The sequence below is a fragment of the Rhodovulum kholense genome, from assembly GCF_003053725.1.
GTDB lineage: Bacteria > Pseudomonadota > Alphaproteobacteria > Rhodobacterales > Rhodobacteraceae > Rhodovulum > Rhodovulum kholense.
Genome location: NZ_QAYC01000003.1, coordinates 1 through 57034, shown reverse-complemented (window position 1 = coordinate 57034; position 57034 = coordinate 1). Strand labels below are relative to the sequence as shown.

53 protein-coding genes (1 of these 53 cut by a window edge) are annotated in these 57034 nt (G+C 67.2%); 38 read left to right on the top strand and 15 right to left on the bottom strand.

Annotated elements, in window-relative coordinates; genetic code table 11:
- The 5 genes from C8N38_RS05000 to C8N38_RS04980 form a co-directional block, all read left to right on the top strand.
- On the top strand, positions 1-417 hold the 3' end of the coding sequence (locus C8N38_RS05000) for a carbohydrate ABC transporter permease (RefSeq protein ID WP_108024568.1). Its footprint begins 456 nt before the window's first position; only the last 417 of its 873 coding nucleotides appear in the window; the start codon falls outside the window, past its left edge; it ends in the stop codon at positions 415-417.
- A complete protein-coding gene (locus C8N38_RS04995) occupies positions 417-1259 on the top strand; it encodes a carbohydrate ABC transporter permease (protein ID WP_108024566.1) in 843 nt (280 codons plus the stop codon). Before C8N38_RS05000 ends, C8N38_RS04995 begins: the two co-directional genes overlap by 1 nt.
- Positions 1259-1486 carry a DUF1413 domain-containing protein gene (locus C8N38_RS04990; protein ID WP_108024564.1) on the top strand — a complete coding sequence of 76 codons (228 nt, stop codon included), beginning with the start codon at positions 1259-1261 and terminating at the stop codon, positions 1484-1486. The genes C8N38_RS04995 and C8N38_RS04990 overlap by 1 nt, the downstream gene beginning before the upstream one ends.
- A gap of 4 nt (positions 1487-1490) precedes the next feature.
- The gene (locus C8N38_RS04985) at positions 1491-1763 is read left to right on the top strand and encodes a DUF2160 domain-containing protein (RefSeq protein ID WP_108024563.1); all 273 of its coding nucleotides are present in this window, start codon (positions 1491-1493) and stop codon (positions 1761-1763) included.
- Between the two features lie 96 nt (positions 1764-1859).
- Positions 1860-3587, top strand: coding sequence for an ABC transporter substrate-binding protein (locus C8N38_RS04980; protein WP_108024561.1), 1728 nt, complete (start codon positions 1860-1862; stop codon positions 3585-3587).
- Between the two features lie 259 nt (positions 3588-3846).
- Here the strand turns inward: C8N38_RS04980 and C8N38_RS04975 are convergent, their stop codons facing one another.
- The 4 genes from C8N38_RS04975 to C8N38_RS04960 form a co-directional block, all read right to left on the bottom strand.
- Positions 3847-6360 (bottom strand): cation:proton antiporter, encoded by a 2514-nt coding sequence (locus C8N38_RS04975; protein ID WP_108024559.1) that lies wholly within the window; start codon positions 6358-6360, stop codon positions 3847-3849.
- A gap of 89 nt (positions 6361-6449) precedes the next feature.
- Entirely contained in the window at positions 6450-6884 is a 435-nt protein-coding gene (gene aroQ / locus C8N38_RS04970; protein ID WP_108024557.1) for a type II 3-dehydroquinate dehydratase, read from the bottom strand.
- An 85-nt stretch (positions 6885-6969) separates the two neighbouring features.
- Positions 6970-8067 (bottom strand): redox-regulated ATPase YchF, encoded by a 1098-nt coding sequence (gene ychF, locus C8N38_RS04965; protein WP_108024555.1) that lies wholly within the window; start codon positions 8065-8067, stop codon positions 6970-6972.
- Between the two features lie 207 nt (positions 8068-8274).
- Positions 8275-8766 carry a GNAT family N-acetyltransferase gene (locus tag C8N38_RS04960; protein ID WP_108024553.1) on the bottom strand — a complete coding sequence of 164 codons (492 nt, stop codon included), beginning with the start codon at positions 8764-8766 and terminating at the stop codon, positions 8275-8277.
- A gap of 72 nt (positions 8767-8838) precedes the next feature.
- Here C8N38_RS04960 and C8N38_RS04955 point away from each other — a divergent pair, with 72 nt between their 5' ends.
- Together C8N38_RS04955 and C8N38_RS04950 are read left to right on the top strand one after the other, a co-directional pair.
- Positions 8839-9444 carry a flavin reductase family protein gene (locus C8N38_RS04955; protein WP_108024551.1) on the top strand — a complete coding sequence of 202 codons (606 nt, stop codon included), beginning with the start codon at positions 8839-8841 and terminating at the stop codon, positions 9442-9444.
- A gap of 132 nt (positions 9445-9576) precedes the next feature.
- Positions 9577-10449: an S-methyl-5'-thioadenosine phosphorylase gene (locus C8N38_RS04950; RefSeq protein WP_108024549.1), complete on the top strand. Its 873-nt coding sequence runs from the start codon at positions 9577-9579 to the stop codon at positions 10447-10449.
- 63 nt (positions 10450-10512) lie between these two features.
- Here the strand turns inward: C8N38_RS04950 and C8N38_RS04945 are convergent, their stop codons facing one another.
- Entirely contained in the window at positions 10513-11469 is a 957-nt protein-coding gene (locus C8N38_RS04945; RefSeq protein WP_108024547.1) for a calcium/sodium antiporter, read from the bottom strand.
- A gap of 130 nt (positions 11470-11599) precedes the next feature.
- Positions 11600-11770, bottom strand: a complete 171-nt coding sequence (locus C8N38_RS21500) for a hypothetical protein (RefSeq protein WP_166673685.1) — start codon at positions 11768-11770, stop codon at positions 11600-11602.
- A 328-nt stretch (positions 11771-12098) separates the two neighbouring features.
- On the opposite strand from C8N38_RS21500, the gene C8N38_RS04940 reads away from it, so the two are divergent.
- The gene (locus tag C8N38_RS04940; RefSeq protein WP_075786220.1) at positions 12099-12638 is read left to right on the top strand and encodes an adenine phosphoribosyltransferase; all 540 of its coding nucleotides are present in this window, start codon (positions 12099-12101) and stop codon (positions 12636-12638) included.
- A 118-nt stretch (positions 12639-12756) separates the two neighbouring features.
- Here C8N38_RS04940 and C8N38_RS04935 read toward each other — a convergent pair whose 3' ends face one another.
- Positions 12757-14175: an FAD-binding oxidoreductase gene (locus tag C8N38_RS04935; protein WP_245895514.1), complete on the bottom strand. Its 1419-nt coding sequence runs from the start codon at positions 14173-14175 to the stop codon at positions 12757-12759.
- Between the two features lie 86 nt (positions 14176-14261).
- Positions 14262-15077 (bottom strand): MBL fold metallo-hydrolase, encoded by an 816-nt coding sequence (locus C8N38_RS04930; protein ID WP_108024543.1) that lies wholly within the window; start codon positions 15075-15077, stop codon positions 14262-14264.
- A gap of 143 nt (positions 15078-15220) precedes the next feature.
- Here C8N38_RS04930 and C8N38_RS04925 point away from each other — a divergent pair, with 143 nt between their 5' ends.
- Positions 15221-16009, top strand: a complete 789-nt coding sequence (locus C8N38_RS04925; RefSeq protein WP_215731085.1) for a TylF/MycF/NovP-related O-methyltransferase — start codon at positions 15221-15223, stop codon at positions 16007-16009.
- An 18-nt stretch (positions 16010-16027) separates the two neighbouring features.
- On the opposite strand, the gene C8N38_RS04920 is transcribed toward C8N38_RS04925, so the two are convergent.
- The 3 genes from C8N38_RS04920 to thrC are packed head-to-tail and all read right to left on the bottom strand — an operon-like array spanning position 16028 to position 19268.
- A complete protein-coding gene (locus C8N38_RS04920) occupies positions 16028-16618 on the bottom strand; it encodes a GNAT family N-acetyltransferase (protein WP_108024539.1) in 591 nt (196 codons plus the stop codon).
- Positions 16618-17880, bottom strand: a complete 1263-nt coding sequence (locus C8N38_RS04915; protein ID WP_108024537.1) for a M16 family metallopeptidase — start codon at positions 17878-17880, stop codon at positions 16618-16620. The genes C8N38_RS04920 and C8N38_RS04915 overlap by 1 nt, the downstream gene beginning before the upstream one ends.
- Positions 17877-19268, bottom strand: coding sequence for a threonine synthase (thrC, locus tag C8N38_RS04910; protein WP_108024536.1), 1392 nt, complete (start codon positions 19266-19268; stop codon positions 17877-17879). Before thrC ends, C8N38_RS04915 begins: the two co-directional genes overlap by 4 nt.
- A gap of 467 nt (positions 19269-19735) precedes the next feature.
- On the opposite strand from thrC, the gene tldD reads away from it, so the two are divergent.
- The 6 genes from tldD (at position 19736) to C8N38_RS04880 (ending at position 27396) form a co-directional block, all read left to right on the top strand.
- Positions 19736-21157 (top strand): metalloprotease TldD, encoded by a 1422-nt coding sequence (tldD, locus tag C8N38_RS04905; protein ID WP_108024534.1) that lies wholly within the window; start codon positions 19736-19738, stop codon positions 21155-21157.
- 171 nt (positions 21158-21328) lie between these two features.
- Positions 21329-22495 (top strand): DNA-processing protein DprA, encoded by a 1167-nt coding sequence (dprA, locus tag C8N38_RS04900; RefSeq protein WP_245895545.1) that lies wholly within the window; start codon positions 21329-21331, stop codon positions 22493-22495.
- Between the two features lie 152 nt (positions 22496-22647).
- Positions 22648-25272: a type I DNA topoisomerase gene (topA, locus tag C8N38_RS04895; RefSeq protein WP_108024532.1), complete on the top strand. Its 2625-nt coding sequence runs from the start codon at positions 22648-22650 to the stop codon at positions 25270-25272.
- 138 nt (positions 25273-25410) lie between these two features.
- On the top strand, positions 25411-25968 hold the full coding sequence (locus tag C8N38_RS04890; RefSeq protein WP_108024531.1) for a L,D-transpeptidase: 558 nt from the start codon (positions 25411-25413) through the stop codon (positions 25966-25968).
- Between the two features lie 88 nt (positions 25969-26056).
- Positions 26057-26752: a CoA transferase subunit A gene (locus C8N38_RS04885; RefSeq protein ID WP_108024529.1), complete on the top strand. Its 696-nt coding sequence runs from the start codon at positions 26057-26059 to the stop codon at positions 26750-26752.
- A 14-nt stretch (positions 26753-26766) separates the two neighbouring features.
- Complete coding sequence (locus C8N38_RS04880; protein WP_108024527.1) at positions 26767-27396, top strand: 3-oxoacid CoA-transferase subunit B; 630 nt, start codon at positions 26767-26769, stop codon at positions 27394-27396.
- 144 nt (positions 27397-27540) lie between these two features.
- Here the strand turns inward: C8N38_RS04880 and C8N38_RS04875 are convergent, their stop codons facing one another.
- Positions 27541-27924 (bottom strand): hypothetical protein, encoded by a 384-nt coding sequence (locus C8N38_RS04875; RefSeq protein ID WP_108024525.1) that lies wholly within the window; start codon positions 27922-27924, stop codon positions 27541-27543.
- Between the two features lie 241 nt (positions 27925-28165).
- Here C8N38_RS04875 and C8N38_RS04870 point away from each other — a divergent pair, with 241 nt between their 5' ends.
- Genes C8N38_RS04870 through C8N38_RS04860 form a run of 3 tightly spaced genes read left to right on the top strand, consistent with a single transcriptional unit; the run spans position 28166 to position 31198 of the window.
- Positions 28166-29170 carry a lysylphosphatidylglycerol synthase transmembrane domain-containing protein gene (locus tag C8N38_RS04870; RefSeq protein WP_108024523.1) on the top strand — a complete coding sequence of 335 codons (1005 nt, stop codon included), beginning with the start codon at positions 28166-28168 and terminating at the stop codon, positions 29168-29170.
- Positions 29151-30461: an FAD-binding protein gene (locus C8N38_RS04865; RefSeq protein ID WP_108024521.1), complete on the top strand. Its 1311-nt coding sequence runs from the start codon at positions 29151-29153 to the stop codon at positions 30459-30461. The genes C8N38_RS04870 and C8N38_RS04865 overlap by 20 nt, the downstream gene beginning before the upstream one ends.
- Positions 30461-31198 (top strand): SDR family NAD(P)-dependent oxidoreductase, encoded by a 738-nt coding sequence (locus tag C8N38_RS04860; RefSeq protein ID WP_108024519.1) that lies wholly within the window; start codon positions 30461-30463, stop codon positions 31196-31198. The genes C8N38_RS04865 and C8N38_RS04860 overlap by 1 nt, the downstream gene beginning before the upstream one ends.
- Before the next feature lie 34 nt (positions 31199-31232).
- On the opposite strand, the gene C8N38_RS04855 is transcribed toward C8N38_RS04860, so the two are convergent.
- Together C8N38_RS04855 and C8N38_RS04850 are read right to left on the bottom strand one after the other, a co-directional pair.
- Positions 31233-32669 carry a UbiA family prenyltransferase gene (locus C8N38_RS04855; RefSeq protein WP_108024517.1) on the bottom strand — a complete coding sequence of 479 codons (1437 nt, stop codon included), beginning with the start codon at positions 32667-32669 and terminating at the stop codon, positions 31233-31235.
- 1 nt (position 32670) lies between these two features.
- Positions 32671-33537 carry a lytic transglycosylase domain-containing protein gene (locus tag C8N38_RS04850; protein WP_108024515.1) on the bottom strand — a complete coding sequence of 289 codons (867 nt, stop codon included), beginning with the start codon at positions 33535-33537 and terminating at the stop codon, positions 32671-32673.
- Positions 33538-33833: 296 nt separating this feature from the next.
- Here C8N38_RS04850 and C8N38_RS04845 point away from each other — a divergent pair, with 296 nt between their 5' ends.
- From C8N38_RS04845 to C8N38_RS04795, 11 genes are all read left to right on the top strand, one after another.
- Positions 33834-34070: a Flp family type IVb pilin gene (locus C8N38_RS04845; protein WP_108024513.1), complete on the top strand. Its 237-nt coding sequence runs from the start codon at positions 33834-33836 to the stop codon at positions 34068-34070.
- 261 nt (positions 34071-34331) lie between these two features.
- A complete protein-coding gene (cpaB, locus tag C8N38_RS04840) occupies positions 34332-35168 on the top strand; it encodes a Flp pilus assembly protein CpaB (protein WP_108024511.1) in 837 nt (278 codons plus the stop codon).
- Between the two features lie 268 nt (positions 35169-35436).
- On the top strand, positions 35437-36867 hold the full coding sequence (locus C8N38_RS04835) for a type II and III secretion system protein family protein (protein WP_108024509.1): 1431 nt from the start codon (positions 35437-35439) through the stop codon (positions 36865-36867).
- 4 nt (positions 36868-36871) lie between these two features.
- Entirely contained in the window at positions 36872-37522 is a 651-nt protein-coding gene (locus C8N38_RS04830) for an OmpA family protein (protein ID WP_108024507.1), read from the top strand.
- A gap of 216 nt (positions 37523-37738) precedes the next feature.
- On the top strand, positions 37739-38992 hold the full coding sequence (locus C8N38_RS04825) for a CpaE/TadZ family protein (RefSeq protein WP_108024505.1): 1254 nt from the start codon (positions 37739-37741) through the stop codon (positions 38990-38992).
- Positions 38993-39003: 11 nt separating this feature from the next.
- Positions 39004-40425, top strand: coding sequence for a TadA family conjugal transfer-associated ATPase (locus C8N38_RS04820; protein WP_108024503.1), 1422 nt, complete (start codon positions 39004-39006; stop codon positions 40423-40425).
- 3 nt (positions 40426-40428) lie between these two features.
- Positions 40429-41397 (top strand): type II secretion system F family protein, encoded by a 969-nt coding sequence (locus C8N38_RS04815; RefSeq protein ID WP_108024501.1) that lies wholly within the window; start codon positions 40429-40431, stop codon positions 41395-41397.
- Positions 41398-41407: 10 nt separating this feature from the next.
- Positions 41408-42397 carry a type II secretion system F family protein gene (locus C8N38_RS04810; RefSeq protein WP_108024499.1) on the top strand — a complete coding sequence of 330 codons (990 nt, stop codon included), beginning with the start codon at positions 41408-41410 and terminating at the stop codon, positions 42395-42397.
- Complete coding sequence (locus C8N38_RS04805; RefSeq protein ID WP_108024497.1) at positions 42360-42965, top strand: tetratricopeptide repeat protein; 606 nt, start codon at positions 42360-42362, stop codon at positions 42963-42965. The genes C8N38_RS04810 and C8N38_RS04805 overlap by 38 nt, the downstream gene beginning before the upstream one ends.
- Before the next feature lie 27 nt (positions 42966-42992).
- The gene (locus C8N38_RS04800; protein WP_108024495.1) at positions 42993-43844 is read left to right on the top strand and encodes a tetratricopeptide repeat protein; all 852 of its coding nucleotides are present in this window, start codon (positions 42993-42995) and stop codon (positions 43842-43844) included.
- A gap of 9 nt (positions 43845-43853) precedes the next feature.
- Positions 43854-44348, top strand: coding sequence for a prepilin peptidase (locus C8N38_RS04795; protein WP_108024493.1), 495 nt, complete (start codon positions 43854-43856; stop codon positions 44346-44348).
- On the opposite strand, the gene C8N38_RS04790 is transcribed toward C8N38_RS04795, so the two are convergent.
- Positions 44303-45910, bottom strand: coding sequence for a hypothetical protein (locus tag C8N38_RS04790; protein ID WP_108024491.1), 1608 nt, complete (start codon positions 45908-45910; stop codon positions 44303-44305). The genes C8N38_RS04795 and C8N38_RS04790 overlap by 46 nt on opposite strands.
- A gap of 157 nt (positions 45911-46067) precedes the next feature.
- Here C8N38_RS04790 and C8N38_RS04785 point away from each other — a divergent pair, with 157 nt between their 5' ends.
- From C8N38_RS04785 to C8N38_RS04745, 9 genes are all read left to right on the top strand, one after another.
- The gene (locus C8N38_RS04785; protein ID WP_108024489.1) at positions 46068-47378 is read left to right on the top strand and encodes an ATPase; all 1311 of its coding nucleotides are present in this window, start codon (positions 46068-46070) and stop codon (positions 47376-47378) included.
- Between the two features lie 139 nt (positions 47379-47517).
- On the top strand, positions 47518-48573 hold the full coding sequence (locus C8N38_RS04780; protein WP_108024487.1) for a dipeptidase: 1056 nt from the start codon (positions 47518-47520) through the stop codon (positions 48571-48573).
- Between the two features lie 67 nt (positions 48574-48640).
- The gene (locus C8N38_RS04775; protein ID WP_108024485.1) at positions 48641-50236 is read left to right on the top strand and encodes an ABC transporter substrate-binding protein; all 1596 of its coding nucleotides are present in this window, start codon (positions 48641-48643) and stop codon (positions 50234-50236) included.
- A gap of 76 nt (positions 50237-50312) precedes the next feature.
- Entirely contained in the window at positions 50313-51299 is a 987-nt protein-coding gene (locus C8N38_RS04770) for an ABC transporter permease (protein WP_425440021.1), read from the top strand.
- Entirely contained in the window at positions 51296-52207 is a 912-nt protein-coding gene (locus C8N38_RS04765) for an ABC transporter permease (RefSeq protein ID WP_108024483.1), read from the top strand. The genes C8N38_RS04770 and C8N38_RS04765 overlap by 4 nt, the downstream gene beginning before the upstream one ends.
- A complete protein-coding gene (locus C8N38_RS04760; protein WP_108024481.1) occupies positions 52204-53058 on the top strand; it encodes an ABC transporter ATP-binding protein in 855 nt (284 codons plus the stop codon). Before C8N38_RS04765 ends, C8N38_RS04760 begins: the two co-directional genes overlap by 4 nt.
- Positions 53055-53816 (top strand): ABC transporter ATP-binding protein, encoded by a 762-nt coding sequence (locus C8N38_RS04755; RefSeq protein ID WP_108024479.1) that lies wholly within the window; start codon positions 53055-53057, stop codon positions 53814-53816. Before C8N38_RS04760 ends, C8N38_RS04755 begins: the two co-directional genes overlap by 4 nt.
- Before the next feature lie 153 nt (positions 53817-53969).
- Positions 53970-55181 carry an ABC transporter substrate-binding protein gene (locus tag C8N38_RS04750; RefSeq protein ID WP_108024477.1) on the top strand — a complete coding sequence of 404 codons (1212 nt, stop codon included), beginning with the start codon at positions 53970-53972 and terminating at the stop codon, positions 55179-55181.
- A 63-nt stretch (positions 55182-55244) separates the two neighbouring features.
- The coding region (locus C8N38_RS04745; protein ID WP_146176226.1) for a hypothetical protein at positions 55245-57034 on the top strand (1790 nt) is incomplete at its 3' end.

Below are 57034 nucleotides of genomic sequence, written 5' to 3'. Positions count from 1 at the left end.
ACCACGGTCATCGTGATGGATGTCTGGCACTGGACCTCGCTGGTGGCGCTTCTGGCCTATGCGGGGCTGCAATCGATCCCCAACGCCTATTATCAGGCGGCGCGGATCGACCAGGCCAGCCGCTGGGCCGTCTTCCGCTATATCGAGCTGCCGAAGATGCAGGGCGTGCTGATGATCGCGGTACTGCTGAGGTTCATGGACAGTTTCATGATCTATACCGAGCCCTTCGTCGTCACCGGCGGCGGCCCCGGCAACGCCACAACGTTCCTGTCCATCGATCTGGTGAAGATGGCGCTGGGGCAGTTCGACCTCGGACCCGCGGCCGCCTTCTCGCTGATGTATTTCCTGGTGATCCTGCTCGTGTCCTACGTCTTCTACACCGTGATGGTGAACATGGAAAAACGGGAGGGCAAGTGATGGCCGACGCCCCTGCCCTGCCCGCCTCCCGCGTCCTGCCCCGGGTGAATGCCCGCGCCGTGGTGATGGTGGCCTACCTTCTGTTCCTGCTCTTGCCGATCTACTGGCTTGTGAACATGAGCCTGAAGACCAATGCCGAGATCCTCGGCAGCTTCAGCCTCTGGCCGAAGGATCTGACCTTCCGGAACTACGCGACCATCCTGACCGACCCGTCCTGGTACATGGGCTATGTCAATTCGATGATCTACGTGGTGATGAACACGGTCATCTCGATCACCGTCGCGCTGCCCGCCGCCTATGCCTTCAGCCGCTACACATTCCTCGGCGACAAGCATCTGTTCTTCTGGCTGCTGACGAACCGGATGGCCCCGCCCGCGGTCTTTGCCCTGCCCTTCTTCCAGCTCTATTCCTCGGTCGGGCTTTTCGACACCCATATCGCGGTGGCACTGGCGCATTGCCTCTTCAACGTGCCGCTGGCGGTCTGGATCCTCGAGGGCTTCATGCGCGGCGTGCCCAAGGAAATCGACGAGACCGCCTATATCGACGGCTATTCCTTCCCGCGCTTCTTCGTGAAGATCTTCATGCCGCTGATCGCGTCGGGCATCGGGGTCGCGGCCTTCTTCTGCTTCATGTTCTCCTGGGTAGAGCTCCTGCTGTCGCGGACGCTGACCAGCGTGGACGCCAAGCCCATCGCCGCTACCATGACACGCACGGTCAGCGCCTCGGGACTGGACTGGGGGGTTCTGGCTGCCGCGGGTGTGCTGACCATCGTGCCCGGCGCGCTCGTGATCTACTTCGTGCGCAATTACATCGCCAAGGGCTTTGCCCTCGGGAGGGTTTGATGACAGCAGATCAGGAAGCCATGATCCGGGACGCGCTCGACGCGCTAGCCCCCGGCGAATTCCACTTGCCCGACGCGGTCGGCGCCCGATGGGATACGCTCTGGATCGGCGAGAAGGTGGGGATCGGCAACGATTTCCTGCGGGCCGTGCGGGAGGGCCGGTTCGAGGGGATCGAGGATACCGGCCGCAAGGAACACGGCCTGCATGTCTACGTGAAGACGGGGTAAGCGCATGGACTGGATGGCCTGGACCTGGCCCACGGCGGCCTTCTTCGCCACGATCGCGGCGCTTCTGGTGCTGTTCACCGTGCTGGCGATCCGGTTTCCGGAAACCCCGCGCGTGGGTGTGCTCAGGTTCGAGACGACCCGCGGCGACCGGCTCTTCATCACGTTGCTGGGCGCGGCCTTTCTCAATCTGGCCTGGCTGGGGCTTGCGCCCTGGCCGCAATGGGGCGCGCTGATCCTTTGCGCGGGCTGGGCCGCGGCCGTCTTCCGCTGGGTGTGACCCGCGCAGGACGGTCGGGCGGCGGGATTGGAGGCCCGCCGCGCTGACGCAGGGCCCGACGACACGAAAAATACTGGGTTCAATAGGGAGGAAACCATGACCCACGGATACCGAACCACAACCGCTCTGGGGTTGGCGCTGGGCCTTCTGGCCGCGCCCGGCTGGGCCGGGATGGACGAGGCGCGCAGCTTCCTCGACGCCGAGATCGGCGACATGTCGGTGCTGTCGCGCGCCGATCAGGAGGCCGAGATGCAATGGTTCGTCGACGCCGCCAAACCCTTCGCGGGGATGGAGATCAAGGTCGTTTCGGAAACCATCACCACCCATGAATACGAATCCAAGGTACTGGCCCCGGCCTTCAGCGCGATCACCGGCATCAAGGTCACCCACGACCTGATCGGCGAGGGCGACGTGGTCGAAAAGCTGCAGACCCAGATGCAGTCGGGCGAGAACATCTACGACGCCTACATCAACGACAGCGACCTGATCGGCACCCACTGGCGCTATCAGCAGGCCCGCAACCTGACCGACTGGATGGCGGGCGAAGGCGCCGACGTGACGAACCCGGGGCTCGACCTTGAGGATTTCATCGGCACCAGCTTCACCACCGGCCCGGACGGCAAGCTGTATCAGCTGCCCGACCAGCAATTTGCGAACCTCTACTGGTTCCGCTACGACTGGTTCACCGACCCGAAGACCATGGAGGATTTCAAGGCCAAGTACGGCTACGATCTGGGCGTCCCGGTCAACTGGTCCGCCTATCAGGACATCGCCGAGTTCTTCACCGGCCGCGACATGTCCTACATGGGCGCCGAGGGCGACATCTACGGCAACATGGATTACGGCAAGAAGGACCCCTCGCTCGGCTGGCGCTATACCGATGCCTGGATGTCGATGGCAGGCATGGGCGACAAGGGCGAACCCAATGGCCTGCCGGTCGACGAATGGGGCATCCGGGTGAACGAGAGCAGCCAGCCCGTGGGGTCCTGCATGGCCCGCGGCGGCGCCACCAATTCGCCCGCGGCGGTCTATGCGGTGACGAAGGCGATCGAATGGCTGCAGAAATACTCGCCCCCCACGGCGGCGGGCATGACCTTCTCGGAGGCCGGTCCGGTGCCCGCCCAGGGCCAGATCGCCCAGCAGATGTTCTGGTACACAGCCTTCACCGCCGACATGGTGGGCGATGGCGCGGGCGCGGTGCTGAACGAGGACGGCACGCCGAAATGGCGGATGGCCCCCAGCCCGCATGGCGCCTATTGGGAAGAGGGCATGAAGATCGGCTATCAGGATGCCGGGTCCTGGACGCTGATGAAATCGACGCCCGTGGACCGGGCCAAGGCGGCCTGGCTTTATGCCCAGTTCGTCACCTCGAAGACGGTCGATGTGAAGAAATCGGACGTGGGGCTGACCTTCATCCGCGACTCCACCATCAACTCGCAGCACTTCACCGACCGCGCACCCATGCTGGGCGGGCTTGTCGAGTTCTACCGCTCGCCCGCCCGGGTGCAGTGGTCGCCGACGGGCACCAACATCCCCGACTATCCGAAGCTCGCCCAGCTCTGGTGGCAGAATATCGGCGATGCCATGTCGGGCGCGAAGACCCCGCAAGAGGCTCTGGACGCGCTTTGCGCCGATCAGGAGAAGGTTCTCAGCCGTCTCGAACGCGCGGGCGTTCAGGGCGATCTGGGGCCGAAGCTGAACGAAGAGCGCGACCCCGAATACTGGCTGGAACAGCCCGGCGCGCCGAAACCGAAGCTCGCCAACGAGGAAGAAGAGCCCAAGACCGTCGCCTATGACGACCTGATCCAGTCCTGGAGCAACTGAGCCCCTTTGCGTGACCGCGGCGCCCGGCATTGACTGGCCGGGCGTTTTTCTTTGGCGGGAACCGGTCCCGCACCCGGCCGGGGACGAACGGGTCCTCGGGCAGAGCCGCGAAAGCGCGCCCGTGCCTCCCCGGGGTCCGCCACCGTCCGAACAGGTCCGATCCGTACGCCACGCCGGACGGACGAGCCGCCGGGCCGCCTTCCGAAACGCAGGCCCTGTCGCGGTGCTGGCCCTATCGCGGGGCAGGCCCTGCCGCGGCTCAGGCGGCGGGCGCCTCGGCGGGCAGGATCTTTTCAGGCGACATCCCGCGCCGCGCCGCGCTTTCAAGCACGGCTTCGCGCATCGCGGGACTGCTCGACAGCAGCCTGCGGAACCGCGCCTCGTCGAGAACCAGAAGCGTCGATGGGGCGATCGCCCGCACCTCGGCCCGGCGCGGCCGACGGGTCAGGATCGCCATCTGCCCGAACATCTCGCCCCGCCCCAGTCGCGCGACCTGCCCCGCCATCTCCATCTCGACCGCGCCGCTGGCGATGAAGAAGACTGAACGCGCGGGCATCTCCTTGCGGAAGATCACCTCGCCCGGATCGGCATGGCGTGTCACCAGCGCCCGCGCGAGCCGCCGCAGCGCCGCCTCGTCGAGCCCCGCGAACAGCGGGAAGCGCCGGACCAGATCCGCCTTTCTCACGGCGATATCGAGGCGCGGGCGCTCTTCGGCCGCGGCGCGGCGACGGTCGATCTCCTGCATCAGCACCGCGAACAGCTCGGCCCCGATCAGCCCGTCCTCGCGCAGCGACCGGTATTCGCGTTCCTCCAGCCGCAGCGCGGTGCGACGGATGAAGCGGCGCTCCAGTTCCTCGGCATAGCCCGGGAATTGCAGCCTCAGCCCGTCCAGCGCGGTTTCCAGCGCCTCGTCGCGCCGTTCCAGAAGTTCCTGCAACAGGTCGGCCACCCGGCGTCCGTGGATGCGCCGGATGCGCGCCTCGATGAACCCGCCCAGATCGTGCAGCACCAGCCGCTGGATCAGCAGATCCTCGAACCGGTCGGCGGTCAGCCGCGCCAGCGGACCTGCGATGCGCAGCCGGTTGTTCAGCACCACCGCCAGCCGGAAGGCGCGGCTGTAGCCGGTGCTGGCCTTCGAGGCGGTGCGATAGCCTGACCGCCCGCCGGTGCGCGCGCCCTCGATCAGTCGGTCGGCATTCGACAGCATCCGTTCGGCAAGCCCGAGCGGGATGGTGCGGTCGCGAATGCGGTTCAGGATGGCGTCCCGTTCGGCCCCGGCAAGCGCCACCAGTCCCAGCGTCACGCGGTCCCGATCAAGGATCTCGGCATCCGCATCGGCGGTCTTCACCGCCTCGTCCAGCCGCTCGCCGAAGCGCTTGGCCTCGGAGCGCACGATGTCGTGCGAGAGATCATAGGTTTCGGTGGTGCGGGCGACGTCCTCGCGCACCGTCTGCAGCGCGACCGCCACTACCTGGTTGGACAGCGCCCGGTCGATGGGCGACAGCCGGTCGAGCCCCAGAAGCCGAATCACCGGCCGCAATGTCGTCCCCTGCACGAGGAGGGTAAACAGCGTGAACCCGGTCGCAAGGATACCGACCACGCGCTTGACCTCGACCGGGACATGGACGCTTTCGGTCACCGCCAGCGCCAGCGCCAGCGTGACCGCGCCGCGCAGACCGCCCCAGAGGATCGCCACGCGATAGGGCCGCTCGACCATGGGCGAAAGCCGCAGCAGGGTCAGAAGCGGCAAGAGCCCGAAGAGGATCACGACCCGCGCCGCGATGGCCGCCAGGGCCACAGCGGCGACGAGGCCCAGATCGTCCAGCCGCACCTCTTCCATCAGGCGCGGGATCAGCAGTGCGGCCAGCACGAAGATCAGCGCCCCGGCCCAATGCGCCAGCAGGTCCCAGACTTCGCGCAGGTTCGTCATCGCCGAGGGCGCCAGCCGCCCCGGCCCCATCAGGTTCAGCGTCAGACCCGCCGCCACCACGGCGATCACGCCGGAGGCGCCGACGCTGCGCTCGGCGAGGATATAGGCCAGATAGGGCAGCGCCACCGACAGCGAGATCTGCGCCAGCTCGAACCGCTGGAACAGCGTCATCGTCCATATCGCCACCCGCGCGCAGATCCAGCCGGTGACGGCCCCGCCCGCGATCAGCATCGGAAAGCGCCCCAGCGCCGAGGAAAAGGCGGGGTCGGGCACGTTATCCATGACAAAGCTCATGAACAGACCAAAGAGCGCGATGGCGGCGGCATCGTTCAGGAGGCTTTCGCCTTCGATGATGCGGGCAAGACGCCGCGGCGCCGAGATCGACCGGAAGATGCCCACCACGGCCGACGGATCCGTGGTCGAGACGATGGCCCCGATCAGCAGGCACACGGTGATCGGCCAGGGGCTTGCCCAGGCCAGCGCGTAGCCCACCGACAGCGTCGCGACCACGACCGCGACCACCGCCAGCATCAGGATCGGCACCCAGTCGTCCAGCATGCGGCGCAGGTTCATCCCCAGCGTGACCTGGAAAAGCAGCATCGGCAGGAAAACGTAGAGAAAGACGTTCGACCGGATCGGCAGGTTGAGGATCGCCTCGGCCACCGGATTGAGCGCATCGGTCAGGTCGGTCCGCAGGAAGAAGATGGCGCCCGCGCCGATCATCATCCCCAGAACCGCCAGGATCACCGCATAGGGCAGCCTCAGCCGCGCGGCCAGCGGTTCGGCCGCGGCGATGACCACGAAAAGGCAGGCGGTAATGGTGGTGAGAACGACAATGTCCATGGCTCTGAGATAGGCGAAAGCGACAGGGGGGGAAGCGCCGCCCGGAAAACCCGTGTGCTCCGCGCCGGGGACGCGACGATCAGGGGCTCTCAGGCCAGAAGCGAACAGATCCGCCGCACGGCCAGTTCGTAGCCCTCGATCCCGCAGCCGGCGATGACGCCATCGGCCCGCAGCGAGACATAGGACCGGTGGCGGAAGACTTCGCGCTTGTGAACGTTTGAGATATGCACCTCGATCACCGGGCCCTCGAAGGCGTTCAGCGCATCGAGGATCGCGACCGAGGTGTGGGTATAGGCGGCCGGGTTGATGACGATGCCAGAGGCCTCCTGCCGCGCCTCGTGAATCCAGTCGACGATCTGCCCTTCGTGGTTCGACTGCCGCAGCGTGACGGAGAACCCCTTTTCCCCGGCCACCCGGGCGCAGGCGGTCTCGACATCGGCCAACGTCTCGCGACCGTAGATCTCGGGCTCGCGCTGCCCCAGCAGGTTCAGGTTCGGACCGTTCAGGATGTGGATCGTCTTCATGGGTGGCTCCCGAAACCGCGCCTGTTCTTTCTAGCGCGGACGGGCGCGGCCGGAAAGGCCGCCCCGCCCGGTCCGGCTTGAGGGCTCAGGTATTGAAGAGGAAATGCATCACGTCGCCATCCTGGACGACATAGCCCTTGCCTTCGGCGCGCATCTTGCCCGCGTCCTTGGCCCCCTGCTCGCCGCCATGGGCGATGAAATCGTCAAAGGCGATGGTCTCGGCCCGGATGAAGCCGCGCTCGAAATCGCCATGGATGACGCCCGCGGCCTTGGGCGCCGAGGTGCCCAGCGGAATGGTCCAGGCGCGGGCCTCCTTGGGGCCGACGGTGAAATAGGTCTCGAGCCCCAGAAGCCCGTAGCCCGCCTTGATCAGCCGGTCGAGGCCGGCCTCCTCCAGCCCAAGCTCTTCCAGAAAGACCTCGGCCTCCTCGGGATCGAGCTGGCTGATCTCTTCCTCGATCTTGGCCGAGATCACGACGCTGGCCGCGCCCTCCGCCTCTGCCATGGCCGCCACGGCGGCCGAGAACGCATTGCCGGACGCGGCCTCTTCCTCGGCGACGTTGCAGACATACAGCACGGGCTTGGCGGTCAGAAGCTGCAGCATGCCCCAGGCCTTGGCGTCGTCCTCGGCCACCGCGACGGTACGGGCCGGACGGCCCGCGTTCAGGGCGTCCAGCGCGGCTTTCAGAAGACGCTCCTGCTGGATGGCGTCCTTGTCGCCGCCCCGGACCTTGCGGACGAGCCCCTGCAGACGCTTCTCGATCGATTCCATGTCGGCGATCATCAGCTCGGTCTCGATCACCTCGGCATCGGCGACCGGATCGACCCGGCCCTCGACATGGGTGACGTCGCCATCCTCGAAGCAGCGCAGCACATGGGCAATGGCGTCGCATTCGCGGATATTGGCCAGGAACTGGTTGCCGAGCCCCTCGCCCTTGGAGGCGCCCTTCACCAGCCCCGCAATGTCGACGAAGGTCATCCGGGTCGGGATGATCTGTTTCGACCCCGCGATCTCCGCCAGCTTGTCGAGACGCGGGTCGGGAACGGCCACCTCGCCCACGTTGGGCTCGATGGTGCAGAACGGGAAATTCGCCGCCTGCGCCGCTGCGGTGCGGGTCAGCGCGTTGAAAAGGGTCGATTTGCCCACGTTCGGCAGGCCGACGATGCCGGTCTTGAAGCCCATGATCCCGTCTCTCCTGGCTTGGGTGCGCGGGCATGTAGGGGGCGCGGACCCCGCCCGTCAAGCGTCCCCGTCGGGCCGGGTCGTCCCGCCGGCCGGTTTGTCCGGCCCAATCGCCGCCCGGGGGGCCGTCGCCAACGGCCGGACCCGGGCGCAATTCTTCGCAGAAGAATTGGGGCCCCGCCCAAACCGGCCCGCCCCCAATCGCCCTCAGTCCGGGGTCGCGCGCGTCACGAGGCCAGCCACCCCGTCCCAGGCGCCGGGAGACAGCGCGATCCCGAGAACCCGGTCCGGGTTCGTGGGCGGCGGCATCTCGACCGCGTCGAGCTTGGTGAACCCGAACCGCGCGTAATAGGGCGCGTCCCCCACCAGCATCACCCGGTCCACCCCCAGCGCCTCGGCCCGCGCCAGCGAGTCGCGTATGAGAAGCGCCCCGAGCCCCTCGCCCTGGCGCGTCGGGTGCACCGCGACCGGCCCCAGCAGCAGCGCCCCGGCCGCACCGATCCGGATCGGCCAGTAGCGGATCGCCGCCGCCAGGATGCCGGCCTCGTCCCGCGCGGTCAGGCACAGCGCCGCGACCGGTGGCACCCCGTCCCGCAGCCGGTAGGACGACAGCGCTGTGCGCCCCGGCGCGAAACAGAGGTCGTAAAGCGCCTCGACGTCCCACCAGTCCTCGGCCGTTTCTTCCGCCACCCGGATCACCGCGCTCTCCCTTGTTGCTGGAACCGGCCCTAGCACGAGGTTATGCCGGGGGAAATGCCCGAGAGGACCGCCATGTTCTACCGCCCCGAGGCCGGCCACGGCCTGCCGCACAACCCGTTCGGCGCGATCGTCGCCCCCCGGCCCATCGGCTGGATCTCGACCCGCGACAGCGCGGGACGGGACAACCTCGCGCCCTATTCCTTCTTCAATGCCGTGGCCTACGAGCCGCCCCAGGTGATGTTCGCCTCGACTTCGGCCAAGCCGGATCGCGACGGCACCAAGGACAGCGTGGCCAATATCCGCGACACCGGCGTCTTTTGCGTCATGATCGTCGAGGAGGCCGCCACCGATGCGATGAACGCGACCTCGGCCCCCGCCCCGCGCGAGACCGACGAATTCGCCCTCGCCGGGATCGCCCGCGCCCCTTGCGAGACCATCGACTGTTCGCGGGTGGCCGGAGCACCGGCCGCGCTGGAATGTCGGCTGACCCGGATCGTCACGCTGCCGGGGGCGGCCAATTTCGCCGTCTTCGGCGAGGTCACCGGCATCCATCTGCGCGACGACTGCCTGGTCGACGGCCGCTTCGAGGTCACCCGGTTCCGGCCGCTCGCCCGGCTCGGCTATCGCGATTATGCCGTGGTGCGCGACACCTTCGAGCTGAGGCGCCCCGGCGACTGAGACCAAGACCAATCGGCCGAAGCCGCCACCCGCGGAATTAATGGACATGCGGCCTTGGCGCCGTTTCCATTCCGGGACGGGACGCTTAAAAGGGGCGCCGGCATGCCAGATCCAAAAAGAGGGACGGATGACATGGAACGAATGATCGCGGTGATCGGCGGCTCGGGCGTCTACGACATCGACGGGCTTGAGGACGCGCGCTGGCAGGCGGTGGACTCCCCCTGGGGCAAACCCTCGGACGAGATCCTGACCGGCACGCTCGACGGGATGAAGATGGCCTTCCTGCCGCGCCATGGCCGCGGCCACGTGCATTCGCCGACCTCCGTGCCCTACCGCGCCAATATCGACGCGCTGAAACGGATCGGCGCCACCGATGTCGTCTCGGTCTCGGCCTGCGGCTCGTTCCGCGAGGATTTCGCCCCGGGCGAATTCGTCGTGGTCGACCAGTTCGTCGACCGCACCATCGCCCGCGAGAAAAGCTTCTTCGGCGAAGGCTGCGTGGCCCATGTCAGCATGGCGCACCCGACCTGCGCCCGGCTGTCGGCCGCCTGCCTGCAGGCCGCGCGCGACGAGGGCATCACCGTGCATAGCGGCGGCACCTATCTGGCGATGGAGGGGCCGCAATTCTCGACGCTCGCCGAGTCGAAGCTTTATCGCGAGAACTGGGGCTGCGACGTGATCGGCATGACCAACATGCCCGAGGCCAAGCTCGCCCGCGAGGCCGAGCTTTGCTATGCCTCGATCGCCATGGTAACCGATTACGATTGCTGGCATCCCGACCATGACGCGGTCGAGGTGGCCGATATCGTCAAGACCCTGATCGGCAACGCCGAAAAGGCGCGCGGCATGGTCAGCCGCCTGCCCCGGCTGCTGGGCGCGCACAAGCCCTGCGACAAGGGCTGCGACACTGCGCTGGAATACGCGCTGATCACCGCCCCAGAGAAACGCGACCCGGCGCTGCTGGCCCGGCTCGACGCCGTCGCGGGCCGCGTGCTCGGCCGCTAAGCCGCCACTTGCCTTACGCCCGGCCCACGCGGCCGGGCGTGCACGTCGGAACCACCGGTCCGTTCAGGACGCCGCGGTCAGCAGAAGCGCCGTCAGATAGACGCCATAGACGGCCACCAGACCCCCGCCCTCGGCCCGCGTGATCCGCCCGCCGGTCCAGGCCACGACGATCAGCCCGGCCGTGGCCGCCAGCATCACCCAGACATCGAACCCGGCGATCCGCCCGGCCACCGCCAGCGGCTGCACCAGGGCGGTCACGCCAAGGATGCCCAGAAGGTTGAAGATGTTGCTGCCGATGACATTGCCGATGGCAACACCGCTTTCGCCGCGCCGCGCCGCCATCAGCGAGGTGACGAGCTCGGGCATCGACGTGCCGATGGCGACCACGGTCAACCCGATCACCGCCTCGGACAAGCCCGCCGCGGCCGCAAGCGTCACCGCCCCCGCCACCAGAAGCTTGGCCCCGACCAGCGTCAGCCCCAGCCCCAGCGCCATCACGGGCAAGGCCGCCCAGGACCGGTCCAGCAGGCCGAGCGTATCGGCCTCGGCCACGTAAACCGCCCCGGCCGCGGTCGCGGACCGCCGCTCCTGCCAGATGGTGAAGGCAAGATAGGCCACCAGCAGCGTCAGCCCCGCCGCACCGCTGCCGCGCCCCAGCGCGCCGCCCAGCATGGCCAGCACGGCAAGGCCGGTCGCAAGCGCCAGTGCGCCGCCGTCGCGCCGCAGCGCGGCCGGACAGACCCGCATCGGCCGCACCAGCGCCGCAAGTCCCAGAATGAGAAGGATGTTGCCGATATTGCTGCCGACGACATTGCCAAGGGCGATGTCGGGCGCGCCGGTCAGCGCCGCCTGCAGGCTCGTCACCAGTTCGGGCGTCGAGGTGCCGAATCCGACGAAGGTCAGCCCGATGATCATCGGCGACACGCCGAAGCGTCGGGCCAGCGCGACCGCGCCGCGCACCAGAAGCTCGCCGCCCGCGATCAGCGCCGCGAGCCCGGCCAGGACCAGAACGATATCCAAGGGAAAACTCCAAGGCCCCGACCCCGCCGGCCGCGCCCGGACCCGGGGCGCGGCGAGGCCGACCTAGGATGGCGCCGCGTCCCCTTCAAGGGGCGCGAGGCGCGGCCTTGCGGTCTTTGGCGCCGCGCCGCTACTTTCGCGGCTCGGAACCGTTCTCGCGCACGAATTTCCGGATGAAGGCCCGGATCTCGCGCGCCGCACTGGTATCGAGCGCCTTGCAGAGCGCGACAAATTCCTCGCGCTCGTCCTTGTCGAGCCGCAACACCAGCTGACTGTCCTTCTTGCCGCCCTTCTTCCCCATCCGGACCTCACGCCGCCATTGATTTTTGCCTAGGCGATGTATATACATTTTCCATTAACCTCAAGCGGGCATGGGTCCACAAGAGAAAAAGGAAGGGATCGGGAAAATGAATCTTCATGTCGCGCAGACCCTGTTGACGCGGGACCGGATGGACTGGCGAAAACCGCATCTCAGCTGGATTTCCGACCGGTTCTACCGCTATTTCATGACCTCGCGCAGCTGATCCGTCGCAGCCGACCCGCCGCTTGCGTCAAACCACGCCCTTGCGGGAGGCAAGGCCTTGCGCCAGAACCGGGGCCCGAAGGATCTGAAGCAGAGGGCCCCCGGGATGATCGCCAGCAGCAGCGTCAAGGACTACATCCGCACCATCGTCGATTTCCCCCATGAGGGGATCATGTTTCGCGACGTGACCACGCTTTTCGCCGATCCGCGCGGGTTTCGGATGGCCATCGACCAGTTGCTGAACCCCTATGCCGGGGCGCAGATCGACAAGGTGGTGGGGCTCGAGGCGCGCGGCTTCATCCTTGGCGGCGCCATCGCGCACCAGCTTTCCAAGGGCTTCGTGCCGATCCGCAAGAAGGGCAAGCTTCCGGCCGCGACCATCGCCGAGGAATACAAGCTCGAATATGGCGAGGCCGTGGTCGAGATCCATGACGACGCGCTCGCTCCGGGCGAAAAGGTGCTGATCGTCGACGATCTCCTGGCCACCGGCGGGACCTGCGAGGCGGGCATCAAGCTGTGCGAACGGCTTGGCGCCGAGGTGATCGGTTGCGCCTTCATCGTCGACCTGCCCGATCTTGGCGGCCGCAAGCGGCTGGAAGAGATGGGCATGGACGTGCATACGCTCTGCGCCTACGAGGGCGCCTGACGACAGCGCCGGGGGCGTTGCCCCCGGACCCCCAGGGTATTTCTGCCAAGAAGAAACGAACGTCCGCTTCTTCTTGGCGAAAATACCCACGACGCGACCGCGCCGTCCGCCCCCGAGATCAGGATGGAGCCCGCAGCACCGCCCCCGGGTTCATGATCCCCGCGGGATCGAGCGCGGCCTTGATCGCCCGCATCGCCGCCAGCCGCGCCGGGTCGCCGTAGCGTTCCAGATCCTCGACCTTCATCCGCCCGATCCCATGCTCGGCGCTGACCGAGCCATCGAAGGAGACCACCAGATCGTGAATGCAGCGCTTGATGGCGCTGCGGCGGGGCTCATGATCGGCCCGGGTCTCGCCCGGCATCGGGAAGACGTTGTAATGCAGGTTGCCGTCGCCCAGATGACCGAAGCAGTTGATCCGGAAGCGGCCGATGCTGGCCAGCGCAGGCCCGGCCGCGGCGATGAAGTCGGGGATCGCCGAAAGCGGCACCGAGATGTCGTGGGACGAGATTGCCCCGATCCGCCGGTTGGCCAGCGGGATCGATTCGCGCACCATCCAGAAATCGTGCCGCTGCGCCTCGGACTGCGCCACCAGACCATCCGAGACCAGCCCCGCCTCGAAGGCCTCGGCGAAAAGGCCCTCGAGCGCCGCGCCCGGGTCCTGTCCGGCACCGAGCCCGAGGTCGATCAGCACTGTCCAGTCCGGCGGATCGGCGAAGGGACGGCGCAGGTCGGGCAGGGTCTCGGCGATGAAGTCGAACCCGGCACGGTGGATCAGCTCGAAGGCCGAGATCCCCTCGCCCACCCGGTCCCGTGCCAGGGCCAGCAGCGCCAGCGCCGCCGCCGGATCGCGCACCGCCAGAAGCGCCGCGCCCGTTCTCGCAGGCCGGGGCGCCAGTTTCAGCGCTGCCGCGGTGATCAGCCCCAGCGTGCCTTCGGCCCCGATAAGAAGATACCGCAGATCGTAGCCGGTATTGTCCTTCCGGAGCCGCTTGAGCCCCTTCAGGATCGACCCGTCGGGCAGCACCGCCTCGATCCCGAGGCAGAGATCGCGCGCATTGCCATGGCGCAGGACGTTGACGCCGCCCGCATTGGTCGACAAAAGCCCGCCGATGCGCGCCGAGCCCTCGGAGGCCAGAGACAGCGGAAACAGCCGCCCCGCCGCCTCGGCCGCGTCCTGCACCTCGGTCAGGATGCAGCCCGCCTCGGCCACCAGCACATTCTCGTCGGCATGGACCGCGCGAATGGCCCGCATCCGTTCCAGCGTGACGATGACCGGGGCGGGGCCCGCTTCCAGGATCTGCCCGCCGACAAGACCGGTCCCGCCGCCATAGGGCACGATGCCGACCCGCGCGGTGGCGCAGGCGCGCACGATCTCGGCCGCCTCCTCGACCCGCCCCGGCGCCAGCAACAGCCCTCCCTGCCCCCGGAACCGGCCACGCGGCTCTTCCAGATAGGCGGGCGTCAACTCGCGGAAGACGGCGGCGGGCAGGCGAGTGCGCAGGTCGGCGGCAAAGGCGTCGGTGACAGGGTTCAGCATGGGCATTCCTTTCCCCACCGGTGAAGCATGGCGGGCCGCCCGCTGGCAAGCCGGTCGGACAGGGTTGGACAGATCGGGCGGAGAGCTCAGTCGGAGAGGGGCTCCAGCACCACGACCGTCGGACGGGACGGCAGCGTGCGAAGCGACAGCTCGAGCGACGAATCCCCCGGCCGGGTCACCGCGAACTCGTCCGCCATGCCGGCCAGAAAGCGGTCGAGCGTCCGGGGGCCGAACCAGTGCATCGGGATCACCACCGAGCTTTTCAGCCGGGTCAGCACCGCGGTCATCGAGGGCAGGTCCAGCGTCAGCCGCCCGTCGACCGGGGCCATCACCACGTCGAGCCGCCCGAGCGCCGCGAATTGCGCCTCGTCCGGGATGTGGTGCAGGTGGCCCAGATGCCCGATGCAAAGCCCCGCCACCTCGAAGACGAAGATCGAGTTGCCGTTGGGGTGGACCGCCGCGCTGTCATAGCCGCGAATGTCGGTCGGCACGTTGCGCACAAGCATCTCGCCCAGATCGAGGTGATGATCGGCCGCGACCCCGTCCCTGGCCCAGCCCCGCAGCACATGGGGAATGGCCGGATCGGGAAAGGATGTGAAATGGGTTTCGTGGGCGTTGTTCATGGTCACCACGTCGGGCGTGACCGGCATCGGGCCGAGATAGCCGGTATAATCGGTCGCCGCGACCAGACCGCCCGGAGTTTCGAGCAGAAAGGTCGCGTGATCGACGAAGGTCAGCCGAACCGCGTTCTCGGCGAGCGGCGTGCCGAAGGACGCGCGGTGCAGGTAGGCGATGCCGGGGTCCGCATCGGCGATGGCGATGCAATGGCTGAGCCGCCGTCCATCGGCAGCGGCGGACGAGGCGGTCAGGACCGCAAGCAGGATCAGGCAGGATCGCAGCATGGATGGCACCTCCCGCCCCGAAGATAGCGCCCGGTCCGCGCCGGTCACGCCCGGGCGGTTCGATTCACGCAGCATCAATGCAAGCATGGCTATCTGCGCCCAGGCCCGGACAGCACGTCAGGGTCCTGGCGCAGAGGGTTCTCATGCAACTGCCGAAACTCACCCCCCCCGCCGACCCCAATGTCGTGCAGGATTTCTTCGTTCCGGTCTTCTGGGGCATCACCGATGCCGACGAGATCGCCGCCTTCGCCCGGGCAATGGCCAAGCGCATGGCGGGCGGCGTCCATTTCGCCGACAATTTCCTCAGCTGGGGGCGCAACAACTCGATGTTCGACGACCAGCCCTTCATGACCGCCTGGCAGGGCAATCTGGGCGATCACGCGATCGACCAGGCGACGGTCTGGCGGCGGTATATCCTGGCCTGCGCGGGCTATCACGCGGTCCAGCTCGAGGGCGACTTCGTCGAATGCGGCTGCTATCGCGGCACCGCGGTCAAGGTCGTGGTCGACTATCTGGGCGGGCCGGAATTCCCTCGCCAGTTCTGGGCTTACGATCTTTTCGAACATGACGACAGCGACCCGCATCACGCGATGCCGGAACACGGGCCGGACCTGCACGCCCGGGTGCAGGCGCGGTTCGCGGGCTATCCGACGGTGCGGATCGTGCGCGGCCGCATACCAGAGGTCCTGCGGACCGAGGCGCCGCAGAAGATTTCCTACCTGCATCTCGACCTCAACCAGGTCGGAGCGGAACTTGCCGCGCTGGAAATGCTGTTCGACCGGGTGGTGCCGGGCGGCATCGTCATTCTTGACGATTACGAATGGTCGATGGGCTACCGTGCGCAGAAGCTGGCCGAGGACCCGTGGTTCGACGCCCGCAACTATCGGGTCTTCCCGCTGCCGACCGGACAGGGGCTGGTGCTGAAACGCTAGGCCCTGCGCCGGACGGCCTCAGGCCAGACCGGTCTCGGTCCGGCCGCGCCGGTCGCGGCGCAGGTTCGAATAGAGCACGTGATTGCGCCAGCGTCCGTTGATCTGCAGATAGCTCTGGGCCACGCCTTCGTATTTGAAGCCGCATTTTTCCAGAACCCCGCGCGAGGCGGCATTCTCGGGCAGGCAGGCAGCCTCGATCCGGCTCAGATCCTTGTGGGTGAAGGCGTATTGCACCAGAGCCTCGATCGCCTCGCGCATGTAGCCGTGGCGGGCATGGCATTCGCCGATCCAGTAGCCGAGCGTGCCCGATTGCGACGGGCCGCGGCGGATGTTGTCAAGCGTGATCGCCCCCAGCAGCGCGTCGTCCGAGTGGCGGAACAGGAAAAGCGGCACCGCCGAGCCGGTGCCCAGCGCCCGCTGTGCCCAGTAGACCCGGTTGGTGAAGGCCTTGCGCGACAGATGGTCGGGCGACCAGGTCGGTTCCCAGGGGGTGAGGAACCCCATGCTCTCGGCCCTGAGCATCGCCCAGGGCCGGAAATCGGCATGAACCGGGGGGCGCAGGGTCATTCGCTCGGTCTCGATCCGGACCTTGCGCCTGAACCCCAGCATCAGGCGGCGAGCCTGCCTTGCAGCGCGTCAAGCGCCGGTGCCCCCGAGACGGGGCCGTAAAGGGCCAGCGCCGGGCGGGCGGTTCCGGCCAGCCGGGCCGCGAACTCGCGCACATCGCCGGTGGTGACCGCGTCGATATTGGCGACCGTCTCCTCGACCCCGGGCACGCGGTCCCAGATCGAGACCAGCCGCGCCAGCCGTTCGGCCCGGTTGGACGGGCTTTCCAGCCCCATCAAAAGCCCCGCCTTCATCTGCACCCGGGCGCGCGCCACCTCGGCCGGCGTCATGTCCTGGGCGGCGCGGGCCAGTTCGGCCATGGTCAGCTCGGCCATCGGTCCGACCTGTTCGGCGCTGGTCCCCGCGTAAAGCGTCAGCATCCCGGTATCGGCATAGGCGCCGGTCTGGGCGAAGACGGTATAGCAGAGCCCGCGTTTCTCGCGCAGTTCCTGGAACAGCCGCGAGGACATGCCGCCCCCCAGCGCGGTCGAGAAGACCTGCGCGGTATAGATGCCCGGGTCGCGATAGCCGGGGCATTCGAAGGCCAGCGCCATATGCGCCTGTTCCAGCGGCTTGATCTCGCGCCGCTCGCCGCTGGCGAAACGCGCGGGGTCCAGCTGGCCGCGCGCGGCGGGTGTCTGTCCCGAAAAAAGCGCCTCGGCCAGGCGCACGATCTCGGCGTGATCGACCGCACCCGCGGCGGCCAGGATCATCCGGTCGGGCGTGTAATGCGTGCCGATGAAACGGAAAAGATCCTCGCGGGTGAAGCCTCGCACCCGCTCGGCCGGGCCGAGGATCGACCGGCCCAGCGCCTGATCGGGATAGGCGACCTCTTGCAGCCAGTCGAAGATCACGTCGTCGGGGGTGTCGAGCACCTGCCCGATTTCCTGCAGGATCACCCCTCGTTCGACCTCGATCTCTTCTTCGGCGAAAAGCGGGTTCACCAGGATGTCGGCCAGCACGTCCAGCGCCAGCGGCACGTCGGCCTCCAGCACCCGGGCGTAATAGGCGGTCATCTCGCGCGAGGTATAGGCATTGATATAGCCGCCCACATCCTCGATCGCTTCGGCGATCTGCAGGGTCGTGCGCTTCTCGGTGCCCTTGAAGGCCATGTGTTCAAGGAAATGCGCGATGCCGTTTTCCTCGGGCCGCTCGTCGCGCCCCCCGGCCATGATCCAGATCCCGATGGCCGCGGATTGCAGACCGGGCATCCGCTCGGTCACGATACGAAATCCGTTCGGCAGCCTGTGCAGCTCGACGCTCAACGCTTGCGCCTTTCATTGATGAGGGCTTCGAGGGCGGCAAGGTCGTTCTCGACCGGGCTCACCCGTTCCGGCCGGTCATACAGATCGGCCATCGATTTTGGAAGGGGCGGCCGCGCGCCGGTGGCGGCCTCGACCGCATCGGGGAATTTCGCCGGATGCGCCGTGGCCAGCGTCACCATCGGCGCGGCCGAGGCGGGCTGGTCGGCCGCGACCTTCACGCCCACTGCCGTATGCGGGCAGATCGTCAGCCCCGTCGCGGCAAAGGTCGCGCGGATCGTGTCTGTCGTCTCGGCCTCGGACGCACGGCCCGAGGCGAAGGTCTCGCGCAGGAATTCCAGCGCGCCCTGGCTGATGGCAAAGCCGCCCTTGGATTTCAGGTCCTCCATCTGCCCGGCCACGGCCGCACCGTCGCGGCCATAGGCCTCGAACAAGGCGCGCTCGAAGTTCGAGGACACCTGAATGTCCATCGACGGGCTGATCGAGGGCGCAACGCCCTTCGTTTCATAGGCCCCGCCGGTCAGCGCCCGGTGCAGGATGTCGTTCTGGTTGGTGGCGATCACCAGCTTCTCGACGGGCAGGCCCATGCGCTGCGCGATATAGCCCGCGAAGATGTCGCCGAAATTGCCCGTGGGCACGGTGAAGCGGACCGGGCGGTGCGGCGCGCCGAGCGAGACCGCCGCGGTGAAGTAGTAGACGACCTGGGCCAGCACCCGCGCCCAGTTGATCGAGTTGACGCCGGCAAGCCCGACCGCGTCGCGGAACTCGAAATGGTTGAACATGTCCTTCAGCCGCGCCTGGCAATCGTCGAAATCGCCCTTCAGCGCCAGCGCATGCACGTTGTCCTCGGCGGGCGTGGTCATCTGGCGGCGCTGCACCTCGCTGACCCGGCCTTCGGGGAACAGGATGAAGACATCGACATTGCTCAGCCCGCGGAAGGCCTCGATCGCGGCCGAGCCGGTATCGCCGCTGGTCGCGCCGACGATGGTCACCCGTTGCCCCGAGCGTTCCAGCGCGGCCTGGAAGAGCTGGCCGATCAGCTGCATCGCGAAGTCCTTGAACGCGAGCGTGGGGCCGTGGAACAGTTCAAGCAGGAAGTGGTTCGGGCCGATCTGGGCCAGCGGCGCGCGGGCGGCGTGGTTGAAGCCGGCATAGGCGCGGCCGATGATCGCCTCGAACTCGGCATCCGTGAAGGCGTCGCCGACGAAGGGGCGCATGACCCGGAACGCGGCCTCTTCATAGGAAAGCCCCGCCAGCGCGGCGATGGCCCCGGGCGGCATCGTCGGCACGGTCTCGGGCACATAGAGCCCGCCGTCACGGGCCAGCCCGGTCAGCATCGCCTCTTCGAAACTCAGGACCGGGGCCTGTCCCCGGGTCGACACATAGCGCATTGACTGCTCTTTCCCTCAACCTGACGCGTGATACGCCAGACGCCGGGCCATGTCACCCCGCGGCGCGGCCCCGGGAAGCGACACAAAGTGACGGTCGCACGGCAGACAGCTACAGCGCGGACAGGCCGCAAGCCGGGCGACACTGCGGCAAACTGAGGTCTGTGGCACCGGTGCGATTGCCCCTAAACAAGAAATCCGACGCTGCGGGAGCGCGCAGCGTCGGACTCTTGATGGGTCTGGCCCGGCAATCGCCGGCCCCCTAAAGGCCCATGTGGAGCGACATGGGCCAATTCCCCGGTTCCCTGACGTGGCGCCTTGCGCCATCGTTGCGGTGGATCGCGCCTGGATCGCGTCTCACCGTTGCATCTTGAGATCAGAGAAACATATTGGGCGGGGCGGCACAAGCGAAACCTGCGACATTCTGCCGCTTTTTCCAAAGCCCGATCCGCGCCAGCTCAGGAGACCCCATGCAACACCCCCCGTTCCGCCCTTTCGAGACCGCGCTGGACCGCGACCGGGCGCTGATGCTTTTGCAGGCGGCGACGCTTGGGGCCGATGACGGCGAGCTGTTTCTGGAACGGCGCCGTTCGGAGGTTTTAAGCTTCGACGACGGGCGGCTCAGGACGGCCAGCTACGATGCCTCCGAGGGATTCGGCCTGCGCGCCGTCCGGGGCGAGGCTGCGGGCTATGCCCATTCCACCGAAATCTCCGAAGCCGCGCTGAAACGCGCGGTCGAGACGGCGCGGCTGGCGGTGGGCGACGGCGGCGCCACGCTGGCGCTGGGGCCGCAGCCGACCAACCGGCGGCTTTACACCGATGCCGACCCGCTGGCCGAGGCACCCTTCGCGCTGAAGATCGACACGCTTCGCGAAATCGACGCCTTCGCCCGGGCGCTCGATCCGCGCGTGGTGCAGGTGACGGCCTCGGTCGCGGCCTCGCTGCAGGAGGTGGCGATCCTGCGGCCCGACGGGCGGTTGCTGTCCGACATCCGGCCGATGACCCGGCTCAATGTCTCGGTGATCGTCGAAGAGAACGGCCATCGCGAATCGGGCAGCCATGGCGGCGGCGGCCGCACCGGGCTGGCCGGACTGATCGACCGCACCTCGTGGGAGGCTTCGGCGCGCGAGGCGCTGCGCGTCGCGCTGGTCAATCTCGGCGCAGAGCCCGCCCCCGCCGGAACCATGGATGTGGTGCTGGGGCCGGGCTGGCCGGGCATCCTGCTGCACGAGGCGGTGGGCCACGGGCTCGAGGGCGACTTCAACCGCAAGGGCAGTTCGGCCTTTGCCGGGCTGATGGGCCAGCAGGTGGCGGCGAAGGGCGTGACCGTCCTTGACGACGGCACGATCCCCGACCGGCGCGGCTCGATCAGTTTCGACGACGAGGGCACGCCCTCGAACCGCACCGTGCTGATCGAGGACGGCGTGCTGGTGGGCTACATGCAGGACCGTCAGAACGCCCGGCTGATGGGGGTCGCGCCCACCGGCAACGGGCGGCGCGAAAGCTATGCCCATCCGCCGATGCCGCGGATGACGAATACCTGCATGCTGGGCGGCGATGCCGCGCCCGCCGACATCCTGGCCGATCTGAAGGACGGGATCTATGCGGTCGGCTTCGGCGGCGGGCAGGTCGACATCACCAACGGCAAGTTCGTCTTCAGCTGCACCGAGGCCTACCGGGTGAAGAACGGCAAGGTCGGCGCCCCGGTCAAGGGCGCCACGCTGATCGGCGACGGCCCCACCGCGATGAAGCAGATTCGCGCCATCGGCAACGACATGGCGCTGGACCCGGGAATCGGCAACTGCGGCAAGGCCGGACAATGGGTGCCGGTGGGTGTCGGCCAGCCGACCCTGCTGATCGGCGGGCTGACCGTGGGCGGCGCCGGGGCCTGAGGCGGCATTTCCCCAGTGCATTAAGGGCTTGCCGCCGTGTCGGGCGCGCGGGCCGGACATCAGATAGGAAGACTTCGCGTAAAAGGTGAAATTCTCGATTCCGTTCACCTTGTATTAACCCATTCCGATGCACATTGGCCTCACGGATGAGCGGAGCTGCGAAACGTGGAGATTGTTTCTTCCTACCACCCCCTCGCACCACCCACCCGGGAAGACTCCCTGGTTACGTGGCTTCGTCTCATCCGGTCGCGCCGTGTCGGCGCGACCACTTTTTTCAGGCTGATCGACGATCATGGCAGCGCCGCGGCGGCGCTGGAGGCCCTGCCGCGGATCGCCGAGGAAGCGGGCGTCGAGGACTACGCGCCCTGCACCGAAGAGACCGCCCGGGCCGAGATCGCCCGCGCCCGCAAGGCTGGCGCCGTGGCCGTGCTGCATGGCAGCCCCGCCTACCCCCCCGCCCTTCTGGACCTGCCCGACGCGCCGCCCGTGCTCTGGGCGCTGGGTCACACAGAGCTGCTGCACCGGCCGATGGTGGCGCTGGTCGGCGCCCGCAACGCCTCGTCGCTGGGGCTGCGCATGGCCCGACGGCTGGCCGAGGGACTGGCCGGGGCGGGCTATGTCATCGTCTCGGGGCTTGCGCGCGGGATCGACCGCGCCGCCCATATCGCCGCCCTCGAAACCGGCACCATCGCCGTACAGGCCGGCGGGATCGACGTGCCCTACCCGGTCGAGAATACCGGGCTTGCCAATGAAATCGCGCAATTCGGCCTGCGGCTGTCCGAACAGCCCCCCGGGCTCGACCCGCAGGCACGGCATTTTCCGCAGCGCAACCGCATCATCTCGGGCCTCGCCCGCGCCGTCGTCGTGGTCGAGGCCGCGTCGCGCTCGGGCAGCCTGATCACCGCCCGATCCGCGCTCGATCAGGGCCGCGACGTGCTGGCGGTCCCGGGCCACCCGTTCGATGCCCGCGCCTCGGGCTGCAACATGCTGATCCGGGACGGCGCCGTGCTGGTGCGCCATCCCGACGATGTGCTCGAGGCACTTGGCCCCGCCCCTTCCCTGACCGAGGCACGGCAGCCCGAGGCCCCCGCGCCGCAGGCGAGGCCACGGGTGACCGAGGTGCCCGAAACTCCCGCCGCCCACTCTCGCGTGCCCGCCGACCCGGCCGTGCTGCATGCCCGCATCCTCGACCGGCTTGGCCCCTCGCCGCTGGCCGAAGACCAGCTGATCCGCGATCTGGGCCTTCCCGCGGGCGCCGTGACCCCCGAACTGGTCACGCTGGAACTTGACGGCCGGATCGCCCGCGCGCCCGGCGGGCTTCTGTCCCGCACCCGCTGAGCGCCCCTTCGCAGCCCCGACCGGATCTGACGCAGCGGCGCCTCAACCCAAGGGCGAATCCCGCCCGTCATCCAGCCGTGCATTGACATTCGCGGCCTCCCCCCCACATCTTGCGCCGCCAAGGCACCCGCCCCCCGAGTCGAGAGAAATCCATGCCCGTCGTCGTCGTCGAGTCCCCGGCCAAAGCCAAGACAATCAACAAATATCTGGGCTCCGACTACACGGTTCTCGCGTCCTATGGCCATGTCCGCGACCTGCCGCCCAAGGACGGATCGGTCGATCCCGAGCACGGATTCGAGATGACCTGGGAGGTCGCCTCGGACAGCAAGAAGCACGTGAAGGCCATCGCCGACGCGCTGAAGGAAGACAATGCGCTGATCCTCGCCACCGACCCCGATCGCGAGGGCGAGGCGATTTCCTGGCACCTTGAGGAAACCCTGCGCGCCCGCCGGGCGATCAAGAAGGACACGCCGGTCAGCCGCGTCGTCTTCAACGCCATCACCAAATCGGCGGTGACCGAGGCGATGAAGAACCCGCGCACCGTCGACGAGCCGCTGGTCCATGCCTATCTGGCGCGCCGCGCGCTGGATTATCTTGTGGGCTTCAACCTGTCGCCAGTCCTGTGGCGCAAGCTTCCGGGCGCGAAATCGGCGGGTCGGGTCCAGTCGGTCTGCCTGCGGCTGATCGTCGAGCGCGAGATGGAGATCGAAGCCTTCCGCGCCCGCGAATACTGGACGGTCACGGCGGTGCTGGAAACGCCCCGCGGCCAAAGCTACGAGGCGCGGCTGGTCACGCTGGGCGGCCAGAAGCTCGACAAGTTCGACCTTGCCACCGCGACCGATGCCGAACTGGCGGTCAAGGCCATCGAAAGCCGCGACTTCACCGTCGCCTCGGTCGAGGCCAAGCCCGCGACCCGCAATCCCGCGCCGCCCTTCATGACCTCGACGCTGCAGCAGGAAGCCAGCCGCAAGTTCGGCTTTGGCGCGCGCCAGACGATGCAGGCGGCGCAGCGGCTTTATGAGGCGGGCATCATCACCTACATGCGGACCGACGGGATCGACATGGCGCCCGAGGCGGTGATGGCCGCGCGCGACGCGATCAAGGACCGCTACGGCGCGGACTACGTGCCGAAATCGCCGCGGATGTACAAGAACAAGGCCAAGAACGCGCAGGAAGCGCATGAATGCATCCGGCCGACCGAGATGACCCGCGATCCGTCCAAGCTGAAGGTGACGGATGACGATCAGCGCAAGCTGTACGATCTGATCTGGAAGCGCACCATCGCCAGCCAGATGGAAGCCGCACGGCTGGAACGCACCACCGTCGAGGTGGAAAGCGCCGACCATCAGGTCGCGCTGCGTGCCACCGGCCAGGTGGTGATGTTCGACGGATTCCTCAAGGTCTATGAAGAGGGCCGCGACGACGTCGAGGATGGCGACGACAAGCGCCTGCCGCAGATCACGCAGGGCGAGCCCGCGCGCAAGGACAAGATCACGCCCGAACAGCACTTCACCCAGCCGCCGCCGCGCTACACCGAGGCGACGCTGGTCAAGCGGATGGAAGAGCTCGGCATCGGCCGGCCCTCGACCTATGCCTCGATCGTGACCACGATCCAGGATCGCGGCTATGTGCTGAAGGACAAGAACCGGCTGATCCCCGAGGACAAGGGGCGGCTGGTGACGGCCTTCCTGTCGAATTATTTCAGCCGCTATGTGGGTTACGAATTCACCGCCAATCTGGAGGATGAACTCGACGACGTCTCGGCCGGCGCGCGCGACTATCACGAGGTGCTGGACCGGTTCTGGAAGGATTTCTCGGCCGCCATCGCCGAAACCGCCGACCTGCGCATCTCCGAGGTTCTGGAAAAGATCGACGAGGTTCTGGCGCCGCATCTTTACCCGCCGCGCGAGGACGGGTCCGACCCGCGCATCTGCCCCAAATGCGGGGCGGGGCGGCTGAACCTCAAGACCGCGCGGTCGGGCGGCGCCTTCATCGGCTGCACGAACTATCCCGACTGCCGCTATACCCGCTCGCTTTCGGCGGTGAATGGCGATGACGGGTCCGAGCTTGACGGCAAGGTTCTGGGCCATGACGGCGAGGACGAGATCAGCCTGCGCATCGGCCGCTTCGGCCCCTATGTGCAGCGCGGCGAGGCCACAGAAGAGGTCCCGAAACCGCCGCGCGCCAGCCTGCCCAAGGGCTGGAAACCCGAAGAGATCGACCTCGACAAGGCGCTGATGCTGTTGAGCCTGCCGCGCGAGATCGGGCCGCATCCCGAGGATGGCGAGACCGTCGAGGCCGGGATCGGGCGCTATGGCCCCTTCGTCAAGCATGGCAAGAAATACGCCAACCTGCCCGATGTCGAGGAAGTCTTCACCATCGGCATGAACCGCGCGGTCGAGGTGCTGGCCCAGAAGAAGACCCGGGGCGGCGGCACGGCCGCGAAGCCGCTGCGCCAGCTGGGCGAACATCCGGAAAAAGGCGGTGCCATCGACGTGATGGCCGGGCGGTACGGGCCTTATGTCAAATGGGAAAAGGTCAACGCGACCCTGCCCAAGGATGTGGAACCGGGCGATGTGACGCTGGAACAGGCGGTCGAGCTGATCGACGCGAAGGCCGCCAAGGGCGGCAAGACCAAGGCCAAGGCGGCCCCCGCCAAGACGGCGAAGGCGCCCAAGGCCGCGGGCAAGACAGCCAAGAAGGCGACCGCCAAGACCGCAAAGGCCAAGACCGCAAAGCCCACTGCGCGCACGAAATCGACCAAGGCGGCGGAATAGCCGCCGACCGTCCACGCGCGCCACCCGCTCTTACGCTACGTCAGCGCGCGATCCGGTGAGCGGAGTTGATTGGCAAGTCCGCGCGCCGCGCCCCAGTTTGCCCGGGATCAGAACCCGGAGCAGGCAAGGGGGCATTCCATGACAGACCGGACATTTTCGCGCCGCGCGGCGCTTGTGACGCTGGGCGCCGGACTGGGGGCGCCCGCGCTTCTGAGGGCCGAGCCCGCGCCGATGGCCCGCCGCAATATCTCGAGCTTTGCGCGGCAGGACTGGCGCGACCATTTCGACCGGCTCGGCAAGGCGGTGATCGTGGCTGATACCAGCTCACGCGCGCTGCATTTCTGGTCCGGAGACGGCACGGACTACCGGATCTACCCGACCTCGGTGCCGATCAGCGAGGACCTGACCAAACGCGGCTATACCGAAGTCGTGCGCAAGAAGGTCGGCCCCGACTGGACCCCGACCCCCTCGATGGTCGAACGCAATCCCGACCTGCGCTACATGCCGCCCGGCCCCGGAAACCCGCTTGGGACGCATGCGATGTATCTGTCCTGGCCCGCCTATCTCATTCACGGCACGCATGACACGCGCAAGATCGGCCGCCCGTCCTCGGATGGCTGCATCGGCCTTTACAACGACATGATCGCCGAGCTTTACGACATCACTCCCATAGGCACCCGGGTCCGGATCATCTGATTGGCACCGTGCCGCGAGAGCGCAGTCGATTGACTCCCCCGTGACCGTTCGTCACAACTTCAGCCAGAGGAGCAGAGGGGAGACTTTCATGCAGAAGATCTACGGCACTGCCGCCGAGGCCCTGGACGGGCTCTTGTTCGACGGCATGCTCATCGCCGCGGGCGGTTTCGGGCTGTGCGGCATACCGGAGCTTCTGATCAAGGCGATCCGCGAGGCAGGCACGAAGGATCTGACCTTCGCCTCGAACAATGCCGGCGTCGACGATTTCGGGATTGGCCTCCTGCTGCAGACCCGCCAGGTCAGGAAGATGATCTCGTCCTATGTGGGCGAGAATGCCGAATTCATGCGGCAATACCTGTCGGGCGAGCTGGAGCTGGAGTTCAACCCGCAGGGCACGCTGGCGGAACGGATGCGGGCGGGCGGCGCCGGGATTCCGGGCTTTTATACCAAGACCGGCGTCGGCACCGTGATCGCCGAGGGCAAGGAACATAAAGACTTCGACGGCGAGACCTATATCCTCGAACGCGGGATCGTGGCGGATCTGTCGATCGTCAAGGCCTGGAAGGCCGACGAGACCGGCAACCTCGTGTTCCGCAAGACCGCCCGCAACTTCAACCCGCCCGCCGCCATGTGCGGCAAGGTCTGCGTCTGCGAGGTCGAGGAAATCGTGCCGGTGGGCAGTCTCGAGCCCGACCAGATCCACCTGCCGGGGATCTACGTGCACCGCCTGATCCAGGGCGACCACGAAAAGCGGATCGAACAGCGCACCACGCGCGCGGCGTAAAGGGGGGAATAGGTATGGCCTGGGACCGCAACCGGATGGCGGCGCGCGCCGCCGAGGAACTCAAGGACGGGATGTATGTCAATCTCGGCATCGGCATTCCGACGCTGGTGGCCAATTACATCCCCGAGGGCGTGAACGTCACGCTGCAATCGGAAAACGGGATGCTGGGGATCGGCCCCTTCCCGATCGAGGGCGAGGAAGACCCCGACCTCATCAATGCCGGCAAGCAGACCATCACCGAACTGCCGCATTCGGCCTATTTCGACAGCGCCACCAGCTTCGGCATGATCCGGGGCGGCAAGATCGCGATGGCGATCCTCGGCGCGATGGAAGTGGCCGAAAACGGCGATCTGGCGAACTGGATGATCCCCGGCAAGCTGGTCAAGGGCATGGGCGGCGCGATGGACCTGGTCGCGGGCGTCGGCCGGGTGGTGGTGGTGATGGACCACACCAACAAGCATGGCGAGTCGAAGGTCCTGAAGGCCTGCACCCTGCCGCTGACCGGGACCGGAGTCGTGAACCGGATCATCACCAATCTCGGCGTGCTCGACGTGGTCGAGGGCGGGCTGCGAATCGTCGAATGTGCGGACGGCGTCACCGAGGACGAAATCCGCGCCGCGACCGAGGCCCGCATCGTCGACTGACCGGTCCTCCTGCCGGACATGAAGAAGGCCGCGCCGGTGTCCCGGTGCGGCCTTTTTGCGGTTCGCCTCTCCGGCACGGGCGGTGCGCTCAGGCACCTTCCGTGCGGACCGGACGGAGCTCGTCAGAGCCCTGCCCTCTGCAGATCAGTCAGCGTTCGCAGCCAGTTCGGCGGCGATTTCGGCAACGCGGGCGTTGGCGATTTTCTCGGCGGCCGGGCCGTTGTCGCGGTAGCCGACGACCGAGGTGTAGCCGTTATCGCTGGCTTTCGCATGGGCGGCCACGATCTGGGCGACGCGCGCATCGGCATAGCCCGAGCTCGACATGCTGACATTGGTCGCCGGCGCGGCCGTGTCGAAGCGCACCCAGCCATTCACGCCGTCTTTCTCGGCGGCGGCTTTCAGCTCGATCAGCTGGTTCAGCGAGTAGGCGCCGGGCTGGACGCTCAGGTCCTGTTCCAGCTGCGACTGGGCGAAGACCGGCGCAGAGAGGGCGACAAGAGCGGCGGCGGTAAGAGCAAGAGTTTTCATCGTTTCGTTCCTTGTGTGCTTGCTATGACGGCTTGTTGCCGTCCGATGAGGCATAAATGGCATGAGCCCTTCCCGATTTCAACGCACAAAAACTTGTGTTTAGCGTGCAAATGGTGCGATGATGCACATGCAAATGTCAGAAATCAGCCAGCCGGGCCGAGGTGTCGGACAATCTTTAGTTTCCGGGAAATCGGGTCGCAGTCTTCCGGCAATCCCGTGCTATCTGCCCGGTGAGATGACCATGACAAAGATTCCCTCCGCCTCGGACGCCGCGCCCACCCCCCGTCGCCTCCGCGATGCCCTGCTGATGGGCGGCCTTCTAAGTCTGGTGCTGGCCAGCCTTGCCGGCCTGGCCGCGGCCACCGGCTGGGACCAGACCATGGGCCAGCTTGCACGGCTCGGCTGGATGCAGGGGGCCGCGCTGCTGGCCCTGTCGCTGGCCAATTACCTGCTGCGGTCGCTGCGCTGGAACCTGTTCGGCCGCCGGGTCGGCCTGCCGCCCGGGCTCTGGCGCGACATCCGCCACTATCTGGGCGGCTTCCTGATGATCGCGACGCCGGGGCGGCTGGGCGAGCTGGTGCGGGTGCGTTGGATCCGGCGCGAGACCGGGCTGTCGCTCGACCGCTCGGCCCCCCTGTTCGTGATGGACCGGGCCGCCGATCTGGTGGCGATGGCACTGATCCTCTGCGCGGCGCTGGCGCTGTCCTCGGGCCATATCGCCGGGGCGATTCCGGTGGCCGCGCTGGCGCTGGCGGCGGCGGCGGTGGCAACCCATGGGCGGCTGATGTCCGCGCTGGTGACCCGCGGCTACCGGATCGTCGGCCGCTGGCCCCGGCTGTTCGGGCGGCTGCGCGGCATGGCGCGGACGCTGGGACAGTTCACCGACGCCCGGGTCCTTGCGGCCTCGATCCTGCTGGGGTCCCTGGGCTGGATGGCCGAGGGCTATGCCTTCCACCTGTTGCTGGTCTGGCTCGGAGCCGATATCGGGCTCTGGAAGGCCGTCGGGATCTTCGTCTTCGCCACGCTGGCGGGCGGGTTGACCGGCGCGCCGGGCGGTCTGGGCGGTGCCGAGGCTGCGATGATTGCGCTTCTTGCGCTCGAGGGACTGCCGCTGGAGACTTCGGTCGCGGCCACGGCGGTGATCCGGGTCACCACGCTGTGGTTTGCGATCGGGATCGGCGCACTGGTCTTTCCGGTGGCGGAACGGATGTCGAAAAGGACGGCTGATGCAGTGGAAGACCGCTGACTACGCGGGATGGGGCCGGGCCCTTCGGGCCAAGGGGCGGATCGCCCGGCCAGAGCGGGTTTCGGCCCTGAAGGACGCGCTGGCCGAAGGCGGCCCCGCGATCGGCAATCGCCGGTCCTATGGCGACGGCGCGCTGAACGACGGCGGCGCCGCGACAGAGATGAAGCGGATGGACCGGCTTCTGGCCTTCGCCCCCGAGACGGGCGTGATCGAGGTCGAGGCTGGCGCCACTATCGGCGCGCTGCTGAAGCTGCTGGCGCCGCAGGGCTGGATGCCCGCGGTGATGCCCGGCACCGGGCTGGCCACCATCGGCGGCTGCATCGCCAATGACGTCCATGGCAAGAACCACCATGGCGCGGGCAGCTTCGGGCAGCATGTGCTGGCGGTCACGCTGATGACGCCCGCAGGCCCGCGCGAGGTGAGCCCGGCCTCCGATCCCGCCCTGTTCCGCGCCACGATGGGCGGTCAGGGCCAGACCGGCGCCATCCTTTCGGCGCGGCTGCAGCTGATGGCCATTCCGGGCCAGCGGATGAAGGTTCTGGAAACCCGGATGCGGGATTTCGACAGCTTCATCGCCGCGCTCGACGCGTCGAAAGCCGAATTCGCGGTGGGCTGGATCGACGCGACGGCGAAACGCAAGCGCCTCGGGCGCGGCATCCTCGAAGAGGGCACGCTGGTCGAGGGCACCCGCCCCGGCCCCGAGCGCAAGCCGAAGCCCGTGCCCTTCGATGCGCCTCAGGCGCTCTTGTCCTGGCCGGTGGTGAAGATCTTCAACCGCTGGTACGGATCGGGCGTGCCCGACAGCGGGCGCAAGCGGACCCGGGCGCTGGACGAGTTCTTCTTCCCGCTCGATGCGCTGAGCGGCTGGAACCGCTTGTACGGCAAGCGCGGGTTCCACCAGTTCCAATGCGTGGTGCCTGCCGACCGGGCGCCCGCGCTGAAGGAAATCCTGAACACCATCGCGCGGGGCGGCGTCGCCTCGCCGCTGGCGGTCCTGAAACGGATGGGGCCGGGCCGCGCCGGGCATCTGTCCTTCCCGATGGACGGCTACACGCTGGCCGTCGACCTGCCTGCCCGCGCCAGAGTGCCAGCGCTTTACGCGCGGCTCGAGGATCAAGTGATTGCCGCAGGCGGGCGGATCTATCTGGCCAAGGACGCCCTGGCGCGGCCCGAAAGCATGGCCGCGATGTATCCCGAACTGGAGGCCTGGCGCGCCGAGGTCGCCAAGGCCGATCCCGCGGGGCGTCTGGCCACCGATCTGGTGCGGCGGCTGAAACTGAGGAGCGCGTGATGGCAGAGACCTGGATCGTTCTCGGGGCCTCGTCCTCGATGGCACGGGCGCTGGTGCGCCGGTTGGCGGCGCGCGGCGACGGGCTGATCCTTGCCGGGCGGGATCTTGGCGATCTCGAACGCGACGCGGCCGATGCGCGCGTGCGGGGCGCGGCCTTCGCCGAAACCATCCGTTTCGACGCGCGCGACCTCGCCTGCGTGGCCTCGATCCTTGCCCGGGCCGGGGCCTGCGAGGGCACGGTCTCGGCCGCGGTCTTCGTGGGCTCGATGCCGCCCCAGGCCGAGATCGACGCCGATCCCGGCCTGATCGAGGGCGTCGTCACCGACAGCTTTACCGGCCCGGCCCGGGTGCTGCAGGGGCTGGCCCCGATCATCGAGGCCCGCGGCGCGGGCACCGTCATCGGCGTGGGCTCGGTCGCGGGCGACCGCGGGCGGATCGGCAACTATGTCTACGGGGCGGCCAAGGCGGCCTTTGCCACTTATCTGTCAGGGCTGCGCAACCGGCTGGGCCGCGCGGGCGGGCATGTGCTGACGGTCAAGCCCGGCTTTACCGATACCGCAATGACCTGGGGGATCGAGGGGATGTTTCTGGTGGCCTCGCCCGACAAGGTGGCCACAGACATCCTGAGCGCGCTGGAAAAACAGCGCAACGTGATCTACACGCCGTTTTTCTGGATGGGGATCATGGGCATCATCCGGCTGATCCCGGAACGGGTATTCAAGAAGCTTTCGGTCTGAGACCGGCGCCGTCCGGCCCCTGCGGCCGGGCGGCTCAGAACCCGAACCAGCGCTGCCAGAGCCCGGCGCTGTAGAACATGAAGGACAGCGCGAAGAAGATCAGCCCCAGCCCCGCCCGGTCGCGGAGCGCAAAGACGATGGGGTCGTAATCCTGCTGTCCGCGATAGCCGAGCCAGACCATCCGGACCAGCCAGACCGCCAGCGGAACGGCCGCCGCCCATAGCAGCCAGCGGGTCTGGTAAAGCGCCTCGGCCTGCGCAGAGAAGCTGTAGGCGACGAAGACCACCAGCGCCCCCACCACGCCGAGCCCCGCCATGTTCAGCAGATCGCCCCGGTCGCCCCGGCCATAGCCCCGGCCGGGCAGGCGCTCGTCGGTCTCGGCCCGGGCCAGTTCGGTCATCCGCTTGACGCAGCCCAGCGTCACGAAGACCGGAAAGACGAAGACCAGCATCAGGAAGGACGCCTCGCCTCCGCTGGCCGCCGCCCCCGCCACCACGCGGATCGTGTAAAGCGCGGCAAGCGTCGCGATATCGACCCAGCGCATCCGCTTGAGCCGCAGCGAATAGGCCAGCGACAGCGCCATATAGAGAAGTACCACCGTCAGGAAGGGCGGCCCGAGCGCCGCGCCGACTCCAAGGGCCACCAGCGCCAGTGCCGCGCCCGCCGCCATGCCCGCGCCGATGGGCACATTGCCGCAGGCAAAGGGGCGGCGGCATTTGGTTTCGTGCAGCCGGTCGGCCTCGAGGTCGAGCAGATCGTTGACGATATAGATGCAGGACGCGGCAGCCGAGAAGGCCAGGATGCCCATAAGCACCAGCACCAGCGTTTCGGGCCGGAAATCATGCGCGGCCAGCGCGGGCAGCAGCAGAAGCACGTTCTTGACCCATTGATGCGGTCGGAGCGCGCGCCCCAGGTCGCGCAGCTTCCAGCCCGCCGGGATCTCTTCGACCGGATGGCCCGCCGCCGACAGTTCGGCCGCCAGCCGGTGCTGCCGCCCCAACAGCAACGCCCGGTCGGCCTCGCGCCAGACGGGACGGTCGGCGGCCCGCGCGCCGGCATAGTCGAAACCGCGACGCCCGAAGCGTTCGACCAGAGCCCGCGCCTTGGCGCCACCCTCGGGCGCGGCTGCCCCTTCTGCGCCGAGGCCCTCTTCACAAAATCCGTAATGGCTGGCCAGGGCGGCGACGAGCCCCGGATCGGCCCCGCCTGCCAGCACCACGGGCCGCCCGGCCTCGCAGGCCTCAAGCGCGCGGGCCGCCATCTCGGGCCGCAGCGGCAATAGGTCGACCCGGGGCGGAGCGATCCGCGCCAGCTCGCGGCAAAGCCCGGCCCGGTCGCGAAGATGCATGGCCGTCGCCCTGAGCGTCTCTAGCGGCGCGCGGCCGAGGCCGTTCCAGAAGCATTCAAGCCCGAGATCGGTCTTCAGAAAGGTCCCGTCGACGTCGAGGACCAGCGGTTTCTGGCGTTGCATCCTATCCCCTGCCCTTGGCCCGGAACACGCAGCCGTCGCTGATCAGCTCGGGCGGGGTCCGGCACAGCCCCCGGGCCACCGCCCAGGCTGCCAGCACCTTCGGCACATAATCGCGCGTTTCCAGATAGGGCGGAACGCCGCCATGGGCGCGCACCGCCCCTTCTCCGGCATTATAGGCGGCCAGAACCAGCACCGGATCGCCGCCGAATTCGCCCATCAGCCAGTCGAGATAGGCAACGCCGCCGCGGATATTGGCGACGGGATCGGCGGCATCGGCCACGCCGAAGCGCCGGGCGGTGGCGGGTATCAGCTGCATCAGCCCCAGCGCCCCCTTCGGGCTGAGCGCCCTGCCGCGCCCGCCGCTTTCGACCCCGATCACCGCCAGCGCCAGCGCGGGCGAGACCCGGGTGCCGACCGTGGCCGACAGGATCGCGCGGCCATGGGCCTCGGCGATGTCCTGCAAAAGCTGCAGCCGGGGCGCGCGCACCGCTTCGCCGGGCGGTGCCTCGCCCAGTGCCTCCAGCGCGGGCGCCAGCCGCCCCGGCCGGCTGTCGCTCAACGCGGGCGACACTCGCGACCAGAACCAGGCCGGCCCCGGCTGCGCCGCGTTGCCGGGGGGCGGTTCGGCCGCAGCGTCGGGCGCGCGCGCCAGCGGAGCGGTCGGCGGGCCCAATGCGGCCGGTACCACGGTCGCGCGCGGCTCGATCTGAACGGTGATGCGTCGTGACGCACCGGGGGCGGGCGGTTTGACCCTTCGGAAGGTGAACTCTGGCCAGGGCGGCGGCTCGGCCCGCACCGGTCCGGGCGCCGCGCCCGCGCTGGCAAGAACCAGCCCGGCCAGAACCAGACCTTCCAGATGACGCCGCATGCTCTGCCCTGCCCGACCTTGCGGTTCTTTGCATTTCCGCTTTGCGGCACGGACCCGACAGGCCCGTCCTGCATACAGAGAGTTTTCAAGGCAATTGTTATTGCATTTTTGATCAATTCCCAAGGTTTCGATGGTCTTTTTCCGCTGGGGCAGAAATTGCCAAGGCCCAGCCCAACTCTTGCCCGATTCCGGTGGCCCTATGACCGGGTCGAAGCGGTTGCGGCCCCATTGCTGGGGGTCCGGCCCTTCACCCAAGGGCATTTGAATTGAGCGAGCATCCTTCTGGAGGGACCCCCATGAAACTCTTCAAACTCTTCAAGACCTTCGCCAAGGACGAGTCCGGCGCCGTCACCGTCGACTGGGTCGTGCTGACCGCCGCCATCGTCGGCCTCGGCATTGCCGTTCTGGGCACGGTTCGCGGCGGCGTGAACAGCCTCGGCGACAACATCGCTTCCTCGCTGTCTTCCGGGACGGTTGCCAGCCTGTCGAACCTCGGCTGGGGCAGCGACGCCACTGACAACACCCCGGACTAAGAGGACCACATAGACGTCTAAGGAGGGTCGCTGCCCACAGAAGCGGCCCTCATTGCTGTCTCTTCGCTAGAGGCCTGCGCTGATGTGGAGGCCGCGCGCTGCTTTAGAACCGGAGAGTGATACCCTCGATCTTTAACTGAATATCCACCGGACGTCGCCAAGATCCCCCGGGGATTGCCGCATTACCGTGGCAAATCAAAAGAACGAAGGAAACTCCGCGGCCAGCGCCGGGGTCGCGGATCGGCGACGAAAGGACATGCCATGCGCCTGATCTTCGGACTGGTCCTTCTGCTGGGGCTCGGTCTGGCAGGGTTCGCGGTCTACATGGCCCAGGGCTATTTCGACCAGACCAAACGCGAACTGGCTGCCGCGCGCGCCGCCCAGGCCCAGCAGGTCGCGCTGGAACCTGTGGTCGTCGCCAGGGAACCGCTGCGCTATGGCCAGCAGATCACGCTGGACAACCTGCGCCCGGTGCTCTGGCCGAAGGACTCGATGCCCGAAGGCGTGTTCCAGACCAAGGAAGAGCTGTTTCCCGAAGGCCAGCCGCAATTCCGTACCGTCCTGCGCGCGATGGAGGCGGGCGAACCGCTCTTGCGGGTCAAGGTCACCGATCCCGGCGCCGATGCCGGTATCACCTCGCGCCTGACCAAGGGCATGCGCGCCTTCGCGATCCGGGTCGATGTCAGCTCCGGCGTTTCGGGCTTCCTGCGGCCGGGCGACCGGGTGGATGTCTACTGGACCGGCGAGAGCCAGTCGAAACAGGTGACCAAGCTGATCGACACCGGCATCCGCCTGATCGCCATCGACCAGATCGCCGACGAGGACACCACCCGGCCGGTGATCGCGCGCACCGTCACGGTCGAGGCTTCGCCGCAACAGGTCGCCTCGCTCGCCCAGGCGCAGTCGAGCGGGCGGTTGTCGCTGTCGCTGGTTGGCGCCAATGACGATGTCGTGGCCGAGGCGGTCGAGGTCGACCAAAAGGCTCTGCTGGGCATCGAGGACGCCCCCGAAGTCGCCCCCGAACAAAAGCGGATCTGCACAATTCGAACCCGCCGCGGGTCGGAAGTGGTCGAGATCGAAATCCCCTGCACGAACTGACCCCATTCGCCAAACCGGCCGCAGACAGAAGTTCCGCCCTTCGGCCGGCATGATAGGAACGGGAGGCCGGGGCCAAGGACAGAGCGGCACTATACAGCCCTTGCGTGCATTTCCGAGGCCAGCCAACAGGGGCGATTGTTGCGAGATACCCACAGGCCGCTTCCTGTGACGGCACGCAATGATTGCAAAAAAAACGGCCTTGCCGCATCCTGACCGCCAAAAGAGGCGAAAGACCCCTCGTGAGGCGTGATCGGAAAGGCAGGGTCACATGAGATTTCGGACCATCCTCGCGGCGGGACTGTTTGGTCTTGCCGCGATTCCGGCCCTGCCGCCGGAGGCCGGAGCGCAGACCCTGCGAACGCTGGAGGGTCAGGCGACCGGCAAGCTCACGGTTCCGATGAACCGCGCGGTGGTGGTCGAAAGCGATCAGGTCTTCGCCGAATTGTCGATTTCGAACCCGCAGATCGCCGATATCTCGACCCTTTCCGACCGCACCATCTATGTGCTGGGCAAGTCGCCCGGACGCACCACGCTGACGCTCCTGGGGCCCGACGGCACGCTGATCACCAATGTCGAGGTCCAGGTGACCCCCGACATGAGCGAACTCAAGGAACGGCTGCGCGAGGTGCTGCCGGGCGAACCCATCGAGGTGCGCGCGGCCAATGACGGGCTGGTTCTTTCGGGCACGGTCAGTTCGAAGACGGTGATCGACCGGGCGCTCGATCTTGCCTCGCGCTATGCGCCGGAACGGATCTCGAACCTGCTGAATGTCGGGGGCACCCAGCAGGTGATGCTGAAGGTCCGGTTCTCGGAAATGAACCGGTCCGTGTCGAAAAGCCTCGGCACCAGCCTCGGGGTCGCGGGCCTGACCAATGGCGGCGACCTGGGCTTTGCGGGCGGCACCAACACCATCACCGAGGGCACCAACCTCGGCGATCTCTTCGACGGCGATCCGTCGACCACGCCGGCCCGGTCGCGCAGCAGCAACGGCGTGTTCTCGATCGGCATCGGCGCTGGCGATCTGCAATTCGCGGTCCTGCTGGAAGCGCTGGAAACCAAGGGCTTCGTCCGCACCCTGGCCGAACCGAACCTGACCGCCCTGTCGGGCCAGGCGGCCAGCTTTCTTGCGGGCGGGGAATATCCGATCCCGGTGGTCGGCGGCGATGGCGACGTCACGGTCGAGTTCAAGCCCTTCGGGATTTCGCTGAACTTCATCCCCAATGTGGTGGGCAACAATATCAACCTCGAGATGAACGCCCAGGTCAGCAGTATCGACCCCTCCGTGACCTTCAACAACAACGGCATCATCATCAGCGGGTTCTCGACCCGCTCGACCTCGACCACGGTCGAGCTGCATGACGGCGAAAGCTTCGCGGTCGCGGGCCTCTTGCAGGACGATTTCGCCAGCCTCAAGGGCCAGGTGCCGTGGCTTGGCGACGTGCCGATCCTGGGCACGCTGTTCCGCAGTTCCGAATACCAGCGCGACCAGAGCGAACTGGTGATCATCGTCACCGCGCATCTGGTCTCGCCCACGCGCGGCGAGACGCTGGCCCTGCCGACCGACCGCGTGGCCCCGCCAAGCGAGCGCGACCTCTTTCTTCACGGCCGGCTGTCGTCGCCGCGCACCCCGCGCTCGGGCGCCGCGGGCGAGGTCGCGCGGCAGGATTTCGGCGGCTCCTACGGCTATGTGATGGAGTAGGCCCATGCGTGCCCGCCTTGCCTTCGTGACCCTGGGCGCCGCACTGGCGCTGACCGCCTGCAGCCCCCGCCAGATCGCCGATTTCAACCGGCCCGCGGGCGATGCGCTGGACGATGGCAGCTTTGGCAATGCCACGATGACCAACCAGATGGTGATGACGTCCGACCGGGCGATGGCCATCGACATGACCCGCCGTTTCGCCGCCGAGGTGCCCAGCACCGTCACCTTCGCCTTCGACAGCGCAGCCCTCGACGCCACGGCACAGGCCGCGCTCGACCGGCAAGCGGCCTGGATCCTGCGCTATCCCTTCGTGGTCTTCCGGGTCTACGGCCATGCCGACAAGGTCGGCAGCGCGCCCTACAACAAGGCGCTCGGGATGCGGCGGGCACAGGCGGCAGTGGCCTATATGGTGGCGCGCGGCGTGCCCCGCGCGCGGCTGCAGGCCGTGGTCTCCTATGGCGAGACCCGCCCGCTGGTCCATACCGAGGGGCCCGAGCGACTGAACCGCCGCACCGTGACCGAGGTCGCGGCCTTCCTGCGCCCGCGCCCGATGACGATCGATGGCAAGTACATGGCGCGCAGCTACCGGGCCTATCTCGACAGCGCGCAGCCCAAGCCCACGCTTCAACCCGCAGACGTCGCCGCGCAGGACTAACCCCCGCACTAACTCCCGCGCGGGGACCAGCCGCGCGTGGGCCGCGGATTGAAGGTTTTTCGAACAATTCAGCACCTCGGGCCGTAATGTTGCCCAAGTTGTTCTTCACGCTTGGACCATGGACCAACGTGCGCGCACGAAGTGAGTCGCGCGCGAACGGGGCAGAAGCGGTCGGCCGCCCGCCCTGCCCGGTCTGCGTGGAAGGATGTGGGAACGATGACGAGCATGCCAGCGTCGATACCCGACCAGGCCCCGATCCGGGCTTGCACGGTGTCGCGGGACATCCAGAATTTCGATCTTCTGATCGAGGACATGGAAGCCGAGCTGGGCGGCGGCTGGGGCGATATTGCCTTCGACGAGGCGCGCGGCTTCTTCGACCAGCCCGAGGCGCAGGACATCGAGTTCATCGCGGTCGCGGTCGACGATGCCGATGAGGCCGACATCGCGGCCATCGGCGAGATCGTCCGCGCCGCCAAGCAGCGCGGGCTGAGCGTGCTGGTCATCGCAGAAGAACTGAGCCCGATCGCGTTGCACCAGCTGATGCGGATGGGGGCCGACGATTTCGTGCCCTACCCGCTGCCCGAGGGGGCGTTGCACGAGGCCATCGTCCGGTTGCGCCAGACCCCGGCCGCGGCCCCCGCGGCGCCTGCTCCCGCAGATCCCGCCGCGCCCAGGCTGTCGCGCTCGAACCGGGACGGCGTGGTGCTGTCGGTGCAGGGTCTGGCAGGCGGGGTCGGCGCCTCGACCTTCGCGGTCAACCTCGCCTGGGAACTGGCGCTTGCGGCGCGCAAGTCGGGCGGCCGGGTCTGCCTGCTGGATCTCGACCTGCAATTCGGCTCGACCGCGACCTATCTGGACCTGCCGCGCAAGGATGCGGTCTTCGAACTCTTGTCCGATATCGGCGCGATGGACGGCGACAGTTTCCTGCAGGCTCTGCAAAGCTACCGAAGCGACCTGCATGTGCTGACCGCGCCCTCCGACATCCTGCCGCTCGACATCATCGGGCCGCCCGAGGTGAACGCGCTGATCGACATGGCACGCTCGCAGTTCGAATTCGTGGTCGTCGACATGCCGAAGACCCTGGTCAACTGGACCGAGACGGTGATCACCCAGTCGCATCTCTATTTCTCGTTGCTGGAACTCGACATGCGCTCGGCCCAGAACGCGCTGCGCGTGATCCGGGTGCTGAAATCCGAAGGGCTCCCGCGCGAACGGGTGCGCTATGCGCTGAACCGGGCGCCGAAATTCACCGACCTGTCGGGTCGCAGCCGGGTCCGCCGACTGGCCGACAGCCTCGATATCGACATCGAGATCCAGCTTCCCGACGGCGGCAAGGCGGTCACCGAGGCGGGCGATCACGGCCTGACCCTGGCCGAGACCGCGGCCAAGTCGCCGCTCCGCCGCGAAATCCAGAAGCTCGCAGCGTCGCTTTACGATCTCGGCACGGCCGCGGCCACCGCGGCACAGTAAAGGGGCTACGAATGTTCTCGCGCTACCGAAAGCCCGAGCCCGGCACCGTCCAGCCCGCCACGCCGCCCGAGCCCCGGCCCGAGGCGCCGCCGCCGCCCGCAGCATCCCTGCCCCCGGCCCTGCCCGCCCAGCCCGCGCCCAGCGAAAAGGACCGCAAGCGCAAGGAACGCCTGGGCGAGCTGAAATCCGAACTGCACAAACAGCTTCTGGAAAGCCTGAACCTCGCCGCGCTGGAACATGCCGAGGAAAAGGAGCTGCGCGCCGAGATCCAGGCCATCGCCTCCGAGGCGCTCGAGGAAATGGGCGTCGTCCTGAACAAGGACGACCGCACCCAGCTCTATCAGGAGCTGTTCGACGAGGTGACCGGGCTTGGCCCGCTGGAGCCGCTTTTGAAGGACGAAAGCGTCAACGACATCCTGGTGAACGGCCCCAAGCAGATCTTCGTCGAACGCGCGGGCAAGCTGCAACTGACCGACATCGCCTTTCGCGACGAAAAGCACCTGCTTCGGATCATCGACAAGATCGTCTCGGCGGTGGGGCGGCGGGTCGATGAATCGAACCCCTATGTCGACGCGCGGCTGGCCGACGGCTCGCGTTTCAACGCGATGGTGCCGCCCATTGCCGTCGATGGCAGCCTGGTCTCGATCCGGAAGTTCAAGAAGGACAAGCTTGGCATCGACGATCTGGTCACGTTCGGCGCCTTCACCGAAGAGATGGCCGCCTATCTGCAGGCGGCGGTCGCGACCCGGCTGAATATCATCGTCTCGGGCGGCACCGGGTCGGGCAAGACCACGACGCTGAACGCGCTGTCGTCCTTCATCGACAATTCCGAACGGATCCTGACCATCGAGGACACCGCCGAGCTGCAGCTGCAGCAGACCCATGTCGGCCGGATGGAAAGCCGCCCCCCCAATGTCGAGGGCAAGGGCGCGGTCAGTCAGCGCGACTGTCTGAAGAACGCGCTTCGGATGCGGCCCGACCGCATCATCGTCGGCGAGACCCGCGGCGACGAGGTGATCGACATGTTGCAGGCGATGAATACCGGCCATGACGGGTCGATGACCACGATCCACGCCAACAATGCCCGCGACGCGGTCAGCCGTCTGGAAAACATGATCGCCATGGCCGGGATCGAAATGCCGCTGAAGGCGGTGCGTGCCCAGATCGCCTCGGCCGTCAACCTGATCGTGCAGGCCAGCCGCCTGCAGGACGGCTCGCGCCGCATGGTCTCGATCACCGAGGTGACCGGGATGGAGGGCGAGGTGATCTCGATGCAGGAAGTGTTCCGCTACGAACGGCTCGGGCTCGATTCCAGCGGCAAGATCATCGGCCGCTTTACCGCGACGGGCGTGCGCAGCGCCTTTTCGGAGCGGTTCCGGCAATGGGGCTACGACCTGCCCGCCAGCATCTTCGAACCGGCCCGGGGGAAATAGCCCATGCAGATCGGCGCGGAACCCCTGATCTACGGATTGATCTTCCTCTCGGTGCTGGCGCTGGTCGAGGGGCTCTATCTGACCGTCTTCGGCAAGTCGATCAGCCTGAACGCCCGGGTCAACCGGCGGCTCGAGATGCTGGAAAAGGGCGTCGACCGCGAAAAGGTCCTGGAACAGCTCCGCAAGGAGATGACCCAGCACATGCGCGCCCGCGGCATCCCGCTTTACTCGATTCTGGCCGAGCGGGCGCAGAAGGCCAATATCGCCTTCACGCCCGTGCAGCTGATCGGGGTCATGGTGGTGCTGTCGGGCGTGGCCTTTCTGGGTCTGACGCTGGGCACCGGGGCCGCGCTTCCGGTGCGCGTGCTGGCCTCGATCGGGATCGGCATCGGCGGGGTCTATATCTGGGTCAACGGCAAGGCCAAGAAGCGGCTCGGCCTGATCGAGGAACAGTTGCCCGACGCGGTCGAACTGATGGTGCGCTCGCTGCGCGTGGGCCATCCCTTCATCTCGGCCATCAACATCGTCGCCCAGGAGGTGCCCGACCCGCTGGGATCGGAATTCGGCGTCATCGCGGACGAGGCCGCCTATGGCCGCGATGTCAGCGAGGCGCTGAAGGATCTGGCCGAACGGGTCGACATGCAGGACCTGCGCTTTCTCGCGGTCGCGGTGACGATCCAGCAGCAATCGGGCGGCAACCTGGCCGAGGTGCTGGCGGGTCTCGCCGCGGTGATCCGCTCGCGCTTCAAGCTCTTCCGCCGCGTCAAGGCGATCACCGCCGAGGCGAAATGGTCGGGCATGTTCCTGTCGGGCTTTCCGATCGCCGCGATCCTGATGATCTCGGTGCTGAAGCCCGACTATTACGACGATGTCAAGGAAACCGCCGCCTTCATCCCGGCCGCCATCGCCGTGGCCGTGTTTCTCGTCGTGAACGTGATCTTCATGCGCATCATGGTCAACATCAAGGTCTGAGGGCAGGGCCATGGATTTCGTCGCTTACGTCACCGGCTGGATCACCGACCGTTTCGGGCCGCTCGGGCCGTTGATCGCGGTGGGCCTGCTGGGCGTGGGGCTGATCGCGCTGTCGCTGCCGGTCTTCCTGACGCGACGCACCGACCCTCTCGACAAGCTCAAGCGTCAGGTCCGCGAGGCCGAATCCGCAACCGTCCGCGACCAGCAGGCGCCCCTGCGCCAGGTGTCGCGCGCCGACAAGCTCGACCGCTTTTCGACTTTCCTCGAACCCCAGGACGAAAAGGAACTCTCGGCCGCACGGCTGAAGCTGTTGCGGGCGGGCTACCGGTCGAAATCGGCGGTGCGGGTGTTCCACTTCGCGCAGTTCACGCTGGGGCTTCTGTTTCTGGCAGGCGGTCTGATCTATTCGGTCCTGCTGAACGCGGGCGGTGAGGTCGACACGACAAAGGTCGTCCTGTCGGTGATCGTGCCGGGCGCCATCGGGTATTACCTGCCGAAATACTGGGTCGAACGCCGGGTGCAGACCCGCCAGGAAGAAATCGTCAACGGCTTTCCCGACAGTCTCGACATGATGCTGGTCTGCGTCGAGGCGGGGCAATCGCTCGACCAGTCAATCCTCCGGGTCGCGCGCGAGATGCGGGCGGGCTTTCCCGACCTGGCCTCGGAATACGAAATCGTCTCGAACGAGATGAAGGCCGGCAAGGACCGGGTGCAGGTACTGCGCGACATGTCCGAACGCTGCGGCGTCACCGACATTTCGTCCTTCGTCACGGTGCTGATCCAGTCGGCGACCTTCGGCACCTCGATCGCCGAGGCGCTGCGGGTCTTCTCGGCGGAAATGCGTGACAAGCGCGTCATGCGCGCCGAGGAAAAGGCGAACAAGTTGCCGACCAAGCTGACTTTGGGCACGATGATGTTCACGGTTCCGCCGTTGCTCATCATCCTGATCGGCCCATCGGTCTATGCGATCTACGACACGCTCAACAACGCCAAGTTCTGACCTTCTGCGCTGTTGCGGGCTGGCGCTCGCCCTGCTCTGCGCGGGCTGCGCCCCCTCGGACCGGCTCTCGCCCGCCTATCGGGGCCTGCCCGCCCCGCCCGGTGCCCCGCATCTTGACGAGGCGGTCGACGGCCTGGTCGTCGGCCACCGCCTGATGGCCGCGGGCGAATACGAACTGGCGCTGAAGGCCTATTACCGCGCCGCGGCAAAGCAGGGGCTGACCGCCGATGTCCTGTCGGCGATCGGGTCGGCCAATCTGAGGCTCGGGCGGCTCGGTCAGGCCGAAACCCAGCTGCGCCGCGCCATTGCCGAGGACGAACGCTTCGTGCCCGCCTGGAACAATCTGGGCGTCGTGCTGATGGAAAAGGGCGAGGCCGGCGAGGCCCGGCGGGTGTTCGAGACCGCTTTCGCGCTCGACAGCGGCGGCTCTGACGACATTCGCCGCAATTTGCGGCTCGCTATCGCTAAAACCGAAAATCCCGATTATGATTCGGCACCGAACGAAGGGAACAACTTCGACCTGGTGCGGCGCGGCGAGGGCAGATACCTGCTTCTGGCCACGCCCTGAGGACAGAGCAGCCGAAAGGACGCCGCGATGCGCCATCCCGTTCTGGCCCCGATCTGCGCCGCCCTGGCGCTGTCGGTCGCGGCCTGCCAGAAACCCGGCGATACCGATGTCGACCGCGCGGTGCAGGACGTGCTGGCGAGCGACGAAAGCAGCCTCAACGACATCATGATGACGGTGGCCGATCCCGACGAGGCGATCCGCTATTTCCGGCGGCTGCTGGACGAGGACCCCGACAAGCTGGCCGCCCGGCGCGGGCTGGCGCAGTCGCTGATCCGGGCCAGGCGCCCGGCCGAGGCCGTCGCCGCCTGGGCCGAGGTGGTGCGCCACCCCGAGGCCGGGAACGCGGACCGGGTGAACTACGCCGATGCGCTGATCCGGGTCGGCGACTGGGGCAAGGCCGAGGCCGAACTCGACAGGGTCCCGCCCACCTTCGAAACCTATCAGCGCTACCGGCTCGAGGCGATGGTGGCCGACAGCAACCGCGAATGGGCCAAGGCCGACAGTTTCTACGAGACCGCCGCCGGGCTGACCACCAAACCCGCCGGGGTCTACAACAACTGGGGTTATTCCAAGCTGACGCGGGGCGATTACCGGGGCGCCGAGCGGCTTTTCGTCGATGCCCTGACCTATGACCCCAAGTTGTTTACGGCCAAGAACAATCTGGTGCTGGCCCGGGGCGCGCAGCGCAAATACGACCTGCCGGTGATCGAGATGACCCAGACCGAGCGGGCGCAGCTTTACCACACGCTCGCCCTGACCGCGATCAAGCAGGGCGACGTGGCCATCGGCAAGGGCCTGCTGGAAGAGGCCATCGAGACCCATCCCCAGCATTTCGAGGCCGCCGTCCAAGCCCTGCGCGCGCTCGAGGCGCGGGGCTAGGCCGGGCCCATGACCGAGGCGCTCTGGTTTCTGCCCGTCGCGACCCCCATCGCGCTTTGGACTGCGCTCAGCGATCTTCGGACCATGACCATTCCGAACCGCGCGGTGCTGGCGCTGGTCGCGGTCTATGCGCTGGTCGGGCTCGCGGTGCTGCCGCTGGAAGCCTGGGCCTGGCGCTGGCTGCATCTGGCGGTGGTGCTGACGCTCGGTTTCGGGCTGAACCAGATGGGCGCGGTGGGCGCGGGCGATGCCAAGTTCGCCGCCGCGATGGCCCCCCTGGTTGCGCCGGGCGATATTGGCGCCTTTCTCTTCCTGCTGGCTGCGGCGATCCCGGTGGCCTTCGCCGCGCATCGTCTGGCCCGGCGGATCCCGGGCCTTCGGCGCGCCCTGCCCGGCTGGGCTTCGTGGGAGGCACGCGATTTTCCCATGGGGTTCGCGCTTGGCCCGGCCTTGATCCTTTATCTGGCGTTGGCCGCGGGCGGCGCGATGCCCAGCACGATGTAGTCGCGGGTCCGGCGCAGTTCGGTCAGATCGTAACCGCCCGCCTCGATGGTCGCGAGGATACGACGCCGCGCGCCGATATCGCCCGCGCATTGCGGCACCAGCAAAAGCTCGGCTCCCTCGATCCCGGGCAGCCCGCCGTAATACCAGGGCGCCCCGCCTTCGAGCCGCCCCACCCCGCCGAACAGCCAGTAGGTGCTGAGGATATCGGCAACAAAGGCCGGATGACCCGCGAAGCCCGCCGCCGCGAGGTCTTCCGAGATCGCGCGATACCAGCCGACAAGCCCGTTCGTGATGATGCAGTCCTCAAGCGCGCTGCCGCGAAAGACAACCGGCTCGGGACCGGGATCGCCCCACCATTCGGGCCGTTCGAGATCGAGAGCGCGAGGGCTGCGGGTCTCGACCTGGTGTGCGCGCTTGGCGGGCATCCAGAGGCCCTGATCGCCGGGCAAAAGTGCAACCGCCTCGGTTTCGGCCGCGAGGACGTTGCGAACCGGGCTCTCGAAAAGGGAAAAGAAGATGGGCGCGGCCAGCACCAGCGCCGACCAGCCGACCGCCATCAGCCCGCGGGGGGGCGGGGTTCCTGGCCGCCGCAACGCCAGCGCCACGATGCCCAGAAGAAACAGCCAGACCGGGGCGTTGCCATGGTTCTGGTAGGTCACATAGGCAAGGCCCGGCGCCGCCGTTAGCAACAGCAGACCCTCCCGACGCCAGCCGCCGCGCCGGGCAAGGATCACTGCCACGAGATAAAGCAGCGTGCCGGCCACGGTCGGTGCCCCGCCGATCACTGTCAGGAACGGATCGCCGGGATAGGGGCGTATGTCGGTGCGGGCAACCTCCAGCAGATCGGCCAGATAGGCTGGCCAGAGCCCTGGCCCGGCCACCAGCGTGAGCCCGCCGAAGATCGCCAGAGCCGCCGCCAGCGCGGTCGCCAATGCGCGGCCGTCGCGGCGCAGCGCCAGCGCCAGAAGGGCGACCGGTGCGCAGGCCAGCAGGTAGGTGGCCTTGATCAGCGCAAGCGCCGCAAGCCCCAGCCCCAGCACAAGCCCGTCGGCCAGTTGCTGCCCCGGGCCGGACCCGCGCGGCGGCAGGATGGCAATCGCGAGCACGACGAAGGCGATGGCCCAGCCCCAGCGGTTATAATGCATCGAAAGCGAGATCCAGGGCTCCGGCCCCCCGGAGGCCAGTGCCACGGCCAGCCCCATGACGCCCGCCCCGAAGAGGCAGGCCCAGCCCCGGTCGAGCCGGCTGAGCCCGACCCAGAACGCACCGGGCAGCAGGACCGCGCCAGCCAGCGCCTGCGCCCAGATCACCGCCAGCCCCAGCGGCTGGCCAAGGGCGGCCAGCGCCGCGATGGGGGCATAGGCCAGAACGCCCAGCGGCGTGACGAAATCGAGATGCGGCCATTCGCCGTCGACCTCGCGCCGGACGATGTCGGCCAGATGCAGCAGATCGCCCTCGTGATTGGAGATATGCAGACCGCCCTTGGCCAGCCCCAGCGCCGTGGCCAGCGCAAGGATCGCCGCCATCAGCCCCGCCAGAACCGCCGGGAACGATCCTTTCATCTGTCACCCTCCGATATGCGGGCCCTTTCTGGCCCAGACGGTTGAACGAAAGGTTGCGATCCCCGCAATTGTCGCGAAAACTCGGCTCTTTGCCCCAGAATTGCCCGAAACCCGGGGCAGTCTCGGCTCCGAAGCCGCAGTCAGCCCTGGACCCGCGATGAACATGCAAGCCTCGACGGTCTTCGGGCCGCCCGCCCCACGCGCGCTGGCCGAGATGCAGCTGCCGATCGTGATGATGCGCGACATCCTGCTGAAGACGATCTTCCGCAAGAATGTCGATGTGGTGACCGAGATCGCCCGGGCGATCTGCCTGCCGGTGCCAGTCGCGCAGGAACTGGTCGATCTTGCCCGCGGCCAGAAGCTGCTGGAGGCGACCGGGACGCTTCATGCCAATTCGGGCGGCGAGATGGGCTATCAGCTGACCGAGGCGGGCAAGGCGCGCGCGCTCGACGCGCTGACCCAGTCGGAATATTACGGCGCGATGCCGGTGCCGCTGGAGGTCTATGCCGAACAGGTCCGCCGCCAGTCGATCCGCAACATCCAGATCACCCGCAGCCAGCTGACCGGGGCGATGGGCCATCTGATCCTGCCGGATTCGCTGCTCGACCATCTGGGGCCGGCGGTCAGCGCCGGCCGGTCGATCCTGATGTATGGCCCGCCCGGAAACGGGAAATCCTCGATCTCGAACGGCATACGCGACGCGCTTGGCGACCGGATCTTCATTCCACGCGCCATCGAATATGCCGGTCAGGTGATCACCGTCTACGACCCCATCGTGCATACCGCCGCCGAGGAACAGGAAGACGACCCGACCGCGCTGCGCCGGGCCGCGGGTCGCACCGACACGCGCTATGTGCTGTGCCGCCGCCCCACAGTCATCACCGGGGGCGAGCTGTCGCTGTCGATGCTCGATCTCGTCTACAACCCGACCGCGCGCACCTATCAGGCGCCGCTGCAGCTGAAGGCCACCGGCGGCGTCTTCATCGTCGACGATCTCGGGCGCCAGGCCGAACCGCCGCAGGCGCTGATCAACCGCTGGATCGTGCCGCTGGAGGAAAGCCGAGACATCCTCGCGCTGCAATCGGGCGAGAAGTTCGAGGTGCCCTTCGACACTCTGGTGATCTTCTCGACCAACTTCCATCCGAACGAGATCTTCGACCGCGCCGCGCTGCGCCGGATCTTCTTCAAGATCAAGGTCGACGGCCCCTGCCAGGAGGATTTCCTGAAGATCTTCGCCCTCGTCGCCCGCAAGAAGAAGATGCCCATCGACGAGGACACGCTGATCTACCTGCTCAGGGAAAAATACCCGACCATCGACAATGTCTATGCCAACTACCAGCCGGTCTTCCTGATCGACCAGATGATCGCCATCTGCGAGTTCGAGGGGATTCCCAGCCAGATGAGCCCCGAGCTGATCGACCGCGCCTGGGCGAACATGTTTGTCCGCGAAGAGACCATCGTGCACTAAACCTCCGGCCGCCGCGTCCGCAGGCAAAGCGCCATTTTTTGACCACAAGGTCCGCTTTCGGGCTTTCCGTCCCCCGAATCTTTTCGTTAGGCTTGCCAGGTAAGTCAGACCCCCTGACCCGTCAATCCCGGAGACATTCGTGGATCCCAAGACCTTGCCCGCCGTTTTCGACGGCCATAACGACGTTCTTCTCAGACTTTATCGCGCCGGCGGACCGGCGGCCGCCGAAACCTTCCTGACCGGGGATGCGGGCCATATCGACCTGCCCAAGGCCCGCGCGGGCGGGCTCGGCGGCGGTTTCTTCGCGGTCTATGTGCCCTCCGAGGGCGGCGAGGACAATGAAGAGGCGATGGCGCAGGACAGCTACGACTTGCCCCTGCCCCCGCCCGAACCGCAGGACCACGCGCTGACCGTTGCCATGGCGCAGGTCGCAACGCTGGAGCGGCTGGAAGAGCTGGGCGCGCTGAAGATCTGCCGCAGCGCCGCGGAAATCCATATCTCGATGGTCGAACACAAGCTGGCGGCCATCCTGCACATGGAAGGCGCCGAGGCCATCGACCCCGAGCTGATCACGCTTGACGTTCTGCACGGCGCGGGGCTGCGTTCGCTCGGTCCGGTCTGGAGCCGGCCCACCATCTTCGGCGAGGGCGTGCCGTTCCGATTTCCCTCGGACGGCGATACCGGCGGCGGGCTGACCGATCTGGGCGTGGCGCTGGTCAGGCGCTGCAATGCGCTGAGGATCATGCTCGATCTGTCGCACATGACCATGGCGGGCTTCTGGGACGTCGCCAAACACTCGGATGCGCCGCTGGTCGCGACCCATTCGAACGCCCATGCGATCTGCCCCCATGCCCGCAACCTGACCGACGCCCAGCTCGAGGCCATCGCCGCCAGCGACGGCATGGTCGGGTTGAACTTTGCGACCGCCTTTCTGAGGCCCGACGGGCGCATGATCGATACCGGTCTTGACGACATGCTGCGTCATCTCGACCATCTGCTGGGCAAGCTCGGCGAGACTCGCGTGGGGCTCGGGTCGGATTTCGACGGGGCGATGATCCCGTCTGCGATCGGGTCGGCCGCGGGGCTGCCCGCATTGCGCGCCGCGATGACGGCCCATGGCTACGGTCCCCAGCTGATCGAGCGGATCTGCCATGGTAACTGGCTGAGGGTGCTGGAGAAAACCTGGGGCCACTGACGGGCAAGACCGGCGCAACGACGCCGGAAGACGACATAAAAACAGACCAACAGAGAGGACGACCAAGATGAACGCTTTTGCAAGGCTGATGTCGGGCGCCGCGCTGGCCGCGACGCTCGCGGGCGTGGCGCCTGCGCTTTGGGCCGAAACGCCCGCGAACATGCTGGTGGTGGCCAACCGGATCGACGACATCACCACGCTCGACCCGGCCGAGACCTTCGAATTCGCGGGCGGCGACGTGCTGCGCAACGTCTACGGGCGGCTGGTGAACTTCGATCCTCTGGATTTCGAGGCCGGCTATCAGCCCGACCTCGCCGAAAGCTGGGAGGTCAGCGAGGACGGCCGCACCATCACCTTCACCATGCGCGAGGGTGTCAGCTTCGTCTCGGGCAACCCGGTGACCGCCGAGGATGCCGAATTCTCGCTGCGCCGCGCGGTTCTGCTGAACCTCACGCCGTCGTTCATCCTGACCCAGTTCGGCTTTACCCCCGAGAATATCGAGGAAACCATCAAGGCCGACGGCAACAAGCTGGTCATCACCACCGACAAGGCCTATGCGACCTCCTTCGTGCTGAACTGCCTGACCGCGACCATCGGCTCGATCGTCGACAAGACGACAGTGATGGCGCATGAGGTCGACGGCGACATGGGCCACGACTGGCTCAAGACCAATTCGGCGGGCTCGGGCGCCTACAGCCTCGTGGCCTGGAAACCGAACGAATCCGTGACCCTTCAGGCCAATCCAGACTTCTATCAGGGCACGCCCGCGATGCAGCGGGTGATCGTGCGCCATATCGCCGAAAGCGCGACCCAGCGGCTGCTGCTGGAACGCGGCGATGTCGATGTCGCGCGCAACCTCAACCCCGAGGACGTGCAGGGCATCACCGGGGCCGAGGGCATCAAGATCCAGGAAGAGCTGAAAGGCTACCTGATGTATGCCTCGTTCAACCAGAAGATCCCCGAGCTGACAAAGCCCGAGGTGCTGGAGGCATTCAAGTACCTCGTCGATTACGACGGCATGGTGAACAGCTTCCTCAAGGGGCAGTGGACCGTCCAGCAGAACTTCCTGCCCCAGTCCTATCTGGGTGCCGTGAAGGACAACCCGTTCTCGCTCGATGTCGAGAAGGCCAAGGCGCTGCTGGCCGAGGCGGGGGTCGACGGGCTGGAACTGACCATCGGCGTGCGCGATGTGCAGGAGCGTCTTGAGATTGCCCAGTCGATGCAGAACACCTTTGCCCAGGCGGGCATCACGCTGAACATCGAGGTCGGCACCGGCAAGCAGGTGCTGGCCAAGTATCGCGCCCGCGATCTGGACGTCTATCTGGGCACCTGGGGGCCGGACTATGCCGACCCGCAGACCAATGCCTCGACCTTCGCCTATAACCCCGACAACTCGGACGAGGCGCAGAATGGCGGCATTCTGGCCTGGCGCAATTCCTGGGATGCGGGCGGGCTGACCGAGATGACCGAGGCCGCGGTGGCCGAGCGCGACACCGCCAAGCGCGCCGAGATGTATCATGAGATCCAGGCCAGGTTCCGCGAAATCTCGCCCTTCGCCATCATGTTCCAGAACATCGAGCAGGACGGCGTGCGCGAGAATGTGCAGAACTTCACCACCGGGCTGGCGGTCAGCGATGCCAGCTACTGGAAAGTGACCAAGTAACGTGTCGGCAACCGGCAAGGCACAGGAAGGGCGCGCCCGCGCGCCTTTCCCTCCCCGCTGGGTGAAACGGACGGGCGTGACGCTGGGGTCGATCGCGATCACCATGCTGGGCTTGCTGTTCGTCACCTTCTTGATCGGCCGCGTGATGCCCATCGACCCGGTGCTGGCGATCGTCGGCGAACGCGCCAGCCCCGAGGTCTATAACCGGGTCTATCAGGAACTCGGGCTGGACCGGCCGCTGCTGGTGCAGTTCTGGTTCTATCTGCAGGACGTGGTCCGGGGCGATTTCGGCACCTCGCTGCTGACCGCGCGGCCCGTATCCGAAGACATCGCCCGGGTCTTTCCGGCGACGCTGGAACTGGCGACGCTGGGCACGCTGATGGGCGTGCTGCTGGGCGTGCCGCTGGGCGTGCTGGCCGCCGTCCGGCGCGGGTCCTGGATCGACCAGATCGCGCGCGTGGTGGCGCTGGTGGGCTATTCGATGCCGATCTTCTGGCTCGGGCTCATGGGCCTTCTGATCTTCTACGGCATTCTCGGCTGGGTCGGCGGGCCGGGGCGGCTGTCGATCTTCTATGACGGCATGATCGAGCCCGTCACCGGCATGATCCTGATCGACAGTGCGCTGGCGGGCGACGGAACGGTCTTTCGCGACGCGCTCAGCCATATCGTGCTGCCGGCGTCCCTGCTGGGCTATTACAGCCTCGCCTATATCAGCCGCATGACCCGGTCCTTCATGCTGGAACAGATGTCGGCCGAATATGTCACCACCGCCCGGGTCAAGGGCCTGAGCGAGCGCGCGGTGATCTGGAACCATGCCTTCCGCAACATCCGGGTGCAGCTGATCACGGTGATCGCACTCAGCTATGCCGGGCTTCTGGAAGGCTCGGTGCTGACCGAGATCATCTTTTCGTGGCCGGGCATCGGGTCCTACATCACCAACGCCCTGCTGTCCGCCGACATGAGCGCGGTCCTGGGCGGCACCGTGGTGGTGGGGCTCGCCTTCGTCCTGCTGAACGTCTTTTCCGACCTGCTTTACAAGGTCTTCGATCCGAGGGCGAAATGACCGAGATGACCGGACTTCGCGCCTGGCTTCTGACCGACACGCCGCACTCGCGGGGGCAGGCCCGGCTGGCGAACCTCTATCACGGCTGGCTGGCCTTCCGCCGCAACCCGATGGCGATGTTCGGGCTGGCGATCCTGATCGCGCTGCTGGCCATTGCCGCACTCGCGCCCTGGATCGCGCCGCATGACCCCTTCTATCAGGACCTCACCGCCCGGCTGCAGCCGCTGGGCACGCCCGGCCATCCGCTGGGCACGGATTCGCTGGGGCGCGACATCCTCTCGCGGCTGATCTACGGCTCGCGGATCACGCTTTACATCGTCACCCTCGTCGCCCTCATCGCGCCGCTGGCGGGGCTGATCGTCGGCACCGTCTCTGGCTATCTCGGCGGCTGGGTCGATCTGGTGCTGATGCGGATCACCGACATCTTCCTGGCCTTCCCGCGGCTGGTGCTGGCGCTGGCCTTTGTCGCCGCGCTGGGCGCAGGCATCGAGAACGCGGTGCTGGCCATCGCCCTGACCGCCTGGCCGCCCTATGCCCGGATCGCCCGGGCCGAGACGCTGACCCTTCGGAACGCCGATTTCATCAGCGCCGTCCGCTTGCATGGTGCCGGTCCGATCCGGATCATCACCCGGCATATCTGGCCGCTCTGCATCTCGTCGCTGATCGTGCGGGTGACGCTTGACATGGCCGGGATCATCCTCGCCGCAGCCGGGCTTGGGTTCCTCGGGCTCGGCGCCCAGCCGCCCAGCCCCGAATGGGGCGCGATGATTTCCGAGGGCCGCCGCTTCATCCTCGATCACTGGTGGGTCGCCACCATGCCGGGGCTGGCGATCTTCACCGTGTCGCTGGCCTTCAACCTGCTGGGCGACGGCTTGCGCGACGTGCTCGATCCGAAGGGAGAGAAATGACCCCCCTGCTCGAAGTCGAGGACCTCTGGGTCCGGTTTCCGACCCGCACCGGGATACTGGACGCGGTGCGCGGCGTCTCGTTCACGCTTGGCCGCGAGCGGCTGGGCATCGTCGGCGAAAGCGGGTCGGGCAAGTCGATGACCGGCCGGTCGATCCTGAGGCTGATCCGGCCGCCGGGGCAGGTCACCGCCGCGCATATCCGGCTTGATGGCGAAGACCTGATGCAGAAATCGGAGGCCCAGATGCGCCAGGTGCGCGGCGAGCGGATCTCGATGGTGATGCAGGACCCGAAATTCTCGCTGAACCCGGTGATGAGCGTGGGCGATCAACTGATCGAGGCCTGGCGCGTCCACAAGAAGGGCAGCCGGTCCGAGGCACGCGAGCGCGCGCTCGGCATGCTGGAAGCCGTCTCGATCCGCGACCCCGAACGGGTGATGCGCGCCCATCCGCATGAGCTTTCGGGCGGCATGGGCCAGCGGATCATGATCGCGATGATGCTGATCCCCGACCCCGAACTGCTGATCGCGGACGAACCGACCTCGGCGCTCGATGTCTCGGTGCAGGCACAGGTGCTGCAGATCATGGACCGGCTGGTGCAGGATCGCGGCATGGGGCTGATCTTCATCAGCCACGACCTGAACCTGGTGGCCGATTTCTGCGACCGGGTGCTGATCATGTATGCCGGCCGCGTGGTCGAGACCTGCGAGGCCGACAAGCTGCACGAGGCGAAGCACCCCTATACGCGAGGGCTTCTGAACTCGCTGCCCCGGCTTGATGCGCCGCAAAAACGGCTCGAGGTGCTGCGCCGCGATCCCTCCTGGGCCGAAACCCCCTCGGTGAGGCCGTCATGAGCGCGCTTTTCTTCGACGATGTCAGCGTCTGGTTCGGCGAGGGCCGCGACCGGGTCGATGCCGTCCGGCACGCGAACTTTCGCGTCGGCCATGGCGAAAGCTTCGGGCTGGTCGGCGAAAGCGGCTCGGGCAAGTCGACGATCATGCGCGCGCTGACCGGGCTCGCGCCCGACTGGTCGGGCCGGATGGCGGTGAACGGCAATCCGGTCCGCTCGGGCCACCGCCGCGACCGCAACTTCTACAAGAGCGTCCAGATGGTCTTTCAGGACCCCTATGCCTCGCTCCATCCGCGCCAGTCGGTCGATCAGGTGCTGTCCGAAACCCTGCACCTGCACGGGTTTCGCGATATCGAACCGCGCATCGTGCGGCTGCTCGACGATGTGGGCCTCGGCTCGGCCTTCCGCTTTCGCTATCCGCACCAGCTGTCGGGCGGCCAGCGCCAGCGCGTGGCCATCGCCCGGGCGCTGGCCCCCGAACCCTCGATCCTGCTCCTCGACGAGCCCACATCGGCGCTTGACGTGTCGGTCCAGGCCGAGATCCTGAACCTGCTGACCGACCTGCGGGCCGAACACAAGCTGACCTTCCTGATGGTCTCGCACGATCTCGCGGTGGTCGCCCATATGTGCGAACGCATCGCGGTGATGCAGGCCGGAGAGATCGTCGAGGTGATGGGCGTGGACGAAATGCGGGCGCTGACGCCGGCGCATCCCTACACCCGCAAGCTTCTTCAGGCCTCGCTTGGCTATACCCGGGGTTGACCCGGGATTACCCCCCGTGCGCCCCGGCTTCGCCTGAATTTCGCTCGAACTTTACGAGAAACGTCAGCGATCGCCGGAGCGCTGGCATACCCTATCTTAACGTCGCGACAGCTAGTGCTCTGAACTGGAAACCCTCCGGTACCGGAACACGACATGCGTCTTGCCTTTGCCGTCGCACTTGCCGCGAGCCTCCTTGGGCCAGCCACCTCTCTCCTTGCCGATTCCGGATCCGACCGGTCGGTCGTCCGCTTCGCCCAGGTCGCGGCCCTTGAAGGGCCGGCCGGGGCACTGGGCCAGGGCATGCGCCTCGGCCTGCTGGCCGCCTTCGAGGAAGCCAACCGGGCCGGCGGGGTGAATGGCCGCAAGATCCAGATGGACAGTTTCGACGACGGCTACGAACCCACCCGCTCGGCCACCGAGGTCGAGAAAGTGCTTGCCGACGACCGCTACCTTGCGCTGGTCGGCCAGGTCGGCACCCCCACCGCCAAGGCGACGCTGCCGGTCGCGGCCGCGGCCGGGATGCCGATGATCGGCCCGCTGACCGGGACCGATTTCCTGCGCGCGCCCTGGGTCAGCAACGTGGCCAACATCCGCGCCAGCTACGACAGCGAAACCGAAGCCTGGATCGCCTATCTGGTCGATGCGCTCGGCAAGGACCGGATCGCGGTCCTTTATCAGGATGACGGGTTTGGCCAGTCCGGACTGGAAGGGGTGCGCCGCGCGCTGCAAAAGCGCGGGCTGACCCCGGTCGCCGAAGCGAACTACACGCGCAACACTCTGGCGGTGAAGGTCGGGCTTCTGAACATCCGCAAGGCCAATCCCGACGCGGTGGTGATGGTCGCCGCCTACAAGCCGGTCGCCGAATTCGTCCGCGTCGGACGCAAGCTCGGCTTCACACCGCAGCTCGTCAACATCTCTTTCGTCGGCTCGCGCGCGCTCAGCGAGGAACTGGGCCCCGCCGGAGAAGGCATCATCGTCAGCCAGGTCGTGCCCCTCCCGGGCGACAGCTCGGTGCCGGTCGTGGCCGAGTACCAGGCCGCGCTGAAAGCCGTCGATGCCGAGGCCGCGCCCGAATTCGTCTCGCTCGAGGGCTATCTGGCCGGGCGGGTCGCGCTGAAGGCTCTTGAAAAGGCCGGTCCCTTCCCGACCCGCGCCAAGGTGCTGGCCGCGCTCGATCAGTTGGGAGACCTCGATCTCGGCGGCCTGCATCTTGTCTTTGGCCCGGGCGACAATCAGGGGCTCGACCAGGTCTTCCTGACCCGGATCTCGGCCGATGGCGCGTTCGAGCCCGTCGAGATCCCTGCCCCGGGCTCCAGGCCGGCCGCCGGGTCGGCCGCCGAGACGGCCCTTGAGCCGAAATCCTGATCCTGCGGGCGGCCCCGCGGCCGCTTGGCATAAAACGACCACGTCACGCCCCGGAGGGCTGCCATGCTGAAGTTCGTTTCGACGGTGTTCGGTAGTATCGCGCTGAAATTCGCGTCCGCCCTCGTTCTGATGGGGGCAATGACCGCGGCCGCCATCGTGATCTCGACGATGGTCTTCGACTCGCTGTCAGCGCAGATCGACAAGCTCGTCTCCGATGACCTGCCCGGCATCCGGGACAGCGTCACGGTCATCGAGCATACCGGGGACATCCGCGACTCGCTTTCGGAAATGCTGATGGCCCGCAATATCGAAGGCGTCGAAACCGGGTTCAAGGATTTCGGAGGCGAAAGCAAAGATATGCTTGCGGCCGTCAACGCTCTTTCTCCGGAGGACCGCAAGGCCTTCCTGCCGATGCTGGTGGCCCTGGCCGACAAGGCGCAACAGATGCGGAAGGCGCTGGAGCGGCGCTTCGCGAGCCAGACACTCATGCAGAATCAGCTGTCCGAATTCGGGGCGCAGGTGGGCGAGATCCAGGAAGCGCTGTCGACCATGACCGAGGATGCCGTCTATGACATGAACCTCGCGGGCGACCAGACCATCGAAAGCGTGTCCGATACGCTCGACACGCTGGTCCATTCCGACTTCAACTCGACGGCGCTGATCCTGCAGGCCCGGGCCGAGATCAACCTGCTTTCCGGCGTCGCCCTGGCCTTGGCCCGGCAGGAAGATCCCGCGCTGGCCGCGATCCTGCGCGATCTGGCAACGGCCAGCCTGCGCAAGCTGGAAGGGCTGCTTTCCGATCTCGACGCGGCGGGCACGATCCCGGACTACCTGCCGATCCTGACCGAAACCCGGGCCGCCTTTGCCAGTTCGGCCAATGCCGGATTCCGGGCCCGCGCGGGCTATACCGAAGAGGTCATGCGGCTTCGCGACGCCAGCAATATCGCGCTCAGCTCGGCCATCGACGACCTGACCTTCAAGTTGATGATCGGCGCCGAGGATACCGCCGTCTTCAACCGCGAGGCCATCCACCGGCTGCTGAGCAACGAGGTGCAGCAAATCCGCGACGCGTCCGATGTCGACCTCGCGGTAAAGACGCTGATCGCCTCTGCCTATCTCGGCGCCACCGCCAAGGATTCGGCCGAGGCCGATGCCGCGCAAGACCAGATCCTCGCCGCACGCGATGCGCTGACCGATCTGGCCGGGCGCGTCTATCTGAACAGCGGCCTCCAGACCATGATCGACGGAATCGTCGCCTTCGCCGACCCGGAAACCGGCGTGGTGGCGAACCGCCGCGCCTGGCTTGCCGCGCAGCGGGAGGCCGAGGACGCCTCGCGCGACGCCTACGATCGCCTCCGCGACATCGCCTCGGTCGCCAGCAAACAGGGGACGACCGCCATCGCCGCCGTCGGCGACATCGGCGCCGCCATCCTGGCCGAGGCAGGCGACGCAAAGGACCGCCTCAAGCTCGTGACGGTCGGCAGCGTCGCGATCTTCATTGCCGCGCCGATCCTGACCTGGCTTCTGATCATCTGGCCGATGGCGCGGCTGGTCCGCGTCACCGGCCGCCTCGCCCGCGGGGAACTGGCAGAGGTCAAGGGCTTCGGGATCTTCGGGGGAGAAATCGCGGGCATGGCCGCCTCGCTCCTCGTCTTCCGCGAAGGCCTGGCCGAACGCGAGCGCATGCAGCAGGCCGAACGCGCGGCGGAACAAGAGCGGCAGGCCCGCGCCGCCGAACAGCAGGCAGTCGTTTCGAAGCTTGCCAGCGCGCTTCAGGCGCTGTCTGGCGGCGATCTGACGAGCCGGATCGACGAACGGTTCGCGGAGGATTACGAGCGGTTGCGGAGCGATTT

Bases quoted from the DNA above. Each gene is read 5' to 3' on its own strand.
- C8N38_RS04995 (WP_108024566.1), top strand. From the start codon at position 417: ATGGCCGACGCCCCTGCCCTGCCCGCCTCCCGCGTCCTGCCCCGGGTG.
- C8N38_RS04990 (WP_108024564.1), top strand. From the start codon at position 1,259: ATGACAGCAGATCAGGAAGCCATGATCCGGGACGCGCTCGACGCGCTA.
- C8N38_RS04985 (WP_108024563.1), top strand. From the start codon at position 1,491: ATGGACTGGATGGCCTGGACCTGGCCCACGGCGGCCTTCTTCGCCACG.
- C8N38_RS04980 (WP_108024561.1), top strand. From the start codon at position 1,860: ATGACCCACGGATACCGAACCACAACCGCTCTGGGGTTGGCGCTGGGC.
- C8N38_RS04975 (WP_108024559.1), bottom strand. From the start codon at position 6,360: ATGGACATTGTCGTTCTCACCACCATTACCGCCTGCCTTTTCGTGGTC.
- aroQ (WP_108024557.1), bottom strand. From the start codon at position 6,884: ATGAAGACGATCCACATCCTGAACGGTCCGAACCTGAACCTGCTGGGG.
- ychF (WP_108024555.1), bottom strand. From the start codon at position 8,067: ATGGGCTTCAAGACCGGCATCGTCGGCCTGCCGAACGTGGGCAAATCG.
- C8N38_RS04955 (WP_108024551.1), top strand. From the start codon at position 8,839: ATGTTCTACCGCCCCGAGGCCGGCCACGGCCTGCCGCACAACCCGTTC.
- C8N38_RS04950 (WP_108024549.1), top strand. From the start codon at position 9,577: ATGGAACGAATGATCGCGGTGATCGGCGGCTCGGGCGTCTACGACATC.
- C8N38_RS21500 (WP_166673685.1), bottom strand. From the start codon at position 11,770: ATGGGGAAGAAGGGCGGCAAGAAGGACAGTCAGCTGGTGTTGCGGCTC.
- C8N38_RS04940 (WP_075786220.1), top strand. From the start codon at position 12,099: ATGATCGCCAGCAGCAGCGTCAAGGACTACATCCGCACCATCGTCGAT.
- C8N38_RS04935 (WP_245895514.1), bottom strand. From the start codon at position 14,175: ATGCTGAACCCTGTCACCGACGCCTTTGCCGCCGACCTGCGCACTCGC.
- C8N38_RS04930 (WP_108024543.1), bottom strand. From the start codon at position 15,077: ATGCTGCGATCCTGCCTGATCCTGCTTGCGGTCCTGACCGCCTCGTCC.
- C8N38_RS04925 (WP_215731085.1), top strand. From the start codon at position 15,221: ATGCAACTGCCGAAACTCACCCCCCCCGCCGACCCCAATGTCGTGCAG.
- C8N38_RS04920 (WP_108024539.1), bottom strand. From the start codon at position 16,618: ATGCTGGGGTTCAGGCGCAAGGTCCGGATCGAGACCGAGCGAATGACC.
- thrC (WP_108024536.1), bottom strand. From the start codon at position 19,268: ATGCGCTATGTGTCGACCCGGGGACAGGCCCCGGTCCTGAGTTTCGAA.
- tldD (WP_108024534.1), top strand. From the start codon at position 19,736: ATGCAACACCCCCCGTTCCGCCCTTTCGAGACCGCGCTGGACCGCGAC.
- topA (WP_108024532.1), top strand. From the start codon at position 22,648: ATGCCCGTCGTCGTCGTCGAGTCCCCGGCCAAAGCCAAGACAATCAAC.
- C8N38_RS04890 (WP_108024531.1), top strand. From the start codon at position 25,411: ATGACAGACCGGACATTTTCGCGCCGCGCGGCGCTTGTGACGCTGGGC.
- C8N38_RS04885 (WP_108024529.1), top strand. From the start codon at position 26,057: ATGCAGAAGATCTACGGCACTGCCGCCGAGGCCCTGGACGGGCTCTTG.
- C8N38_RS04880 (WP_108024527.1), top strand. From the start codon at position 26,767: ATGGCCTGGGACCGCAACCGGATGGCGGCGCGCGCCGCCGAGGAACTC.
- C8N38_RS04875 (WP_108024525.1), bottom strand. From the start codon at position 27,924: ATGAAAACTCTTGCTCTTACCGCCGCCGCTCTTGTCGCCCTCTCTGCG.
- C8N38_RS04870 (WP_108024523.1), top strand. From the start codon at position 28,166: ATGACAAAGATTCCCTCCGCCTCGGACGCCGCGCCCACCCCCCGTCGC.
- C8N38_RS04865 (WP_108024521.1), top strand. From the start codon at position 29,151: ATGCAGTGGAAGACCGCTGACTACGCGGGATGGGGCCGGGCCCTTCGG.
- C8N38_RS04860 (WP_108024519.1), top strand. From the start codon at position 30,461: ATGGCAGAGACCTGGATCGTTCTCGGGGCCTCGTCCTCGATGGCACGG.
- C8N38_RS04855 (WP_108024517.1), bottom strand. From the start codon at position 32,669: ATGCAACGCCAGAAACCGCTGGTCCTCGACGTCGACGGGACCTTTCTG.
- C8N38_RS04850 (WP_108024515.1), bottom strand. From the start codon at position 33,537: ATGCGGCGTCATCTGGAAGGTCTGGTTCTGGCCGGGCTGGTTCTTGCC.
- C8N38_RS04845 (WP_108024513.1), top strand. From the start codon at position 33,834: ATGAAACTCTTCAAACTCTTCAAGACCTTCGCCAAGGACGAGTCCGGC.
- cpaB (WP_108024511.1), top strand. From the start codon at position 34,332: ATGCGCCTGATCTTCGGACTGGTCCTTCTGCTGGGGCTCGGTCTGGCA.
- C8N38_RS04835 (WP_108024509.1), top strand. From the start codon at position 35,437: ATGAGATTTCGGACCATCCTCGCGGCGGGACTGTTTGGTCTTGCCGCG.
- C8N38_RS04830 (WP_108024507.1), top strand. From the start codon at position 36,872: ATGCGTGCCCGCCTTGCCTTCGTGACCCTGGGCGCCGCACTGGCGCTG.
- C8N38_RS04825 (WP_108024505.1), top strand. From the start codon at position 37,739: ATGACGAGCATGCCAGCGTCGATACCCGACCAGGCCCCGATCCGGGCT.
- C8N38_RS04820 (WP_108024503.1), top strand. From the start codon at position 39,004: ATGTTCTCGCGCTACCGAAAGCCCGAGCCCGGCACCGTCCAGCCCGCC.
- C8N38_RS04815 (WP_108024501.1), top strand. From the start codon at position 40,429: ATGCAGATCGGCGCGGAACCCCTGATCTACGGATTGATCTTCCTCTCG.
- C8N38_RS04810 (WP_108024499.1), top strand. From the start codon at position 41,408: ATGGATTTCGTCGCTTACGTCACCGGCTGGATCACCGACCGTTTCGGG.
- C8N38_RS04805 (WP_108024497.1), top strand. From the start codon at position 42,360: ATGCGATCTACGACACGCTCAACAACGCCAAGTTCTGACCTTCTGCGC.
- C8N38_RS04800 (WP_108024495.1), top strand. From the start codon at position 42,993: ATGCGCCATCCCGTTCTGGCCCCGATCTGCGCCGCCCTGGCGCTGTCG.
- C8N38_RS04795 (WP_108024493.1), top strand. From the start codon at position 43,854: ATGACCGAGGCGCTCTGGTTTCTGCCCGTCGCGACCCCCATCGCGCTT.
- C8N38_RS04790 (WP_108024491.1), bottom strand. From the start codon at position 45,910: ATGAAAGGATCGTTCCCGGCGGTTCTGGCGGGGCTGATGGCGGCGATC.
- C8N38_RS04785 (WP_108024489.1), top strand. From the start codon at position 46,068: ATGAACATGCAAGCCTCGACGGTCTTCGGGCCGCCCGCCCCACGCGCG.
- C8N38_RS04775 (WP_108024485.1), top strand. From the start codon at position 48,641: ATGAACGCTTTTGCAAGGCTGATGTCGGGCGCCGCGCTGGCCGCGACG.
- C8N38_RS04765 (WP_108024483.1), top strand. From the start codon at position 51,296: ATGACCGAGATGACCGGACTTCGCGCCTGGCTTCTGACCGACACGCCG.
- C8N38_RS04760 (WP_108024481.1), top strand. From the start codon at position 52,204: ATGACCCCCCTGCTCGAAGTCGAGGACCTCTGGGTCCGGTTTCCGACC.
- C8N38_RS04755 (WP_108024479.1), top strand. From the start codon at position 53,055: ATGAGCGCGCTTTTCTTCGACGATGTCAGCGTCTGGTTCGGCGAGGGC.
- C8N38_RS04750 (WP_108024477.1), top strand. From the start codon at position 53,970: ATGCGTCTTGCCTTTGCCGTCGCACTTGCCGCGAGCCTCCTTGGGCCA.